This window comes from Streptacidiphilus fuscans, assembly GCF_015690355.1.
GTDB classification, from domain to species: Bacteria; Actinomycetota; Actinomycetes; order Streptomycetales; family Streptomycetaceae; genus Streptacidiphilus; species Streptacidiphilus fuscans.
The window spans coordinates 114401-168329 of record NZ_JADPRT010000020.1 but is presented as its reverse complement, the minus strand read 5'-3'; the positions used below and the strand labels follow the sequence as shown (position 1 = coordinate 168329).

The window sequence follows — 53929 nt, the reverse complement described above, 5'->3', positions numbered from 1 at the left end:
TCGTAACCGTTGGTGCGCTGCGGCTGCGCCAGGCGGGAACCCGCCACTACGATCGAGCCGTTGGCTTGTCAAGTGACCGCAACCGCACCAACGGGGACACGGCATGTCCCCTGAACTCCTGGAGGACTCGTGGGTGTCAGCCTCAGCAAGGGTGGCAATGTCTCGCTCACCAAGGAAGCGCCCGGTCTGACCGCCGTCCTCGTCGCGCTCGGGTGGGACGTCCGCACCACCACGGGAGCCGACTTCGACCTCGACGCCAGCGCCCTGCTGCTCGCGCCGAGCGGCAAGGTCGCCTCCGACAAGGACTTCGTCTTCTACAACAACCTCAAGAGCCAGGACGGTTCGGTGGAGCACACCGGCGACAACCTGACCGGTGAGGGCGAGGGTGACGACGAGATCGTCAAGGTCAACCTCACGACCGTGCCGGCGGGCATCGAGAAGATCGTCTTCCCCGTCTCCATCTACGACGCCGAGAACCGCCAGCAGAACTTCGGCCAGGTTCGCAACGCGTACATCCGCGTGGTGAACCAGAACGGCGGCGGGGAGATCGCCCGTTACGACCTCTCCGAGGACGCCTCGACCGAGACCGCGATGGTCTTCGGCGAGCTCTACCGCAGCGGCGCCGAGTGGAAGTTCCGTGCCATCGGCCAGGGTTACGCCTCCGGCCTGCGGGGCATCGCCCAGGACTACGGCGTCAACGTCTGATCGAGGGGCGGGAACACGATATGGGCGTCAGTCTGGCCAAGGGCGGCAACGTCTCGCTGTCCAAGGCGGCACCGAATCTGACGGCCGTGCAGATCGGACTGGGCTGGCAGGCGCGGGCGACCACGGGGGCCGCCTTCGACCTGGACGCCAGTGCGATGTTGTGCGCGGGGGGACGCGTGCTCGGCGACGAGTACTTCGTCTTCTACAACAACCTCAAGAGCCCTGACGGTTCGGTGGAGCACATGGGCGACGAGCTCGTGGGCGGCACCGGCGCGGAGGACGACGAGGTGATCAAGGTCAACCTGGCGCTGGTCCCGGCCCAGGTCGACAAGATTGTCTTCCCGGTCTCGATCTACGACGCCGACAGTCGCCTGCAGAGCTTCGGCCAGGTGCGCAACGCGTTCATCCGCGTGGTCAACCAGGCCGACGGCGGCGAGCTGGCGCGGTACGACCTCTCCGAGGACGCCTCGGGGGAGACCGCGATGATCTTCGGGGAGCTCTACCGCTACCAGGGTGAGTGGAAGTTCCGCGCGGTTGGCCAGGGATACGCGTCCGGACTGCGCGGGATCGCTCTAGACTTCGGGGTGAACGTTTCGTAAGAAGAAGTCATGAGCTGAGGGGCGGGCGGGCGTTCACCGGTACGGGTGAGGTACCCGCCCGCCCTTCGCTCGTCCGGACGTGAAAGGTTGGGACACGTGTTCCTCCGCACCTTCCGTTGGTCTTTCGGGATCACGTTGCTCGGTCTCGCCGCCGCCGCGTACCTATGGGGGGCGAACGGGTTCGGCGTCGTCCTGATCCTGTCGATCCTGGAGATCTCGCTCTCCTTCGACAACGCGGTGATCAACGCCACGGTGCTGAAGCGGATGACCCCGTTCTGGCAGCGGATCTTCCTGACGGTGGGCGTGCTGATCGCCGTCTTCGGCATGCGCCTGGTCTTCCCGCTGCTGGTGGTCGCGCTGACCGCGCACATCGGGCCGCAGACCGTGGTCTCACTGGCGCTGGACTCGTCAAAGACGTACAACGGCCTCACCTACGCGCAGCATCTCGACGCCGCCCACCCGGCGATCGCCGCCTTCGGCGGAACGTTCCTGCTGATGATCTTCCTCGACTTCGTCTTCGGCGAGAAGGAGATCCGCTGGCTCGGCCCGCTGGAGCGCGGGTTGGAGCGCATCGGCAAGCTGGACCAGCTGTCGGTGATCGTCGCCCTGGTCGTGCTCATGCTGTCCGCACGGTTCTTCGCGGGCGCGGAGTCGGAGACCGTGCTGCTGGCGGGCGTCGCCGGTCTGGTGTCGTACCTGGCGGTCAGCGGCCTGTCCAACCTCTTCGAGAGCGCGGGCGAGGCCGACGAGGACGAGGACGAGGCGGACGAGGGCGCGGAGGCGACCGACCGGTCCGGGAAGCCGGTGCTGCTGGTCGCCGGTAAGGCGGCGTTCTTCCTCTTCCTGTACCTGGAGGTCCTGGACGCGTCGTTCTCGTTCGACGGCGTGGTGGGCGCGTTCGCGATCAGCCAGGACATCTTCCAGATCACGCTGGGCCTCGGCATCGGCGCGATGTACATCCGGTCGCTGACCGTCTACCTGGTCCGCCAGGGCACGCTCGACGACTACGTCTACCTGGAGCACGGCGCGCACTACGCGATCGGCGCGCTGGCGGTGATCCTGATGGTCTCCATCAAGTACACGATCCCCGAGGTTGTCACCGGCCTGATCGGCGTCGCGTTCATCGGCCTCGCCCTGCTCAGCTCGATGGCGCGCAACCGCCGTGAGGGCGACGGGGACGGAGAGGACGCCGAGCTGTCCGCGCCCGCGCACACGGCACGGCTGTAGGCCCCGGCAGGACGCTGTAGGGCCCCCGAATCCCGAAGGCGGGCGCCCTACGGTCTGCGGTGGGTGGCGTGGAAGCGTGCGGCCAGGATCTGCTCCAGCGCCTCGTGCGTCGCCAGCGCGACAGCGCCCGTCAGCACCGCGGCGTGGCCGAGCGCGGAGACCTCCACCCGCGGCGGGTACGGCACGCGGCGGGCCAGGCGGGCCGCGACGCGGTCCAGGAGCAGGTCGCCGTTGAGCCCGATACCGCCGCCGAGGACGGCGAGTTCGACGTCGACGACCGCCGCGACCGGCGCCAGGTAGCCCGCGATCCGGCGGGCCTCCTCGTCGACCGCCGCCACCGCGTGGGCGTCCCCGGCGCGGGCCAGGGAGAAGAGCTCCTCCGTGGAGGCGGGCGCGGCCCCGGCCGGGAAGAGCGTCTCCGCGTGGCGCAGGATCTCCGCCGCGCAGGGGTCGTTGGACTCGATCTCGGACTCGTCGAAGACGCAGTCCAACTCGCCTGCCGCTCCCGCGAAGCCGCGGTGCAACTCGCCGCGCAGCACCAGGCCCGCGCCGACGCCGGTCCCCACGGACAGGAAGCAGAAGTTGTCCACGTCCGCGCCGCATCCTGACTGGCGCTCGCCGAGCGCGGCCAGGTGGATGTCGTTCTCCAGCGTGACCGGCATCCCGCCGAGCGCCTCGGTGAACGCCTTCTGTGCCGGATAGCCGTCCAGGGCAGGGACGTTCAGGGCCTGCCAGATGCGGCCCTCCTTGAGGTCCACGACGCCGGGGACGCCCACCGCGGCGTGCTGGAGGCTGCTCGCGGGGATGCCGGCGGCGTCGGCGACGGTGGTCATCAACGACGCCGCCGTCGCGACGATCTGCGGCGCGTCCTGCCCGGCCACCTCGACGTCCGCGCGGGCCAGGACCTCGCCCTCCAGGTTGGCCACCGCGCCGCGCAGATGGCGCGCGCCGACGTCGAGCGCCAGCACGTGCGCCGCCTCCGGGCGCGGGGCGAAGAAGAGCGCGCCGTAGGTGGGACCCAGCTCCTGGCGGTCGGCGCCACCGGACTCGGCGACGAGCCCCAGGTCGAGCAGGTCCTGGAGCAGGGCGGAGACGGTCGGCTTGGAGATCCCGGTGACCCGGGCCACCTCCGCCCGGGAGATGGGAGCCTGCGCACGGATGACGTCGAATACGGTGCGGAGGTTGATCTCCCGGAGCGTGGCGGAGGTCGCCGGTTTGGCAATCATGGTCAACACTCTAGAGGGCACAGCGCCCTTTCAGGAGAGTGACTTCGCAGGTCAGCGTGAGCCGGGACGGACCGAGCGGCGCTCACGGAGCCGCGTGCCACCCCAGCGGGTGCGCGGCTCGGACGAAAGGCCGCTCAGCCGAACTGCTGCTCCAGGTCCTTCAACTTGCGGTCCAGCGAGTCGAGTCGGGACATGGTGTTGTCCTCCTCGTCCTCGCCCACCCCGGCCGGCATCGCGCTCGACAGCTCGCTGGCGCGGCGGCGGCTCGACAGCACTCCACGGGTCGCGGCGGGCTCAAGCGCGGGCGAACCGGACGCGGTGTCCGCGGCGTCCAGCGTGGTCAGCTCCTTGACCGGGGCGGAGCGGGCGATCGCCTTCAGCTCGGCGCGCTCACGGCGCTCGGCGCTGCGGGCACGGGCCGTCTCCAGCTCGCGCTGGCGCTTCTCCTCGCGGACCTCCTCGACCGCGTCGTCCAGGCTGCGGACGTTCTCCAGCAGCATCAGCGACCAGGCCTTGTAGGTCTCGATCGGGGCGCGCAGCCAGCGGACCATGCGGATCTGCGGCAGCGGACGCGGCACCAGGCCCTGCTCGCGCAGCGCCGCCTTGCGGGTCTGCTTGAGCGCGCGGTCGAAGAGGATCGCCGCCGAGAGGGACATACCGGCGAAGAACTGCGGCGCACCGTTGTGGTCGCCACCGCGCGGCGCGTGCACGAAGTTGAACCACGCCGACGCGCCCGCGAAGAGCCACACCAGCAGGCGCGAACCGGTCGCCGCGTCACCGTGGCTGGCCTCGCGCACGGCGAGCACCGAGCAGAACATGGCCGCGCCGTCCAGACCGAACGGGACCAGGTACTCCCAGCCGCCCGAGAGGTCCAGGTTCTGGCGTCCGAACCCGACCAGACCGTGGAACGAGAGTGCGCCTGCAACCGAGGCACAGGCGAAGAGCAGTACGTAGGAAGCGCCGCCGTAGACGGCCTCCTTGCGCCTGCGACGTTCCTCGCTGCGCTCCCAGGAGTCCTCGGAGGCGGCGTGCTTGGGCTTCTTGGTGCGCAGCAGGCCCATGACGACCGTCACCAGCAACGCGATTGCGCAGCCGACGACCAGCCAGACCAGTTGTATGGAGGAGAGGTTCATGCGGGCGCGCCTCGGCTTGGGAGTGTGGCAGGAGACTCCGTATGGTACGCGTGAGCAAGCTGTGTTATCGACCGGGTGACGTCAATCCCCCATAGGGAGGGGCGTGACGGAGGGTCCTGCGTCGGGCCGGAATACTGCCGTGTCCCAACGGGTAACCCGGAGTTGACGGACGGACACCCGTCCCTGAGGGGGAGTGCACACGATGGCGGGGCTGCGTGACCTGCTGCGAAAGGCCGACCGGGGCATGGACTTCGGCATCGAGCGGGTGACGCTGGACAAGCGCCATCACACCGTCTCGCTGACCGCGCAGGGAGCTCTGACCGGCACGATGCAGGTCAACCTGCACTGGACCGCGAGGGCTCCGGAGCCCTCCCGGCCCTCAGCCAGGGAGATGTGGCGCCGACTGCTGAACCCCAACCCCTTCAAGCCGGTTGAGCTCACCTCCGCCGCGTCCGAGCCGCTGGCGGTCGACCTCGACCTGGGCTGCATGTACGAGATGACCGACGGGAGCAAGGGCGTCATCCAGCCGCTCGGCCCGTACATGGGCGACCTGCAGCACCCGCCGTACATCAAGCTCAGCCATGACGACCGGTCTGGTGCGCCGACCGGCGAGATGATGTACATCGACATGGACAAGCGGGACCAGTTCAAGCGCCTGCTGATCTTCGTCTACATCTACGACGAGACGCCCGCCTTCGACCGCACGCACGCGGTGGTGACGCTCTTTCCGACGGCGGGCCCGCGGATCGAGGTCCGGCTGGAGGAGCGCGCGGCCGAGGCGCGCTCCTGCGCCGTCCTGCTGCTCCAGAACCGCGGCAACGGCGAGTTCACCGTCAGCCGCGAGGTCCGGTACGTGTACGGCTTCCAGGCCGAACTCGACCGGCTCTACGGCTGGGGGCTGCAGTGGCAGCGCGGCTACAAGCCGGTGGGCGGCTGAGACAGCTCGGGGAGGAACTGCGGGCCCTGGAGCGGGAGGGCGAAGCCTTCGGGCGGGTCCAGCAGTTGCTCGGGCGGGGTCTCCGGTTCGGTCTCGGGTTGGGTCTCGGGCTCCGGAGGCTCGTGCTGTTGCTCCGGCTGCTGTGCGGGCTCGGGGGCTGAAACGGGTTCAGGAATTGGTGCCGGCGCGGGAACGGGCGCGGATTCGGGCGCGGATTCGGGAGTGGGCTCGCGAACGGGCTCCGGCGCAGGCGTGGAACCCTGGTCCACGGTGACGCCGAAGTCCTGGGCCAGGGCGACCAGTCCGGCCGAGTAGCCCTGGCCGATGGCGCGGAACTTCCAGCGGCCCGAGCGCCGGTAGAGCTCGCCGCAGAGCAGCGCGGCCACGCCCCGCGCGTCGGTGATGTCGAAGCGCGCGATGGCCGGTGCGCCCGGGCCGCCCGCGATGTCGAAGAGCAGCAGTTGCAGCCCCTCCACCTGCCCGAAGCTCTCCTCCTCACCGACCGACGCACCGAGGACGACCCGGTCCACCCAGTCCGGCAGCCGGTGCAGGTCGATGTCGACGGTGTCGGTGGTCTCCTCGCCGTGACGGGACTTGGCGCGGTAGCGGACCAGGCCGGTGGGGTGGCGTCGCTGGTTGTAGAAGACGAAGTCGGAGTCGTCGCTGACCCGGCCCTGCACGGTGAGCAGCAGTGCCGAAGCGTCCACGTCGGGGGTACCGGGCCGGGTCAGCCAGCGCAGCACCGCGCGCACCGCCGCCGTCTCGGCGGGGAGTGTCGTGTTCGAGCCCTTCGGCATGACCTTGGTCATGGGTTCATCCTGCCGCACCTGCCCGTCTGCGGGTAACCCGATCCCCGAGACCTCCGCGTGGGCCTCGGCGCGGGCCTCCGCGCGGGTCTCCTCGCAGGTCTCGGCGTCCTGTGAGTCCTGTGGAAGTTGTCGCCGGACGGCTGGAATTCGCCCAGGTGTTTCGTACGATGAGCGGTCAACACCCAGCTCACGACGCTCCGCGGGGGAACCATGCGTCATTTCGGCCAGCTCGACGAGGGGACCGGACACCGTCTCTTCCTGCACCAGCCACAGCCGTTCCGTCGCGACAGCGACGCGGCGCAGCTCGCCGTCGCGCTGGGCGCGACGCTCTACTCTCCGGCCACCCGCCCACGTCTGGCCGACGACGTGCGGCGGCAGGCCGCGCACGGCGTCGTGTCGATGGTGCTGTGCCTGGAGGACGCGGTCGGGGACGCCGAAGTCCCGGCAGCGGAGCGGAACCTGGTCGCGCAGCTGCGCACGCTGGCGGCCGGGGTGTCCGAGGCGTCCGGGTCGTCCGCCGTCGAGGACGAGTTGCCGCTGCTGTTCGTGCGCGTCCGGCGGCCTGAGCAGATCGCCGACCTGGCCGCCCGATTGGGTGGGGAGGCGTTGGCCCTGCTCTCCGGCTTTGTCGTGCCCAAGTTCACGGAGGAGAGCGGCCTGCCTTTCCTGGAGGCGCTGGCGGAGCTGCGGGCGGCGAGCGGTCTGCCGCTCTACGCCATGCCGGTGCTGGAGTCGCCCCGCCTCGCCCATCTGGAGAGCCGCGCGGAGACGCTGCTCGGGGTCGCCCGCCTGCTGGAGAAGTACCGCGAGCTGGTGCTGGCCGTCCGGCTCGGCGTCACCGATCTCTGCTCGGCATACGGACTGCGTCGGCCGCCGGAGCTGACCGCCTACGACGTGCAGTTGGTCGCTGCGGTGATCGGCGACGTGGTCAACGTGCTGGGCCGGGCGGACGGCACCGGTCATGTGCTGACCGGGCCGGTGTGGGAGTACTTCCCGGTCCAGGAGCGGAAGTTCAAGCCGCAGCTGCGGCAGAGCCCGTTCGAGGAGGCGGAGCCCCCGGCCGGGCAGGTCCGGCGTCGGCTGATCGACCACGACCTGGACGGGCTGATCCGCGAGCTCGAACTCGACCGGGCCAACGGCCTGCTGGGCAAGACCTGCATCCATCCGAGCCATGTGCCGGCCGTCCACGCGATGTCGGTGGCCACCCACGAGGAGTGGTCGGACGCCCGCGACATCCTGAGCGAGGACCGGGCTGGGGGCGGGGTGATGCGGTCCGCCTACGTGAACAAGATGAACGAGGTGAAGCCGCACCGGGCCTGGGCGCAGCGGGTGATGGCCCGCGCGGCGGCCTTCGGGGTCGCCCGCGAGGACGTCAGCTTCGCCGATCTGCTGGCCGCCTGCGTGGGCGCCTGATTGCCGACGAGCTGATTGCTGCGGGCCGACTGCCGTGGGCCGGTCGCTGCGGTTGATGTTGCCGTCAACGCCATCTTCCGGTCACCTGCGGGTGCTGGGCTGGGAACCGAACGAGAACCGAGGTACGAACGACGTGATGGATTCGCCCGCACGAACCGGCTCCGTGTGGGCCGGGACCTGGGTCACCGAACGGCTCGGCGTGCGACTGCCGGAGGGCGAGGCACGCGGGCTCGTCGGCCTCGCGCTGCGCCGCAATCCGCGCCGCTCGCATCTGCTGGTCTCCACCCTCCTCGGCAAGCATGTGCCGCAACGTCCAGGTGTGGTGCGGGAGGCGGGCCTCGCGCTCGGCCGCACCGTGCGGGAGCTGCTCGGTCCGGAGGAGGCGGCGAGCGCCGTCGTCCTCGGGTACGCGGAGACGGCGACGGCGCTGGGGCACTGCGTCGCCGACGGGATCGGCCCTGTCGTGTATCTGCACTCGACCCGGCGCGCGGTGGCCGGGGTTGCTCCCGTGGGCGGCTTCGAGGAGGAGCACTCGCATGCGACCTCCCATCTGCTGCTCCCGGAACGGCCGGAGTGGTTGGTTCCGGCTGTCGAGGACGACCCCAAGGCAGTCGGCCCGCTCGTCCTCGTCGACGACGAGTTCTCGACCGGACGGACCGTTGCCAACACCCTGCGGGCCCTCCACGCGCTGTGCCCGCGTGACCGCTACGTCGTGGTCACCCTGCTCGACCTGCGCGACGACGCCGACCGCGCCGCCCTGTCCCGCCTCGGTGCGGAGCTGGGCACTCGCATCGACGTGGTCGCGGCGGTGACCACGCGCATCGAGCTGCCCGACGACGTCCTGACGCGCGGTCAGGACCTGGTGGCCCGGGAGGCGGAGCGTGCGGTATCAGGCCAGGACGCACCGACCCCGCCTGCCCCGACTGCCGTGCTTGCCCCGCTCACGCGCGTGGACCTCGGCTGGCCGCTCGGCCTGCCCGACGGCGGGAGGCACGGCTTCCTGCCCGCCGACCGCGTACGACTGGAGGCCGCGCTGCCCGGCATGGCGCGCCGCCTCGCCGCCGCGCTGACCGGCGGCCCGAGCGGCGCACCACGTCGCGTGCTCGTCCTCGGCTGCGAGGAGCTGATGTATGCACCGCTGCGACTCGCCGCCGCGCTGGAGGACGAGCTGCCGGCAGGCACCGACGTGCGGTTCTCCAGCACCACCCGCTCGCCCGTGCTCGCCGTCGACGATCCCGGCTATGCCATACGCACCCGACTCTCCTTCCGTGCTCCTACCGACGGCAGTGCGCGTTACGTCTACAACGTCGCCCCCGGCGCCGACCCGGAGCGCCGATTCGACGCGATCGTCGTCGTCGCCGACGGCGAGGACGCTGGTGGCGCCGACACCGCGCGGCTGACCGGCCCCGGCGGTCTCACCGACGCGCTGCGTGGCGTCACCGACGAGCTGCTGCTCGCCGTCGTCCCCTCCTACCGTCCGCGGCCCGCTCCGCTGTACGGGCCCGCGTTCTCCTCCTACCGCGCGGACGAGGTCGCCTGGCTGCTGAAGGACCTCTCCGACGTCACCCTGGAAGCCCCCACCGAGGAGCGTGAGGAGGCGATCCAGCGTGGCGGCGCGCATTATGCCGAGTCGTTGCCTGTCGAGTACCAGCCGAGCGCCGACTACCAGAATCTCTATCAGCAGGCACTGACAGCCTCCGCCGCTCGCGTCGCCCACGCCGTCGGCGTGGTCACCGAGACGGTCCTCGCCGAGCGCGGTCGGAACGTGGCGCTGGCCTCGCTGGCCCGCGCCGGGACGCCCGTCGGGGTGCTGATGCGGCGGTGGGCCCGGCAGGTCCACGGGCTGGAGCTGCCGCACTACGCCGTCTCGATCGTGCGCGGGCGCGGCATCGACCTCAATGCCCTGCGCCACCTGGCTCGTTGGCACCGCCCCGAGGACGTCGTCTTCGTCGACGGCTGGACCGGCAAGGGCGCCATCACCCGCGAACTCACCGCCGCGCTGGCCGGAACCGACTTCGACCCGGCGCTCGCCGTCCTCGCCGACCCGGGCCGCTGCGTCCGCACCTTCGGCACCCGCGACGACTTCCTGATCCCGTCGGCCTGCCTCAACTCCACGGTCTCCGGCCTGGTTTCGCGGACCGTGCTGCGCGCCGACCTGATCGGCCCGGACGAATTCCACGGCGCGAAGTTCTACCGCGAACTGGCCGGCGCCGACGTCTCCGGCGCCTTCCTGGACCAGGTCGCGGCCCGCTTCGACGCGGTCCGGGACGCCGCTGTCGCCGAGGCGCGCCGCTTCACCGCGGCGGGGAGCGCGACCGAGGCGGCGCGCACGCCGGACTGGTCCGGCTGGGCAGCCGTCGAGCGGATCAGCGCGGAGTACGGCATCGGCAGCGTCAACCTGGTCAAGCCCGGCGTCGGCGAGACGACCCGGGTGCTGCTGCGCCGCGTGCCCTGGCGGGTGCTGGTCCGCCGAGGCGTGGGCCCGGACCTGGACCACGTCCGGCTGCTCGCGTCGCAGCGCGCGGTCCCGGTCGAGGAGGTCGACGACCTCCCGTACAGCTGCGTTGGCCTGATCCACCCCGACTACACACGCGGGGCCACCGGCTCGGAGGGGACCTCGGTATGAGCGGCAGCGGCAGTACTCGGCATCTGGTGGGCTGCGACCTGGATAGGACGCTGATCTACTCCTCGCGGGCGCTCGCCCTCCGCGTCCCCGACGAGGACGCGCCACGGCTGCTGGTCGTCGAGGTCCACCGGGGCGAGCCGCTCTCCTACATGACCGAGGACGCGGCTCGACTGCTGGCCACCCTGATCGCGGTGACCGACTTCGTCCCGGCCACGACCCGCACCGTCGCCCAGTACCGGCGGATCCACCTCCCCGGCCCCGTCCCCGACTGGACGCCGCGCCACGCGATCTGCGCCAACGGCGGCCACCTGCTGGTCGACGGCGAACCCGACCAGGACTGGCACGCCCAGGTCCGCGCCACTCTCGCGCAGCAGTGCGCGCCGCTCGACGAGATCGTGCACCGTCTCGCGCTCACCGCCGACCCGGAGTGGACGCGCAAACGCCGCGTCGCCGAGAACCTCTTCGCCTACCTGGTCGTCGACCGCCCTTCGCTTCCGCCCGGTTGGGTCGAGGAGTTGTCGGGCTGGGCAGCGGAGCGCGGCTGGGGCGTCTCGCTGCAGGGCCGCAAGGTCTACCTGGTGCCCGAGCCGCTGACGAAGTCCGCCGCGCTGGCGGAGGTCGAGCGCAGGACCGGAGCGGCGACCGTCCTGGCGGCAGGCGACTCGCTCCTCGACGCGGAGCTGCTGCTCGCCGCGGACGCGGCCTTCCGCCCCGGTCACGGCGAGCTCGCAGACACCGGCTGGACCGCGCCCGGCGTCACCGTCCTCGCCGAGACCGGCGTCGCGGCGGGGGAGGAGCTGCTGCGCCGGATGCTGGCAGTGGTCCGTGCGGGGCTGGGACTGGGCGCGGGTGTTGGTGTCGGTGTTGAGGTCAGTGGGGCAGTGCGGCGGGCGGCAGCGGGTTGAACTTGGCCGCCTCCGGGTGCCGGTTGCGCCAGTACGGGTTGTCGTGCGGCAGGTGCCCGGTGACTCGGCCGTACATGCCGAAGACCATCAGCGCGAGGCCGACCAGGAAGCTGAAGATCACGTTGCGCATGTGGAAGTTCAGGATGTTGTGCCCGCCGTCCAGCAGGCCCAGATTCACCCAGCCACTGAGGATGAACAGGATCCCGATGCTGATGTTCAGCGTCGACGCCGTGTTGCCGCCGATCACCGCGCCGCCGATCAGGATCGCGCCGAAGAGCACGGACAGCAGGCTCAACGCACCGTTGCTGGTCATGCCGGCGACGTGGTCCCCGGTGGTGGAGAAGAAGCCGACGTTGTTGGTGAAGCCGAGAATGCCGAAAATGACCAGGAACAGGCCGATGGCCCCGGCGCTGTACCGGTAGACCTGGCCCAGCCGGTGGTCGACCGGCAGATGGTCCTGGAGTTTCATTGCCGCCTCCCTGGGTCTGAGGGGGTGGTGCGGCAGTCATTGCCTCCATCGTCCGACCGCGCCGGGGCGCGTGCAACAGACCCGGCGCTCGCGCCTTCGTCGAGCGCGGACCTCTCGAGCTCAGCCCTCTATGGCCTCTGTGGAGCTCAGCCTCCGTCGGGCTCAGCCGCAGCAGCCGCCTCCGCAGCAGCCGCCGCCTCCACCGCCGGCCTGCGGCTGTGCGGCACCACCGGCGGTACCGGTGACGGCGACCATTGACATCAGCTTGGCCACGTCGTCATGCCCGGACGGGCACACCGTCGGCGCGTTGGCCTGCGACATCGGACGGTTCAGCTCGAACGTGGCGCCGCAGGTGCGGCAGCGGTAGTCATAGCGAGGCATGGCGACATCCTGTCATCCCCGCGCGGTCCCGTGCGAGAGGCCGGAGCCGGGAGGCGGCCTCGGACACGGTGCGTCGCGTACCCGGTGCCGTCACCGGGACGACGGCATGCCCTTCTCGGCGCGGATCGCCTGGACGACCGACGCGGCCGTCTCCCGGACAGCGGCCGTCTCGGTCAGGAAGTGCCAGTAGTCGGGGTGGCGTCCGGTCAGGCCGGTCGCGGCGCGCTCCAGGCGCTCCAACGCTGCGTCCAGCGGCTGCGCGTGCCGGGGGTCCGGCGCATTGCGGCCGGCCATCGCCAGACGCTGCGCGTCACGCAGCGCGAAACGGGTCCGCTCGATCTCGTCCTGCGGGGCGCGCTGCGCCTCGTTGAGTGCGTGGAGCCGGTCGTTGGCCAGCGCGACCGAGCCGTCGGCGGTGGTCAGCAGCGTGCGGACGCGCTGGATGACCGCCTGCGCGTCGGCGAAGCGCTGCTCGTTGCGGGCTCTTTCGGCGTCGCTGAGCTGGGCCAGCGCCTGACGTGCGGCGTCCTGGGCCTGGTCCGGCACGTGCTGCAGGTCCTGCCAGCAGCCTTCGCTGAACCGGCGACGCAGCTCGCTCAGCACCGGGCCGACCTGCTCCGCCCGCGTCTGCAGCGCCTGCGTCCGGGTACGGAGCGAGCTCAACGCCCGGTCGATCTCGGCGGCCTGCTGCGGCAGCCGCTCCGCTGCGGCCCGGATGCCTTCGGCGGCGCGCTGTACGTCGGCAGCCGTGCGCAGTATCGGCTGCACGCCGTGCTTGCCCGCCCCCTCGCCGAGCACCCGCAGCTGCGGCCCCAGCTCCGCCAGCGCGCGGGACTGCGCGTCGGTGCCGAGCCGTGCCGCCTTGGCGGCGTCGAGCGCGTTGCTGGCGGCCAGCCACGCCTGCTTGGCCCGCTCCACGGCGGGCGCGACCTGCGCGAGCTGCGCGGCGGCGGCGGACTGGAGCGGCTCCAGGTAGGCGGCGAACTGTTCGAGCTCCGCCTTGGCCTGCAGGAGCTGCTGCCGACTGTGGTCCAGCCGCTGACGCGCCTGCGCGGCGGCGCCGGGGGAGAGCTCCTCCGCGTCGAGGTCGACCGCGTCGAGCGCGCTGATGTACGCGGTGCTGACCTGGTCGACGCGCTGGCTGATCGCGGCGAAGTCGGCGACGGCACGCTGGGCCCCGGGGGAGCTGTCGGCGGCGGCCACGGTCTCGACGTTGATCCGGACGTCCCGCTGCAGCGTGTCCACCTCGTAGAACGCCTGCGCGGCAGCTTCACGCGCCGCCTGCGCCTCGGCCCTCCCGGCCTCTCCCCGCCACCTGCGCCCCGCACCGCCAGCCACGTCGTCTCTCCCGCTCCCACGCGCCACGGTCACCGGGCCCCGACCACCACCCGCAACCCACCACCGCCCCGATCTTCCCGACCGAGCGAGCCCATCCTCGCACCCACCCCACCACCCCCGCACCAACGAAGGCGCACACCGCGCCGACGACCGGGTACGCTTAGCCCTTGTCCCGGTTCCGGCCGGGACCATCGGGGATGCCCGGGGGCGCATAGCTCAGCGGTAGAGCGCTGCTCTTACAAAGCAGATGTCGGCGGTTCGAATCCGTCTGTGCCCACCAGCTCTGAACAGCAGCGGAACCCCACACCATGATCGGCGTGAGGCTCCGCGTGCCATTTACGTGCCAGATTGGTCCGGCGGACCACCCTTCCTGGCGTCTTTGATCATCTGCCCGAGCTTGTCCGCGATGACGCGGTCGCGGCCAGCAGTCATGTGCTGGTAGATCAGCGCGGCGCGGGTGCTGCTGTGCCCCATCCGGGTCATGAGCTCACGAGTGCTGGCACCCGCGTTGGCCGCGAGGGTGTTCCCTGTGTGGCGGAGATCGTGGAAGTGCACCTCTTCGCTGATCTTCGCCTTCTTACGAGCCCGCTCCCATACCTCGTGGAAGTTGCTGCGCCTGAGCTGGCCGCCCAGGGCACCCGTGAACACGTGGGACATGGGACCTGGGGCCACGAAGTGCTCCAGGTGCGCCGTCACGCTCGGCAGCAGTTCGACCGGGAAGGCGATCACGCGGACACCAGCGCGCGTCTTGGGTGCCTTGTCGAGCAGCTGCCCGGTCGACAGCTCGGCTTGCGAGCGCCGGACCGACACCGTGAGCGCGGTGGTGTCGACGTCCGATCGGCGGAGGGCCGCAAGCTCTCCGAAGCGGAGCGTGGTGAAGGCACCCAGAAGGACCATGAGCCGGTACCGCACCGGGATGGCCTCCACGACGGCGAGTACCTGCTCCACGGTCAGCACCGGGCGTTCGGGGACCTCGTACTGACCAGCGCCCTTGATCCGGCAGGGGTTCCGCTGGATCAGCTCGTCATCCAGGGCGGTGTTCATGATGGCCCGGAGGAGCTGATAGGCCTTGACCACGGCTGGCTCACCAACGCCCGAGGCGAGCAGCTTCGAGCGCCAGGCACGGACCTTGGCCGTCGTGATCTCACCAACGGTGCTGCGCCTGAAGGTGGGTTGGATGTGCAGCCGCAGCGAGATCGCGTAGCGCTGGCGGGACGTCTCGGCGAGCTTCCGGTCCCGGACCCAGGCGTCGGCGTAGTCGCCGAAGTTCAACTTGCCTTCGTCAGGGTCGGTCCAGCGACCGCGCGTGATGTCGGCCTCGATCAGCGTGAGGGCGATCTCGGCGTCCTTCTTCGTGGCGTACGTCTGCTCGCCGGTCCGCATCAAGCCGGTGACGGGGTCGGGATGTCGGATCTGCCAGCGCCCCGAGGGGAGCTGACGCACGGAGCCGAAGCGGCGGCGATTGCCCTTCTGGTTGGCCATCAGGCAGCCGCCCCCAGCCGACGACGCGGGACGACGGGATGCACGGTGTTGGCAGCGAGGTAGGCGTGGACCGCGGATTCGGCGATCCGGACGTGCCTCCCGACGTGGACGAACTCGATCCGCCGTTCCTCGATCAGGCGGCGCGGGAAGCGCTCCGAAGTGCCGAGCAGCTCGGCGACCTGAGCAACGGTCAGCAGGCGGTCAGCCATGGGTGGGCTCTCCTTCCGTGCTGGGGGCGGGGGTGGCGGCTTCGGTGAGCCAGCGTTCGCCAGGTGTCAGGCCGACTCCGGCGAAGGTCCAGTGAGAAAGGACGAGCGTGCTTTCCTCGGACTGGTCGACAGCGGGTTCCGGGTGCCCGCTGTTGCCGTCGGTTGCCGTGGCCTGGTCGCGACGCCAGGCGGCGCGTGCGGCGCGAAGTGTGCCGAGAGTGGTCGAGTAGCGGCGCGTCTTTGTGGAGAAGTGCCCGCGGAATCCGAGCATGTGGGCCCACGGCCTCAGCCGTAGCTCTGCCAGGTCGGGGCGAGCGCCGAGTTCCCAACAGGTCCGGATCATCCGGCGGGCGTGCTCGGTGATGTCCAGGTGCGCCAGCTCGGCGAGGAGCTTCACCGGGCGGTCGAGCGTGCCCGTGGCCGTCTCGGCGCCCTTGGTGGCGTACTTGGCGATGTAAGAGGCCACCGCCCGTTCGGTCAGGTCGGTGCCACCCTCGAAGTCAGCAGTGCGGATGGTTCGGATGTCCAACTGTCGGCCGAACACGGGGGCGTAGGCCGTGCCGTCCACCACGGGTCCCGGAACCCGGGCGTTCATCGCGGCCGCTCGGATGGCATCGGACAGGAGGTCAGCCGTGGCCCAGGCCGGGGGCGGGGTCGTGCCTCCGGCCGGTCCGTCGATGCGGATCACCGCGTGGAAGTGGACCAGGCCGCGCCGCTGGTACTCGGCGACCTTGGCGAAGGAGACGCGGGCGTAGGCCTTGAAGGCCCGTTGGGTCAGCCCGGCGCGCTTGGCGATCTCCCGGCGCAGGTAGATCGAGAAGCGCCGCCAGAGCGCACCGGCGTGGGCGTTCCACAGGACCGCCCCGCGATAGTCGTAGGTGTCGGGGTTGAGCGGGGTACCCAGTTCGGCAGCGTCCTCGGGGTGGAGGGTCCCGCAGCGGCAGGGCCGGGCCGTTCCCGCTGAGCTGGTGGGCCGGTTGTGGACCGGCCCGAAGGACGGAGCGGTGAAGGTGGCGAAGACCCGGGGGTGGGTGGCCACCCGGTCGGGTGTGCCCTTACCGCCGTGCAGACCGGCGGTGATCAGGTGGAAGGTGTCGCGGCGGTAGGTCTCGGCGCAGGCCGCACAGCGGGTGAGGCGGCGGTTGTTGCAGCGGACGAGGAGGTGACCGGCGGGCAGCTCGCCGGAACGGAGCTGGCGCAGGATCTCACCGGTGTGGGCGTTGATGTCGGTGCGGTGGCCGTCCAGTCGGATGGGACGAGTGCAGCCGCCGAGACCTTGGAGCTGGCGCAGGAGGGCGGGCATGGTGCCGAGTTGGGAGATCGAGACCAGATCGGCGATCGGAGGCGGGGTGCTGGCGGACATCAGGTGCGGGACTTCCTTTCAGGACGCAACACGGTTTGGCTCTTCTCAGCTAGTCGTCTAGACGTGTTGGCCGTTGACGATCTGGACCCCGGTGCGGGTGCCGGACTCCACTGCGGGTGCGAGGAAGGTGTGGGCGAGCCAAAAGCCGAACAGTGCGATGACGAGGGCGGCCCACAGGCGGATGCCGAGGAACTTGATCGCGGCCCAAGCGATGACGCCCAGGACGAAGACCACAGGCAGGGAGATGGTCACGGTGGAGAACTCCTCTTAGCGGACCGGACAGCGGTGGGTGCGTGCGGCCAGCTCGGCAGCGGCACGTGAGTCGTAGTCGGCGGAGAAGCCGCAGCGCGGAGCCGTGCAGGCAGCGGTGTGCTTCTCGATGCCGCGAGAGTCGTAGGAACTGCCGACCTGGACCGGGCCGATGCGGACGAGTTGGCGGAAGCGGCGGCGGGCGGACATGGCTTCTCCTCTCAGAGCTGGGCGGCGATGGCTTCGGCGAGCGGTGCCGGAACGCCGAGGCGGGTACGGAGGGTTGGGGCGTCGATGGCTGTTCCGGTGCGGGTGAGGTGATCGGCTGCGAGCTTTCGGGCGTGCTCGACCAGGGCGACGGGCACGGCCGGGCCGGGCGGAATGGCCGGCGGGGGTACCGGAGTCAGCGGCTGCTGCTCGGGGTCGACGGACACTGCCTCCGGGGCATCCGCGTCCTCCGCAGGCTTCGGAGTCGTGTGGGCGAGCAGGGTTCCGCCGAGGAAGGCGACCGCAGGCCATCCGGCGACGAGGATGCGCAGCCAGGTGGGAACAGCGGCTTCGTCGAGCAGCCCGGCAGTGGCGATGTTCGCGCCGAGAGAGGCAGTCAGGGCGATTACGAACCAGCACCACCCGGCCATCTTGGGAGTCCCGGACCGCAGCCGCCGCCATGCCACGACCAACAGCAGGTCGACGGAGACGGGGTAGGCCCATGCCTTCCAGCCGTGTTGACCGGCTGCTGAGGCAATGTCGTGAAGGTGAGCGAAGGACAGTGAAGCGGCGATGATCGCTTGGACGACTACCGCGTCGATGCGGGCCACCGTTGCGCGCATGGCGCGGACTCCTCTCGGACAGTCATCGGTCGGTTCCTTCCTGAACCAGTCATGGCGGGGGTAGGGACGTCGCGCGATGTGGTCACGCGGCCATGCGAGATAGGTGGTCAGTCGGAGACTGGTACCGGCTTGACCAGCGAGACCGGTCGGTCTGCGGGCTGAGCCGGTGCGGCGGGCCGAAAGCGATTGAGCGGGGGCAGGTTCGGCACCAGATCTGCGGTCTGAGCGCAGACGGCGGCAGCATCGCCGAGGGACAGGTAGGGGGTGCGGACGCGGGACCAGCCGCCGGAGGTGTCGCCGACGACGGCGAGGCCCGGCCGCTCAGGTGCGATGGCGCACGCAGCCCCGACCGCTTCGGGCGCGATGTCGCCGAGCGCCATCTTTGCGGACGCCTCGTCGTTCACGCGGTGGCAGACGCGCCCGGTCAGCTGGGCCCGGAGCATGGTCGCTCCCTTGCCCAGCTCAGCGCCGAACCGCTGGCCGCAGACCTCCAGATAGATGCCCGCAGCGCGGCCGAGCTGGGCCAGCCGGATGAGCTGGGTCACCATCTCGTCCCGCCGGTCCTCGTCCTTGCGCGTGGCGACCATGAACAACTCGGCGACCTCGTCCACGAACAGCACGATCGGGACGGGACGTTCGGCCTCGGGCAGGCCCCAGATGTCCGAGGTGATCTCCTCGTCCGGGGTACCGGAAGCGATCCCCTGTCGAGCCCTGATCAGGTCGTACCGGTCCTCCATCAACTGCAGGAGCACCGGCAGCAGCTCGGCGGCCTGCTCGGGATCGGTGGCCAGCGCCGACAGACGTGGCGCGAACGGCGCCAGTTCGACGCCGCGCTTGCAGTCGATCCCGACCAGCGCCACCCGCTGAGGGGCGAGCCCCGCAACCAAGTGCCGCTGGTACATGGACTTGCCCGACAGCGTCGCGCCGAGCGTCAGCTGATGCGGTATCGCCCGGTAGTCCCTGACGAAGGCCGTACCGTCCTCCCGCAGCGCTACAGGCACCTTGAGGAAGTCGGCGGCCGTCCGCCGAGGCATCCGCACCCGGCGCAGGACGTCGAATCCGACCAGGCGCAGCTCGACCACGCCCGGCTTGATCTCCGAGACGTACACGGCGTGCACGCCCCAGGCGTGGCGGAGTCGTTCCGCCGAGGCCGCGACGTCCGCCGGTTCCTGACCGGGTGCCAGGCGCAGCCGGAGCCGCATACCGGTCGACGTGGGACGGATGATCCCGCGTCGCGGCGGAACCGGTCGCACCTCGCGCCGGGTGGTGGCCCGGACCGCCAGGGCCCGAAACCTGGACGGTGCGACGGTTAAGCCGCACGCCTCCATGACCGACCCGTAGGAGCCCAACAGCCGCGCGGTGGAGAGCGGCAGGCCGACCGTGCACCAGTAGGCGGTGGGGCGCTGGGCCCGGAGGTAGGCGGCCCCGCCACCGAGCGCGGCGACCGGACCACCCACCTCCATGAGCGTCAGTAGGTCCGACATTTCGTCAGGCCCCCATCGCCATCGGGAACGCACCGGCCATGACGGCTGTGGCGCGGTACGCAATGCCGTGCCGCTGCTGGCCGTTGAACGTGCTCTCCCACGGGCGGGCCACCAGGCCGGGCAGCGAGACCGGCGAACCGAGAGCCAGTCCCTCACCCACCCCGCTCGCCGGGATGGTGACCTTGATCAGCGACGACTCGCCGTCCTCGATATAGACGACGCCGACCGTCTTGAGCGGCTCGCCGCTGACGGCATCCTTGGCGATCTCGCCGGTCTGCCGGTCCTTGACCTTGGTCTCGGGAGCCTCGGTCAGCAGGATCGTGGCCGCAGAGGTTTCAACTCGGATGGAACGCAACGCCTTCTCCTCATCAAGACAGCTACTCGTCTATACAAGTAGCAGCGGTTGCAACCGTCGAAGCGGGTGCGATGACCACTGTGCCACAGGAGTCAGCTACTCGTCTAGATAAGTTGGCGTGTTGCCGTGTACGAGTTCCCGGAGATGACACCGACGACCACGCCAGTGCTCCCATCCGGCCTCAGGTGGCGGGCAGTTGGTAGGCCAGGACGTAGGCGTCCGCCGCCATCAGCGTGTCGCAGACCTCCACCGGGCGACCCTCGGTGTCGTACGCGGTGCGGATCAGGTGGATCACCGGCACCCCGGACGCCAGGCGCAGTGTCTTGATCTCCTCCGGGGTGGGCATGCGGGCGCTGATCTCCTCGTCGAAGTGGTCGAGGCGGTGTCCGAGCTCTTCGAGGCGGGCGTAGATGCCACCGGGGCCGGGGTTGGGCTCGGCGATCTGGGTGTTCCGAGCCAGGTCGAGCGGGAGGTAGGAAACGGCGAACTCGACCGGCCGCCCGTCGAGCAGGTAGCGACGACGGCGCGCGAGGACCTTACGGGCACCGCCCAGGCGCGTAGCGATGTCCTGCGACGGCTTCTCTTCGCGCACTACCAGGCTGTCGACCTCCGAATGCCCCCCGACCGCTTCTGCCTCGACGGTGAAGGCCGACTTGCCCTGCTCGCGGTGCCGGCGGGCGAAGCGGTCGGAGGCGAGGCGTCGGACCGGGGGGCGCGGACGGACGAACACGCCCTTCCCGTGCTCCGACGCAACCAGCCCTTCCCCTTGGAGGACCGAGATCGAGTTCCGGATGGTCATCCGCGAGACGCCGTAGTGCTCGATCAGCTCCGTTTCCGAGGGGAGCTTGTCGCCCTCGGCGAAGCGGCCCTTGTCGATCGCCTCGCGCAGTTGATCAGCGATCTGGCGGAACACGGCGCGGTCGCTGGTCGAATCCAGCGCGCCGAGCAGGCCGGAGGAGAGAGGAGGCATCTGTACTCCTTAGGATATCTAGACGAGCAGGTGAGTTTTGTTGCTACGGTGAAGAGCCTAGCCATTCGAGGGGACCAGGGAACGTGAGCACTGAACGCCCCCACTCCGTGAGCGTCGCCGGAGTCGTCATTGACGACCGAGGCCGTGCCCTCCTGGTCCAGCGCCGGGATAACGGCCATTGGGAGCCCCCGGGCGGCGTACTCGAATCCGGCGAGACCATCCCCGACGCGCTTCAGCGCGAGGTGCTTGAGGAGACCGGCGTCAAGATCGCCCTTCCGGCGGTCCTCACCGGCGTGTACAAGAACATGACCGGGCTGATCGTCTCCCTGGTCTTCCGCTGCGAGGCCATCGACGGCGATCTGACCACCGGCGACGAGACTCGCGCCCTGCGCTGGGCCACTCGCGACGAGGTCACCGACCTTGCCGACGAGGCATACGCGATCCGCGTCCTGGACGCCATGGACGCAGCATCGCCGCCCGCGGTCCGAGCGCACGACGGCGTCAAACTCATCTAGCTCGAATCCACTACCCATGGCGGCCTACCAGCGCAAAGGAACTTGTATGGACGAGTATACGAGTAGCCCACGGGTTTGGGGGTTGAGTTGCCCAGGTTGCCCCGAAGAAATCAGCCGAGCCCGCCGCTGGGTGAGCGAAATCCTCCGCGAGACCCCGTGCGCAGACGACGCCGCTCTGATCGTCAGCGAGCTGGGCACCAACGCCCTCCGCCACACCGCCAGCGCCGACGCGGGTGGCACCTTTCAGGTCACCGTCACGGTCTCTCCCGGCACGCTCACGGTCGCCGTCACCGATGAGGGCACCAAGCTCCACTCGCCTGAAGTCCAGCAGCCCGGCCCTGATGCCACCCATGGCCGTGGGCTCGACATCGTCCACGTCCTCGCCCACCAGGTCGCGATTACGGGCGACCACCTCGGGCGCACTGTCACCGCCGTACTCCAGATCCCTCACCAGGAGATTCCGGCTCAGTGACCAACGCTCTGCCCGGCCCGATTCCCGGCACCTGACGGAAGGCATCCCATGACCATCCCGGCTGCATCTCTGATCCACCGCGGCTACCGCATCGAGTACCGCTCCCTGAACCCGAGCACTGGCGAAGGCGCCGAACTGGTGGCCCTTCACAACACCACCGACGCAAGGCAGGCAATCCGCTGGATCCGCCAGGGTCTCGGCCTCATCCTCTGCACGGTCGATCCCGACGAGCACGACCGCCTCACCCGCTGGATGACCAGTGATCAGGCCCGAGCCGTCGACGCCCTGACTCACGGTCAACCCGTCACCATCACAGCGACCTACCCGGGCTCGCACCTGGAATGGACCGCCCGCCCAGTGCTCTTCCTGCCCCTTGTGCCGCCGCCGGGCAAGCCGGTCATCCGCTACACACTGCTCTGCGCCTTCGCTAACCGGCGCAAGGAGTTCAGTGAGTAACAACCTTCTCTACGGGTTCAAGGGCCCACGCCGCGCACAGCGCGGCGCGGCCCGCCCCGCCGCTCGGGCGCGCTCCTGTCTTCGCCCCGCGCCGCCCGGCGGCGGGCGGCCCGCAAGCAAGGGGGAGAGGCGGAGGCCGGGTGACCGTCACTGCACAGGAGGGATCTCCGGCACCGGGATGACCGGGGCCGTGCTGAAAGTGCCGGCCGTTGTGGGCTGGGGAGGGGATGCCATCCCGCCCGCCATCGACCCAGGCGGAGCCGAGCAGACTTGCCCCCTGGGGTCCAGGTCGTTCGTACAGTGGCGCGCTCCACCTGGACCCCAGGGGGCAAGCCCGCTCCACGGGCGTGTGGGTCGACGGCAGACGGGATGACAGGGCGCCGGAGTGGTGACCGAGTGGCGCCGTCTGCGCTCTGACGGTTGTTCAACCTTCTTACATGTCACCCCCCGTCGCCTATGACATGGCAGACTGCTCTCCATGGCCGAACTCGACTCGCAACCAAAGTCCATCCAGTCCATTTACTCCTGGTATAGCGACAATAAGCTCTGGGTGAATAGGCGCTACCAGCGGAAGCTGGTTTGGACACTGGAAGAGAAGCAAAAGCTTATCGAGTCAGTCCTGAAGGGATATCCGATCCCTGCCATTCTGTTGGCCGAAAGGGAAACGGGCGACTACGAGGTCATCGACGGATTGCAGCGATTGCACAGTCTTGTCTCGTTCATCGAGACTGCCTTCCCCACCCTTGATGGCGAATTCTTCGATGTTGAGCAATTCGTGACGGCAAATACTCGCTCAGTCGACGAAGGAGCTTTTTCGATCTCCGAAGGAGAGAAGCTCTCCCCGCGCGAGGTCGGAAAACTCCTGGACTACTCTATGGCCGTTTCCGTAATGCGTGGAGCGACCGACGAAGAGATTGATGACGTCTTCTCGCGCATCAACACGTACGGACATCGCCTGAGCGACCAGGAGCGCCGGCAAGCCGGCGTTGGAGATGACTTCTCGACGCTCGTCCGAGAGCTGGCTTGCGAGGTGCGCGGGGATGCATCAAGTGACATCCTAAGCCTCTCTCAGATGCCCTCCATCAGCATCGACCTGCCTCTCACCAAGCACGGGTACGAGGTGCAGGCCGAGGACGTTTTCTGGGTCGCCCAGGGCATCCTACGCTCGACCGACCTGCGAGATTCCATGGACGAGCAGTGCATCGCTGACATTGCCGCCTCGGTCGTCGGAGGCTCGATCGTTGAACGCTCAAAGACGATCCTCGATCGCATCTACCAGCCCGGCGAATCAGAGAATGAACGAATCACTCGTTGCCTCGACGGGTACGGGGCAGAGCGCTTTGCCGCCGAATTCAAGTTCTGCCTTCAGGAGATTGAAGTCGTCTGCGGCGATGAGTCCATCCAAAAGCTGCGATCGATCCTCTTCTCCAAGACCAACACGAATCCCTTCCCGGCAGTCTTTGCAATCCTCTGCATCGCCTTCCATGAAATGCTCTTTGGCGAAAGCAAGAAGATTGCAGACTACGGCGCCGTAAAGACTGCGATCACCAATCTGGACAGGCGCATAGAGACGGGGAAGGCATCGACTTCCCCGGCCGAGCGTCGCAGGAATGTTGACACGATCAAGGGCCTGATTCGACCCCACCTGGTCGACAGTGAGCCGAGGGATATCTACGGCGATCACACCAGTCTCGACATCGATAACATCATCCGCCGCTCCGAGGTTGAGGCACCTCACTACGAACTCAAGCAGGGAATTCTGCGCCTCGGCCCCAATCGGGAAATCGACCCTAATATCATCGACAAGGTCATTAAGACCATCTGTGCAATCGCCAACAACGGCAAGGAGAGGGCTGGCACGATCCTTATTGGGGTCGCCGACAAGGAGGCTGATGCAAATCGCATTCGAAGCCTTGACCAGACTGAACCTCGCCGAGCCGGTCAGCGATATGTCGTAGGTGTACGTCGCGAAGCAACCGTACTGGGCGAAACTCCGGAACGGTACTTCGGCCGATGGAAGGAAGCGATTCGGAACTCGAATCTGACCCCCAGTCTCAAGGACTCGGTACTAGCGAGCCTGGCATATGCGGACTACTACGGCCTCGGGGTCATTGTTATCCGAGTTCCTGAACAGCATGATGTGTCTTTGCTCGATGGTCGTTTGTATGTCCGCGAGGGCGACGACACGGTGGAAATCACTGACATGGCCAGGTCCCTCGCCATCGGACGCCGTTTCCACGCCTAACGTCAATGCCGAGCCAAGGCGCAATCTCGCTTGTTCCCGCGTACGGGTGCGAGTCGGCCGGGCTGGCCCGCTGCCAGTCCCGGCCGCCAGCTTCAGGATGTTGCGACTCGCAGGACCGTGACGCGGCGGAGCCCAGGGGGTGGCCGTGGAAGGCCCCGAGAGCCACTTCGGGGCTGGAGGCGGGACGGCTCAACCCCATCCCCCTTACACAGACCCCAGCCTGGCGACGTGCCACTTCCGTGCCAGGACGACGGGCGGCCAGTGGGGGTCAGCGGGGAGTCACGGGGAAAGGCCCTGCTTCTGCGCTGGTCAGAGCTTTGCAGGTCAGGCGGCATTCGCCCCGGGAAGGCTTACAAAGCAGATGCCGGCGGTTCGATCCCGTCTGCGCCCACCAAAACGGACAAAATTTCAGGATGAATCGGACATAAGCGTCCGGTACTCTGCCCGCATCCTGACGTTTCGTCAAGTAGAGGGTTGTTATTTCCGCAGGTCAGAGAACGAATCTGGGCGGCGTGACATCTGCTCCTGAAAATCGGCGCCGTCCGGGACGAGTGATTACCTCTCGGGAAAGCTGCAGGTCAGCGGGATGTTAGAGCGGTGGGTGACGTCTGCTTCGTGGAGCGCGACTAACCCGTTTAGCCTAGCGTTGAAAGTCCAGCTCAGGGCCGTTCCCTGGGAGTGCTGGCGCGTGCGGCACAGATTCCGCACACACATCGGGGCGAGCCGAACCGGCGGCTGCGATTGCGCATCTGAGCGGCTGCGCCGGTGCGACCAAGCGAGGTATGGGATGGCGCGCGGCGAATCGCTGCGGTCCATCGCCCGCACTGGAAGGGATCCTTCTCGGTGAGCCGACACTTCACGGCAGCCCAGTTCGTTCACCGGGCATGGCGAACGAGTCGAACGACACTTCCATGATCAGCCGCGAAGAGGCGACTCAGAACATCGCTGCGGCCTTGAAGAACAAGACCCACTTCATCGCCACCGTCCCACCGGGGATGGCCGGCGAAGCGGCCGAACTTCTGGAGGGGCTGCCCGGCTTCTTGATCATCCTCGATCAGGGGACGGACCTTGTCCTTGCGACCTCGTCGGCATCTGTCGTAGCGGCAACCGACACCCTCACCCCTCGGCAGAGCGCTGCCGTGGCCCTGGTGCCGAAGACTGTCGGCACGGCGGCGATCAGTGAGTGCTTCGGCCAGGAGATCCCAGACGACGACGGGAGCCAGGACATCCTGAACCTGAGCGACGGAGGCGAAGTCGCGTACCCCACGCTCTTCATCGACGCCGTCGACCTGGTGGACCCACTCGGCGCGGCGCAGATGCGCGGGCAGGGACGACCAGTCGAGTAACGCCGCTGTCCGCTTTCGGGCCCCCGCCCTGGTTCGGCTGGTCGCGATCAACCGAGGGCACCGTGATAGGGAACCCCCGACTCGATCTTCGTTGTGTTCGACTTGAAGGAAACGTCCGACATCCCCAAAGGTCGCCGACCCCTTTTTCTTGGAGCTCGACGCCAAGGTGGAGTTCATCCCGGTGATGGACTTCAAGGATGTCCACGTTGGCCTGGGCAAGGTTCACCACAACTGATCGGCCCGGATGAAGAGGCCCTCGATGCTTGGCCTAGCGTCGGGGCCTCCTTGATGCAACGCTCCGGCGGTCGGAAGCGCCACGGGACGCGCCGTGCCAACCAGAGCATCTCCGCATCGGGAACACCAGCCAGTGCGAGTGAAACTGGCACGCCATGCCAAGCCGGGCGATGATGAAAGCGTCGTGGCCCCTGAATATCGGAGGTGTCGGGATCATGGCTGTATTCATGGACGTCCACCACGGCATGGCCGGCATCACAGCCGATCAACTCGCTGCAGCCCACCAAGCTGATCTCGCGATCGAAGCAGAGGAACAGGTCCACTTCAAGCAGGCGTGGGCAGACCCGGACTCCGGCACGGTCTACTGCCTGTCCGAAGCACCGTCCATGGAAGCCGTCCAGCGGATCCATGAGCGGGCCGGCCATCGGGCGGACGAGATCCACCCGGTGCCGCTGACGGCCTGACTTCACGCGAAAGCGCACCGGCCGGACCGCTCCCGCGTGTCGGAGCCGGCCCGGCCCGTCGCACGCTGCATGCGACCCCAGGCGGGCCGGTGCGCTGATTCGAAGCTACGGCGCGTCACTGACATCCGACCCGCCGTCGACCCGCCGACCCGGTGGCAGGCCGAAGAAGAACGCGAACGCCTCCGGCGGCCAACTGCATCGCCTGGTGCTCGGCGGGGTCGTCGCGGTCCTGGTCGTAGCACTCCCACGAGCAGCGCCCGAAGGGCGTCCACGCTCGTTCCCGGTTGCAGCCGAGGCAGAACATGGTCGGCGCGGTGTTCATAGCCTTACGCGACGGTCGCCGACGGACCGCCGCGTGCCGATCACCCCGGCCCTACGGTGGGCGACGTGACCAACCTGGAGCTCCCCGGCCTCGACGTCGTCCAGATCGACGCTGCGGTGAGCGTGCGCTGCACCGGATGCGGCTGACCACTCCGCGACCCGGCCAGCCCGGGCCGCGGACACGGCCCGGTCTGCACCGACATGCGGCTGCCGGTACCGCCGCGCGGTGATCAAGAGGAAACTCTTCCGGGCCTCTAGCCAGCGGCGATACTGTCAACTTGCTGGTTCGTGCTGCCAGTAGGGCCCCGGCGCGTTCCCCCCGTGCGCGCTGGGGCTTTCTCGCGCCCGGGGCCTGCTGCGTGAGCCCTTCCGGGAGGGCGGCGTGCGGCGTAGGCTCCGGCCACCTCCCCGGGGGAGCGCCCCGACCAGTCCTCCAGCAGACCGGGGCTACTCCGCGCCTGGGCCCGGCAGATCGAGCGGCCGAGCAGCAGCCCAGCGATGCACAAATTCCACGCCCACCTCGGTGAAGATGTACTGCTCCATGAGCGGGATGCCGTCAATCACCGGTTCGATCAACCCTGGGGAGTCGCTCCAGATAGCCGTGTCGGAGCAGATACATGACGCTGCCGCTTCCGTCAGACCACGGCCTTCGCACGCCCGATCTGAGTAATGTGTGGGAACGCCGGATCCTCGTCGGCCGACTGCACGACTCGCTGACTGCTGATCCGCTCGACAACGCCCTCGGCGATCGGGCGTCGAGCCAGCTCGCGCAGTGAGATCGACTCGGGACCTCTCGAACTGCTCACGAGGCCGATGGGGGACGGGGCCGTACCGGCTGACCGGCGGGAACGGCTCGATCAACTCCCGGTCGCTGTGACTCAGTTCGCGATGCGTCACCGCAGGGTTCCACCAGGGTCCGCACGGGCCGCTACCCGAAGCATGCACGACGACATCACCAAGTCAGGTGCGGCCGCACTCACCAGGCAGAGGAACCCGATCTCAGACGCCCCGCGTACTGTCGGATGCGCAGCACGTCATCGGGGAAGCAGCTGTCCCAGCCCTGGTCCAGTCGCATCCAGGCCGCGGGCTGCCCGTCCTCCGCGATCAGCGGCTGTTCCGGGTCGCCGATTGCGGCATAGGACAGGGACAGCGTCCGCGGCAAACCGGGGCCGAACGACCGCACCGCTACCGCGGCGGGCCGCTCCAACAATGGTGGCCGCAGCCCGGTCTCCTCGGCCAGTTCCCGGGCGGCGCCATCACGGGGACACTCTCCGGGCTCGACCTTGCCACCTGGCGGGACCAGCCCGCGCCACGGATGCCTGACCAGCACGATCTGCTCCAGGGCTGCGTCCAGGACCCACACCTCGGCGCCCAACGGCTCCACGGCGCCATCCAGCGCAGAGCGAAACCAGGCTCTGGCCCGGTCGAACTCCAGCGTCGCGCTCGCGGCGTCAGCGACGGCAGCGTCAAGTGGACGCTGCTCAAACACGCTACGGATCATTGCGACAGGCTATGGGCCGTCACTGACACCACCGGGCTGCAGCGATGGCTCGTGCCGCGGCGGCCGCGCCCACCGCCAAGCGAGATCGGACAATCTCCGCCGATCACAACTCCAGGCAGGCCCTTGGGCGTTGATCGCTGCTGTCTGGCCTGCCTTCGGCCGCCGAACGACACCGCCCCCGCTCCTACCTCGGCAGGGGGCGGGGGCGGCTCGACTGTGCGTGTGCGTGTTGGCGACTTCATCTCAAGAGCTGCTCCGCGCGGCGAAGCCCCTGGTCGGTGAGCTCGATCAGACCTGGAAAGCGCCACTCGGGGTCGAACCGGAACCGGGGCTTGGCCAGCCCGAGGCGCTCCAGTTCGCCACACACGGCGGTGAAGGCTACGCGGTTCACACCGAGCTGGTCGACAAGGCCATCGGTGTTCGTCAGCTTGCCATGCGACTTCTCGTAGACCGCCACCAGCACACGCTCACGCAGTCTGCCGGGCTCGCTCACTACCCACTCCCCGCTGTTGGGTACGGAACGCTTTGATGGTAGGTGCTTGTCGCCTGGCCGATCATGGTGGTCGCGGTGCGAGGGGGCGTTCAGTTGCTTTGCTGGGCGTGAACGCGCGGTCCTGGCGCGATTCGAGAGCTGAGAAGGCGCCTAAGGCCTGTCCCGTAATCGATCTCTGAGGGCCAGCGTTGCCGAGGCGGGGCGGCCCCGGGGCTACGCGGTCTGGAGCAGGTTGTGCAGGCGCGCGATGCCGAGCATCGCGAAATGGACCCCGTCGCCCTTCATGCGACAGTCGCGAAGGATCTTCCAGGATCCGATCTGCTGCCGACTTGGAAACGCCGATCAATGGCGCGAGTTGCCGCAGAGTCAGATTGGTGCGCCAGTACGCGGCGACCAGGAGCACACGGTCTTCATCAAGTGGCAGAGAGCAAGGCCGACCAAGGCGCACCGCTTCAGCCCCCTCGCTCCGCAACTCGGCGAGCAACCTTCTGAACGCCCTCGGGCTCAACCCATTGAACGGGGCTGTCCAGGAAGGCTCCGGTGGCGTCACCACACCAGTCACCGCGTGATCATTCCACCGCTTCAGGTTCTCCCTGCTCGAATGCGATGCGGCATCGTTCCACCTCGTCGGCTACCTGCCCCATGAACCAGCGCACGATCTCGTAGGGAACAACGTGCCCGTCAGGGCTGTAGACGTGGACAGTCGGTTCGAGGTTCGGGTCCTCGTCCGGGACAAGCGCCCTCAGCAAGGGAGCACCGCCAGGCCGGTACGCCACCGCAGCGTTGAGGCTCTCGAGCCTCTCCGCCGATGCAGGGACAGCCTCGCTCAGCTCCACGGACCAGGCATCGTCGGGCAAGGCGTAGTGAAACACCACCGCATAGTGATGACCTGCATGTTCTCGCACTTCCCATGGCATGCCGGCAGGTTGCCACAGCTGCTGTGCCGGAGTCTCCTGAGTATCCAGGCAGTCATCGGACACAGCCCAGCCACCACTTGCGGGACAACCCTTGGATGATTGATTCCAAGGGCTGACGTGCCGGGAAGTGAGCCAAGGGAAGATCGCTGTGCTCGGAGCGCCAGGCTCGGTGTCAGAAGAAAGCGATCTACCAGGAAAAGCTTCATCTGGGCTGATGCGCCGATACCTTCGTGTGGTCGATCCAGATGATCTCTTGCCAAAGTGGAGCCCTGACATGACCACGTTCGTGCTGATCCCTGGTGCCTGCCACGGAGGCTGGTGGTTTGAGCCACTTGCACGCCGCCTGCGGGAGCATGGGCACCAGGCGTACTCCGTGACCTTGACAGGGCTCGGCGACCGCGCCCACCTGATGACGGCCTCGGTGAACCTGGACACCCATATCCAGGACGTGATCAGCCTGCTGGAGAACGAGCAGATAGAGGACGCGGTGCTGGTTGGGCACAGTTACGCGGGCATGGTGGTCACCGGGGCCGCCGACCGCGCCGCCGACCGGATCGACGCGCTGGTGTACGTGGACGCTTTCGTGCCCGGCGACGGCGACTCCGCCTGGTACCTGACCAACGACGCGCAACGCCGGTGGTACATAGACGGCGCCTCGGCCGACGGGCTCGGCATAGCCCCGATGCCCTTCTTCGATCCCCGATCCACCCCACACCCACTCGCTTCGGCGGTCCAGCGTCTGCGGCTCGTTGACCCGATGCGCAAGTTCCGTCGCCGTGACTACCTGTACGCGGCAGAGTTCCCCGAGAGCCCCTTCGCCTCCACCTACGAGCGCCTGCGCGATGATCCCGACTGGCACGCTCACGCCCTCAAGTCCGGGCACAACGTGATGAAGGACGCTCTGGAGGAACTCCTGCGCATCCTGCTGGAGACTGTCCCTACCAGCTAAGGACTGTCCCGTAACAGCGGCACGGCCTCATGTCCGGCGATGCGCCAGCTGTCAGACAAAGAGGAGATCGACCCGGCGATCTGTGCAGAAGTGCAGGACGACGCGGAGCCGACGAGCGTCGTCGAGGTGTTGGTCGGCCAGAGGGTCCCGGTCGTCTTCCTGCCACTGGACGATGATCTCTTCGAGACGCGGCAGCATCGCTGCGCACTGGCCAGGCGTGAGATTCGGGCCGTCTGTCTCCGGGTGGCCCAGCAGCGGCGCGAGGGGGGTGGCAGCGGTGGTCCAGGGGAGATCCCCGCCGAACCCGTGCATCGTTGAGGGATCAATGCCCTCGGTGCGTGCCAGGCGCTCGCGGAACGTGGCGAACCTCGTGTAAGACCAGCAGGCGTCCGGGCTGTCGTTGTTGCCGTCGCCTGGGAACAGCACGAGTCCCATGTCCGCCTCCGCTCTCGAAGGCAACAGGATCGGCTGTTCCGGGGCCTCTGGCAACTGAGATCATCTTCGCCGTGCCTTGCGTGATCACGGCTTCGGAGCCGTCCTGGATCGCCCCGTTCACCGGACTGAGCCCGCGGCTGTTCCACAAACTGATCACGGTTCTGCGGCGTGAAGGTGCTGACAAGGCTCGTCCAGGGCGACCGTGGTCGCTGCCGCTGGAGGACCGGGTGCTGTTGGTGGCCGCGTACTGGCGCGCTAACCTGACGCTGCGTCAGCTCGACCCGTTGTTCGGGATCTCGAAGTCCGCGGCCGACCGGATCGTCGACCACACCGGGCCGCTTCTCGCAGTCAAGCAGCGGCAGCGGTTCCGCAGGGACGCCGTGCTCATCGTCGACGGCACGCTGGTGCCGACACGGGACCACAACGTCGCCGAACAGTCCAAGAGCTATCGGTACTCCACCAACCACCAGGTCGTCATCGACGCGGACTCTCAGCTGGTCGTCGTGGTCGGGCGCCCCCTGCCGGGTAACCGCAACGACTGCAAGGCCTGAGCTGAGTCGGGCGCGAAGGCCGCCGTCGGAAAGGCCACCACGATCGCCGGCGGCGGCTACCCGGGCACCGGGCTGATCATCCCGCATCGCCGGCCTGCAGGCGGCGAACTCTGCGACTGGAAGCGTGAGCACAACCGCTCCCACAAAGAGGTCCGAGCCCGAGTAGAGCACGTCTTCGCCCGGATGAAGACGTGGAAGATACTTCGCGACTGCCTTCTCAAGGGCGACGGCGTCCACCCCGCCATGCTCGGGGTCGCCCGCCTGCACAACCTCATCCAGGCCGGCTGAGCAGACGAGCCCGTCTGCCGTCAGACCGCACGCAACCACGCGCCAAGATCGATTACGGGACAGTCCTTGGCCTTTGACTCTATTCCATCGGCCTGTGAGGCAACTCCGGGGCCGACAGCGCGCGCCCGCCACCTGGTATGTCCGGGCCAGTGCGAGTCTCGTAAGGTTCTCTCGCCATCGTGTTCGGACATGGGGGGACCATGATCTTCGGCTTCGGCAGGTCCACCGCGGCAGCAGCGCTTACGGCCGTCGCTTTCCTGGTGCTCACTGCGTGCAACCAGTCTGGCGCGTCGTCGGCCGCATCTCCGGTACGGCCCTCGACCGACGCCTCGGCAACACCGTCGGCCACCGTTTCGGCTTGGCCGACGGCCTCCGCTTCCGCAGCGGTGATGCCGAGCCCGACCCTCGCGCCGACGAAGACAGTCACCGCCCCGGCACCGTCGCCCGCAACGCCGACTGCCGCCGCCTCCACGGCTCACCGGTCGGACGCGCCCGCCGATGTCGCATGCCGGAACCTTGCCGTCCCGGCCGACGTGAAGTGGGCCGTCACTCAGACCTGGGCCAACGCGAAACGGATCTACCACATCCAGCCCAAGCCCGGTGAGTTCTACTACGGCAGCTGCGGCACAACGCTCTACGCCGCCGCGCGGTTTGAGGCGGCAGCCGGAGCGACCGACAGCGACCTGGTCCAACTTCAGGATGAAGGCTCAGTCCTGCAGTTCTTCCGCTTCACGCCGAGCACCGGGTGGGCGTTCACCGGATCCGACTCCTTCCCACCCACCAGCGACTGCTCCCAGGCCGTCCCCGCCGCCCTGTCTCACCAGTGGCACTGCAGCTGAACCTCGCGGTGCGATCCGGTCTCCCTGCGCCGAGATTCCCGCTCGGCTCCAAATGTCCCAATGATCGGGCGCAGCCGGGGAATCGGTGCAACGCCAACGCCCTCCTTGTGATCACTGAAGGGTCAGCGGCTACTCGCTTCGGCAGGCGGACCGGTCGCCGCAGATCAGGCCCTACGCGGTGGTGATCTTGCCGTCCCATTCGCCGCCGGCCGGGACGGAGGCGTGCTGGTGGATCAGTTCCCAGCCGTTCTCGCGCCGTTGGAAGCAGTCGGTCTGCCGGGCCATGACGTGCTTGGTGGAGCCGTTCTTGAGCACGATATTCGTGCTCTGCACGGTGCAGACGATGCCCATGTCCGCGTTGACCTTCGCGTCCAGTTCGAGGATCTCGACGTTGCAGGACTCGAAGTTGGCGAAGGTGTCGTCGAACAGCTTGCGCGCCGGGGCGACGCCCCTGGACGCGAACGGGGGGATGTCGAACCACAGCACGTCGGATGCCCAGTGCCGGGTGCTCTGCGCGCCGGTCATCGAGTCCGCCATCTCGCGGACGATGGCGATGATGGCTTCCTTGTCCTGCTCGGTCGTCGTCATGACCTTGCTCCCTTCGTCTCGCGGCCCTGATCGGCCGCCACGGACAACCCTGCGGCGTGCCGTCAGGGGAGGTGCAAGACCCAGCCCCGCGACGGGATCTCCCCTGGGGGGAGATCCCCTTTGCCCAGGGCCTGCCTCAGTACTGGACATGGGGTTTCCCCCGCGAGGTCGGCCACTCAGAGGGCGGCCAGGGTGCGGATGCGGTCGGCGAAGGCGCGTCGGGCGGCCCCGGATTGGGGGGCGAGGCGGTCCCATCCGTGCGGGACGCCGGGATGGACGTGCAGTTCGACGGGGACGCCCGCGGCGGCCAGGTGTGCGGCGTAGGCGATGTCCTCGTCGCGGAAGATGTCGAGGTCACCGGTGTCGATGTAGGCGGGGGCCAGTCCGGTGAAGTCGGTTAGGCGGGCCGGTGCGGCGATCGGGGAGACATCCGCGGTGTCGAACGTGTCGCCGAGCACCGCCTTCCAGGCGGTGTGGTTGTCGTCGTAGGTCCAGGTCAGGAAGGGTTCGCGGGCCGGGTCGGGGCCCTGGTTGCGGTCGTCGAGCATGGGATAGACCAGGATCTGCCGAGCCAGGGGGATGTGCCGGTCGCGGGCCAGGATGGCGGTGGCTGCGGCGGGTGCGCCGCCGCCGCTGTCGCCCATCACCGCGATGCGTCCGGTGTCCACGGCCAGTTCGTGCGCGTGGTCGGTGAGCCAGGTCAGGCCGGCGAAGACGTCCTCGGCGAGCATGGTGCCGGTCGCCTCGGGGGCCAGGCGGTAGTCGACGGACAGGAACGGCACCCGGCTGTGTGCGACGTACCAGGAGAGCAGGGTGTCGTAGGCGTCCAGGTCGCCCAGGATCATGCCGCCGCCGTGGGCGTAGAGCACGGCCGGGCCGGGCCCGGTGGTCTCGCCAGTGGTGTACCAGCGCAGTTCGATCCGGGCGCCGTCGGGCGCCCTGGCGAAGTAGGTGGCGGTCTTGATCCCGGTGACCGGGGGGGACCAGCGCCGCCATGGCGGCCTGGCCGAGGTTGCCGGCCTCGCGAATCGACCTCCAGTCCCCGCGCTCCCGGGCGGGTACGCCGGCGGCCTGCTCGGTGCGGGAGGCCAGGAGAGGGACGAGTTCGGGGTCGAGGGTGTAGTCCATGGGAAGTGGTTCCCGCTTTCCGGAGGTGGTGATGGTGATTCTTGAAATCGACCCGGGTGGATCGTGTTTCCTCGGCTGGTTCAGGCTTTGAGGATCTGAGGACGCGGGTGGATCGTTCGGGCTGCGGATCTTGACCGTCGTGGGGTTGCGGTCGGCTCGTCGGCGCGGCCAGGATCGGCGGCATGATCAAGGGTGTGATGTTCGACTTCTCCGGGACCCTCTTCCGCATTGAATCGGCCGCGAAGTGGCTGCGCGCGGTGGTAGCGGACGCTGGTCTGGCTGTTTCTGAGGACGAACTCGACGCGTGCGTCAGCGGGCTGGAAGAGTTCGGGGCTCAGCCCGGCGGGGTGCCTCCGCGCCAGGTTCCGCCCCATCTGGAGGGATTGTGGCGGGAACGCGATCTGACCGCCGAACGACACCGGGCGGCATTCACAGCCATGGCCCGGGAAGCGGGCCTGCCAGCGGCTGACCTGGCCGAAGCCTTGTATGAACGTTCTCAGGTGTCCGGGGCATGGCAGCCTTATCCCGACGCGGAGGCGACCCTCCGCGCTCTCCGAGAGCGAGGCATCCCCGTCGCTGTAATCAGCAACATTGGCTGGGACATGCGCCCTGTCTTCCGCGACCACGGTGTTGACGACCTCGTGGACGCCTACTTCCTCTCCTTCGAGTGCGGGGTGAAGAAGCCCGACCCCCGGATCTTCCAGATGGCCTGCGACAAGCTCGGAGTGGCGCCTGGTGACGCACTCATGGTGGGAGACGAGCCCATTGCGGACTCCGGCGCCGCTGCGCTGGGGTGCCAGGTCCACCTGCTCGACCCCCTGCCCGTGGACCGGCGTCCCAGTGCGCTGGCCGAGGTGCTCCAACTCCTTTGACGTGGCCAGGCCGGGCGGCCCCACAAACAGATCGCCCCCGAAGACATTCAACGATCCCCATGAGTGGACGGATGGGTGCGTAACGAAGTGGTGGCGCACGCGGGTCGGCGGGCGGGTTGCGTGCGTCGCGGGCCTTGGGCGGGCCGGGCACGGCGGTGTCTGTCAGTACGGGGAGGGCTGGTTGCGGATCACGGCGAGGCTGACGATCTTGCCGTCGCGCACGCTGAAGTAGTCCGACATCAGCAGTTCGGCCGGGAGGCTGGTCTTGTCGTAGGTGCCGTCATAGCGCGAGCGCACGATGGTCTGGCCGTAGTGCGCGACGACCTCGATCGGCTCCATCGTGACGCGGTCGCCGATCATCTCCTTCTCGGCCCAGGCCCGGATGGTTGCGATGCCGCTGATCTCACGGCGCGCGTCGTTGACGTAGGCGTCCTCGGCGAATGTGGCGACCATCCGGCCCAGGTCGAAGGCGTTGACCGCCGCCAGGTACTCGGCGACGACGGGCGGCAGGGCGGTGCTCGTGGGCGTGGTCATAGTTTCGGCTCCCTTTGTCTCGCGGCCCTGATCGGCAGCTACGGACAACCCTGCAATGTGCCGTCAGGGGAGGTGCAAGATTCGCGTGCGCCCGTGCATCTCCCCTTGGGGGAGGTGGCACAGTGGCAGGCATGGACGCGACACTGCCGATCGGGGACTTCGCGAGGGCCACGCACCTGAGCGTGAAGACGCTGCGCTACTACCACCAGGTGGGCCTGCTGGAACCGGACGAGGTGGACCGGCACACCGGCCACCGGTACTACACCACCGCGCAGATCCCGACCGCGCAGATCATCCGCCGATTCCGCGCCCTGGACATGCCGGTCGAGCAGATCACCAAGGTGCTGGCCGCCCCCGACCTCGACACCCGCAACGCGCTCCTGGCCGCGCACCTGAACCAGATGGAGCAGGAGTTGGCGCGCAGCCAGTCTGCGGTCGCCTCGCTGCGCGACCTGCTCACCCGCCCGCCGGGCGGCACCCGGGCCGAGATCGGGCGCCGGAGCGTCCCGGCCACGCCAGCGGCTGCGATCACCGAGACGGTGGACGTCGCCGAGGCGTTGACCTGGTACCAGGGTGCGCTCGGTGAGATCTACGCGACGCTCGACGCCCAGGGCCTGGCCGCCGACGCACCGGCCGGCGGGATCTTCAGCACCGACCTGTTCACCCACGGGCACGGACCGGCGACGATCTTCGTGCCGTGCGCCGGACCGCTGCGCCCCATGGGTCGGGTCGACGCGCTGGTCATCCCGGCGGTCGAGTTGGCGACGATCGTGCACCGCGGCCCGCATACGAATATCGACCTGGCCTACGGAGCCCTCGGCACGTACGTCGCTGAACATGCCCTCGCCGTGGACGGCCCGATCCGCGAGTACTACCCCGTTGGTCGCCGCGAGAGCGCGGAGGCGGCCGAGTGGCGCACCGAGATTTGCTGGCCGATCTTCCACACCGGACCGTCGCCCGACGAACCCGCAGCGCGCACGCGCGAAAGCGGCGATGGGTAGAGGGCGTAGGTGGCACTCGGAACCTGCGGCGCTGAACGCGCCGACACCGGCGATATCGAAACTCCGAGGGGCTACCGGCAGGCGCGCCGCACCCGCGGGCAGGGAAGCGTCACAGGCCCAGATCCCTAAGGACTGCCAGTCGTAGTGGCCGCCACCCGCCAGTGTCGAGCTTGGCCAGTTTCGCTTCGACGTCGACGTTGATGGCGCCGAAGAAATTGATGTTCTCTGTTAGTTCGGAGAGCGTTGTGGAAACCGCAGCAGCGAGGGGCAATCGGTATCCTGGGCAAGCCCTTCACCCACTGGCCCGCGCAGCCTCAAGGCAGCACGGATTTGGCACATATGAGGCTGAGAAATGTCGAGAGAGGATGAGATCTACTGAGAGTGATTTTTGCAGCTCCCAGGCCTTGCCCCATGCATCGTTGCAGGTCGGCGGCCTGCTCGGGGAAAACTTACAAAGCAGATGTCGGCGGTTCGAATCCGTCTGCGCCCACCAGCCCAAAGGCCCCGCAGCGATCATGCTGCGGGGCCTTTGACGGCGGTGGGTGACGGCAACCGGCTTGCCCAGACGTCTATTGGGACACACGTTCACGGCATGGCCTGCACATTGCCATTCAGGGCTTGCGGTCGCGGAGCGTAGAGGCGCCGTCCTGCGGGTCTCCAGCGACGGGGTATTCAAGCGTCGCTGACTCACTCCCTGCAATCCGGACAGTTGGGGAATCAGGCGAGGCAGAACTCGTTTCCCTCGATGTCCTGCATCGTGATGCACGACTCGTTGACGCCATCGGCGCGCTGCGTCAGCACGTGTTTCGCGCCGAGCGCCATCAGCCGTGCGCATTCGGCCTCGAGTGTGGCCAGGCGCTCCTCACCCACGAGCCCGGCGCCGACCCGCACATCGAGATGCACCCGGTTCTTGACGACCTTGCCTTCGGGAACTCGCTGGAAGAGCAAGCGCGGGCCCACACCCGAGGGATCAGTGCACGCGAAGTAGATCTCATCCTCGGGCGGCAGCGAGCGGTGGTACTCCTCCCACGTGGCGAAGCCCTCCGGGACCGTCGGTACGACGTACCCCAGCACCTCGCACCAGAAGGCGGCGAGGCGCGCAGGCTCCGCGCAGTCGAAGGTCACTTGGAACTGTCTGATCGTTGACATCGGCGCACGATAACAGGGGTCCGGCACCTCCCCAGGTCGGGAGGTCCGCACGTTGTCGGGAGCAGGCGTCTGCTCCCCGCTGCTTTGTGGTGCGGGGTCATAGGGCTGAGGCTTTCAGGGCTGACGCTGTCCCGGCTCTCGGGGCTGCTGCGGTGCAAACCACGCCGTGGGCTGTCGTGGTGTTGTCACGCCGCTGCGCGTTCGACCGGCGGACGACGCCTCAATTCCCGCTGGCGGATGGCCGGCGGCTGGTAGGCCATGTCGAGCGTGCCGGTGTCTGTGCCGGGCGGCACGATGGCGTCGATCCGGTCCAGGACGTCGTCCGAGAGCGTGACCTCGGCGCCCGCGAGCAGATCGTCCAGGTGCGCCATGGTCCGCGGTCCGAGGAGCGCGGATGTGACGCCGGGGTGTGCGAGCACGAAGCCCATCGCCAGATGGGTCAGCGGCATGCCCGCCTCTTCGGCGAGCGGGATGAGCTGTTCGACGACGTCGAGCCGCCGGTCGTCCTTGAGGTGGTGGAAGCCGTACTGCGAGCGGTGTGTCGCGGCCTGCTGGCCCTTCCGGTAACGCCCGGTCAGCAGCCCGCCGCCGAGCGGCGACCAGACCAGGGTGCCCATGCCGAACTCCTGGGCCACCGGGAGCACCTCGCGCTCGATGCCCCGGTTGAGGATCGAGTACACCGGCTGCTCGGTACGCGGCCGGGCGAGGCCGCGGCGCTCGGCGACCCAGTGGGCGCGGACGAGTTCGGAGGCGGGCATGGCCGAGGTGCCGAAGGTGCGGATCTTGCCGGCTCGCTGCAGGTCGGTCAGAGCCTGGAGCGTCTCCTCGATGTCGGTGTCCGGGTCCGGGCGGTGGATCTGGTAGACGTCGACGTAGTCGGTATCGAGGCGGCGCAGCGAGTCCTCCAGCGCGCGCACCAGCCAACGCCGGGACGCGCCTTGGTGGTTCGGCTCGTCGCTCATCGGGTTCTTGGCCTTCGTGGCGAGTACGACGTCGGCCCGACGGCCCTTCAGCGCACGGCCGACGATCTCCTCCGACTCGCCGTGCGCGTACACGTCGGCCGTGTCGATGAGGTTGATGCCGGCGTCCAGGGCCCGGTGGATGACGCGGACACAGTCGTCGTGGTCGGTGTTGCCGAGGGCACCGAACATCATGGCGCCGAGAGCGTAGGGGCTCACCTTGATCCCGGTCTTGCCGAGGCCGCGGTAACGCATGTTCTCTCCTGAGGTCCGATTGCGGGGTGCTGCCACCAGCCTGCCGGGGAGCAGACGGACGATGAATACTTGTGAGTCCCGATTTTTTGAGCGAGAGTACGGGCATGACGTCCGACCGGCTCTCCGAAGCACTCGATCTGGTCGAGGTCCGCGGCGTCCTCACCGGAGGCATCGCGGCCCGCGGCGGATGGTGGGGCCGCGGACCGCTCACCGACCCGGTCAAGTTCTTCGCGCTCGTCAGCGGCCGGGCTCGCCTCACCACCGACGGGATCGACGAACCGGTCGACCTCGTGGCGGGTGACGTGGCGATCCTCACCGGCCGCTCCTGGGTCGCGTTCGAGGCCGGCGAGGAACCCCGCCAGGAGGTGCAGCCGGAATCCGACTTCTCCACCGACCGCTTCGCGCGCTCCGACCGCGACGCCGACGACATCGTCATCGGCGGCTGCGTCAGCCTGAACGAGGCCGGAAGAACGCTCCTCCTCGAATCGCTGCCGCCAGTGGCACACATCAGGTCGGCCGGTGACGACGACCGGCTCCTCGTCGCCCTGCTCCGTCTCTTCGACGAGGCGACCGCGCAGCGGCTCGGCTCGGCCTTCGCGATCCGGCAGTACGGTCAGCTCTTCCTGCTGGAGCTGTTGCGCTCCTACGTCGACCAGTGCGCACTGCCGTCCGGCTGGCTGCGGCTGCTCGTCGACGAGCGCCTCCGTCCCGCCCTCGACCTGCTGCACGGCCGCCCCGGGCGCCCCTGGGGGCTCGAGGAACTGGCGCGGGCCGCCGCGATGTCCCGGACGACCTTCGCCGAGCGGTTCCGGGAGGCGGCCGGCGTGCCACCGCTGACCTACCTGGGACGCTGGCGCATGCTGCTCGCCCAGCGCGCGCTGCGCGACGGTGACACCCGCGTCGCGGCACTCGCCGAGGAGTTGGGCTACGGCTCGGAGAGTGCCTTCAGCACGGCGTTCAAACGGGTCGTCGGCGAGTCGCCGCTGCGCTACCGGGCCCGGGTGCGACAGGACGTCACCGGCCGCGTTCGGACCGAGACGCTCTGACGTGTCGGTCCCGCTCAGCTTCCGGACCGCACCGCAGGGCCTTGGCCGGACGGGGTGCCTGCCTCTGTCAGTGCCAGGCATCCCGCTTCAGGTCGGGGCTCCGTCCGGCCGCATCGGGCACGGCCGCTGCTGCCCGCTTACGACACGTCGTCAGCGAGTGCCTGGTAGACGGGCTTGAGTTCCACCCACCGCTCTGGCCACTTGCCCGGCTCGTGTCCACCGAGGTAGGCGGCCAGGTCTTCGGCGTGCAACTGCCATCCGCCGCCGTGGCCGGCGATCTCGGGGAGCGGGAAGCCGCGTTCTTCGACGATCAGCCGGGTCCGGCCGTCGCCGGCCGGGGTGAGATTCGCCTCCACGACGGTCTCGTCGGGCGTGCCCGGCTGGAACGTGACCAGCAGTCGGCGGGGGGCGTCGCAGATGTCAATGCGTCCCGGGCCTTCATAGCCGCTGGCGAAGAAGGTCGTCCGGACGGTGCCCCCGAGCCGCGGTTCGCCCTCGATCGTGGCGATCCAGTGCGCGAGGCGGTCCGGTTCGGTCACCGCCGACCACAGGTCATCGATGTCGGTGTCGTAGACGTCCTCCACCGTGACTGCGCCTTTGGCGTCGTCCACGCGGCGGAGGCTGCCGATGATGCGAGTGTCACGTCCGGTGCCGCTGGTCATTGTTCGGCCTTCCGTTGTTGTTTTCCCCGCGCGATTTCCGCGTGCAGGGCATCCATGCGCCGCTGCCACAAGGCGCGATAGCGCCCGAGCCACTCATCCAGCTCGGCCAGAGGTTCCGGGCGCAGGCTGTAGGTGCGCCACTGTGCGTCCTGGCGGACCTCTACCAGGCCCGCCTCCCGCAGTACCCGCAGGTGTCGGGAGACTCCGGGCCGGGCGATGGGCAACGCCGCAGCCAGCTCGTTCACGGTGGCCGGATGGTCCCGCAACATTTCCAGCATCGTTCGCCGGCTCTCGTCGGACAGCGCGTGCAGTACAGCGTCCATGCCCGGCAATGTACCCAACAGGGTACGTACCCGTAAAGGTACATAGCTCGGACGCATGTGGGAGTGTGCGCCATGCCCTCCGCTGTTCATGGGGGGCGCCCGGCCCTCCCTGTTCAGGGATCTACGACGTCTTCCTGTCGAGGGAGGTCGGGGTGGCGCAGTGCTCGTTGCCGTCGGTCAGGTCGTCGCGCACCAGGACGAGGAGTTGTGTCAGCTGCAAGCGCTGGGTGTCGGTCAGCGAGCGGAAGAGGCCGTCCTCCGCCTCCCGCTGTGCGGCTGCCGCGTCTTGCAGCCGCTGTCGCCCTGCCTCCGTCAGCACGACCAGGTGGCGGCGCCGGTCGCGAGGGTCGCGGGTGCGTGTCACCAGCCCTTCGGCCTCCAAGGGGTTGAGCTGCGTGACGAGCACGCTGGCGGCGGTGTCCGTCTCCGTGGCCAGGTCGGTCTGCGCCAACGGGCCGCGGTGGAGCAGTCCGAGGATGTGGAACTGCCTCGGTGTGAGGCCATTGGCGGTGTGCGCATCCGCCATGACGCCCACCCGTCCGACCCTGGTCCCCGATCCGAGCGCGGATTTGGGCCTTCGCGGGGCACGTGCCGTCGTCACTGGAGGAACCCGCGGTATCGGCGCTGCCACAGTGCGCCGTCTGGCCAGCGCCGGCGCGCACGTGGTCGCCGTCGCCCGCAACCGAGCCGAAGCCCCTGCCGGAGTGCATGTGGTGACGGCCGATCTGAACACCTCCGGCGGGGTCGAACGGGCGGCGGCCGCGGCGCTCGATCTCCTGGGCGGCATCGACGTGCTCGTCGACAACGCGGGACGCAACACCCAGGTGCCCGACGGCGTCCTCGCCGCCTCCGACGAGGACTGGCTGGCCAACCTCGACGCCAACCTGCTGTCCGCCGTCCGCCTCGACCGGGCCCTCGTCCCGCACATGACCGCGCAGGGCCACGGGGCAGTCGTCCACGTGTCATCGAACGCCGCCCGCTACCCGCAGCCCAACGGCGCCCCGTACGCTGCCGCCAAGGCCGCTCTCAACGCCTACAGCAAGAGCCTCGCGCTCGCCTGCGGCCCGCACGGCGTGCGCGTCACCGCGGTCATGCCTGGGGTCATCGAGACCGACGCCGTTGAGGCAAGCCTGCGGGAGGCGGCGGAACGCACCGGCCGCGACCTGGACACCATCCGCAAGGAGTTCCACCAGCGCCTCGCTGCCCCGCTCGGCCGCCCCGGACGGCCCGAAGAAGCCGCGGAGCTGATCGCCTTCCTCGCTTCCCCGCGCGCCTCCTACCTCACCGGCATCACTGTTTCGATCGACGGAGGCCTTCTCCCTACCCTCTGACGAGCCGTCGAAGCCGCCTGGAGCAGCGTCACCGAGCGCCACCGAGCGCCTCCGGCGCGACGGCCACACGGTCGTCGCCGCGGCCAACCCGCTGCGCGGCCTGGCCACCGACAGCGCCTCAGTTCCCCGGCCCGCAGGTGCAGACAGCGCTGCGACCGCTCCCCGTTGCCGGCGGAGCGGACCTGTACGTCAACCCGGCCAACTTCCGCGCCGTCCTGGCCTGGCACACTGTGCCGAGCTGGGCCCTGGTGGCCACCGGCGACAAGGCGATCCCTCCGGTGCTGGAGCGCTTCGAGGCCCAGCGCCCCCACTCCCACACGGTGGAGGTCAACAGCTCGCACTTCGCGATGGTGACCAACCCGACGCAGGTCACCGACCTGATCGAGAACGCCGCCCGCTCGACGGCCGGGCACTGACCGCTGCCAGGCCGTGGACAGCCCGTCAGCAGCCCGTCAGCAGAGCACGAACACAGGAGCAATCAGATGAACATCGGCGACCTCGTCCCCGACTTCACCCTGCCCGACCAGACCGGAACGCCCCGGTCCCTGGGCGAGTTCCTCGCCCAGGGCCCCGTGGTGCTGTTCTTCTACCCGGCGGCCATGAGCCCCGGTTGCACCAAGGAGGCCTGCCACTTCCGCGACCTGGCCACGGAGTTCAAGGCCGTGGGTGCGCAGCGTCTGGGCATCAGCCCCGACGCGCCGGAGAAGCAGCAGCAGTTCGCCGAGCGGCACTCGTTCGACTACCCGCTGCTGTCCGACCCCGACGGCAAGGTCGCCGGCCTCTTCGACGCGCGCCGGGGCTGGGGTCCGCTCAACGCCAAGCGCAAGACCTTCGTCATCGACACGGACTTCCGGCTGATCGAGGCGATCAAGAGCGAGCTGAACATGAACACGCATGCCGACATGGCCCTTGAGGCCCTGCGCGAGCGTGGACCGGCCGCTCGGTAGGGGGCCGTCGCCCTGGACGGCACGGGATGCGCGGGGTTCGGTCCGGGGAGTCTCTCCATCGACTCCGCTCGGACGGGAGCCCGCGCATTCTGCACGCAGCACCGTCGGGGCAGGTCAGAAGTAGCCCTCGCGGAGGGCGTAGGCGACGGCGTGGGCGCGGTTGCGGAGTCTGAGGCGGTTCGTCAGGCCGTAGATCAGGTTCTTGATGGTGCGTTCGGAGTAGGAGAGCCGACTGGCTATCTCCGCCGTGTCCAGCCCCTCCGCGACCAACCGCAGCACGTCGACCTCGCGCGGGGCCAGTCCGGCCGCCGGGGCGGCGAGGTGGTCCGGGCCGCTGCGGCGGAGGGCGCCGACCTGGGCGACCAGTTTGCCGAGCAGGTCCGACGGCATGTCTCCGTCGCCGCGCGAGGCCGCCAGTACCGCGCGGCGCAGCTGCGCGCCCGTGGCCTCGTGACGCCAGACGATCGTGCCCACCCCGCACTCGATCACCCGCAGCAGTTCCGCCTCCCGCAGCAGCGCGGCGACCAGAACCACCCGGGTGCCGTCCGCGCGCAGTTGCCGCAGCCGGCGGACCGTCGCCTCGTCCAGCGACTCGGTCAGCACCACGGCCACCGTCCCGGGCGGGCAGCCCGCCGCGTCCACCACCTCGACCGTCGACTGCCCGATCAGCTGGCCACGGGCGCCGACCGACGAGATCGGATCCGACGCGTAGACCACGACCGGGACCACGGCCTCCGCCGTGTCCAATGAAGCCGACATGACTGCCCCCTCCGACCAACTTCCCGACCAGCGTCCGACCTCCGCGCTGAGTCGAGGTCGACAGGACCATCGTCACCCGCGCAGCGGGTCCGATCCATCGGTGAGGGCAGGGCGGAAGACTTCCGTAAGTTCTCGATCCGTCACGCTGTGGCGGTGTGACCTGGGCAATCGTGCCGCCCCTGAGCCAGACTGACTGTGAGTCAGTTCGGCGGCGAGAGCTGCTCGCCACCGCCCTCGTCGTCGATCTCCAAGGTGAGCGTGATCCGGTGGGTGTGCGCGGTGCCGCCCTCGTGGCGGGCCTCGCCGGAGAAGACGTACGCCTTCACCGAGCCGGAGCCGCTGTTGGTGCGGTGCATCTCCAGACCCAGGTCGAGGACCACCTCCTTGACCCGGAACCGCAGGTCGGACTGCAGGCCCGCCTGCTGGGCGGCGCTCAAGCCGGAACGCACCGCGGCGATGGCCTCGGACAGTTCCATTCCGTCGAACTCCATCGGATCCTCGTCTACTTGGGCGGAGGCGGCCAGTTGGTCGCGGAGACCGTGCCGGGAGCGGATTGTGCCACGACCCGCCCCGCGTGCAGCGCCGCGAAGGTCGCGGCGTCCGCCTGGCCGGTGACCGGGATGCCCACGTCGCGCTGGTAGAACCGCAGCGCGCCCTGGACCGCGCCGTCGAAGGCCTGGCCGGGGTACGGGCCGCGCATCAGGTACTCGATGTTGTCCTGGGTGAGCGGGGCGGTCTTGTTCACGTCGCTGGTGCTGAAGTCGGCGTTGCTGCCCCAGATCACCGCGTTGTAGAGCCACACGACGTCCGAGTTGTCGTCGCCGGGCCGCAGCGACGGCGCCGACGACCCGAAGTGGGCCGTGAGCAGCGCGGTCATGGTGGCCCGGCCGAGGTTGCCGAGGCCGTCGCTCCTGACGGTCTGACCGTGGTACATCCGGTCGTCGGTCTGCTGGAACTGGGCGATCGCGGCGACGGTCGCCGGGTCCATGACGCCGATGGTCCGGTCGGTGTCACCCATCAGCCGGTCCTGGGCGAACTCGACGAACAGGTTCGGCCCGTCCCCGGCGCGGAAGGGCAACGGGCCGCGCGGCGCGGCCCGTTTACTGCCCCCGCCACCTCCGCCGCCCGCGCCGCCTCCACCGCCGGATCCGCCGCCCGTGCCACCGGAGGCCGAACCGCCGGACCCGCCCTGGGAGGCGGCCGGAGCGCCCGGCGTCGACCCCGGCGTGCCACCGGTGGCCGACGCGAGGCCTGAAGGCGCGGCTGCGGGCAGGGTGGTCGCGGCCACCGACTGGGTCAGTGGCCGCGCCAGGCTGTGCAGATGCGGCGCGTAGGCGAACCACAGTGCCACACAGGCGACGGCGAGTCCGGCGACCAGGCTGAATACGGTCGCCAACCAGCGCGGGAGCACCGCCAGTTGCACGAAAGTCCCGTCCACAGGGAGTCTCTCGGCCCCCGACCGCTGCGCCGTCAGCCGGAAAGGCCGGTTCTCCTTGCGGCCGAGCCAGGTGACGCGCTGGGGCCGGACCGTCGCCTTGACGAAGGCCGCCCGGCCGGGCTCGATCTGCACCGATGCCGGGTGGAGTTCGAACGCCAGCTGGTCGCCGTTGTCACCGCCGGCCACGGACGCGGTGACCCTGGTGTTGCCCAGGTTGTCGAGCGCGAGCACCGGCCGTCCGCGGAACCGCCCGCGGACCGTGTGCGGCACCAACTCGGCGCGCAGCTCGGTGAAGGGGGTGATGGTGAGGTTGCCCTCGGGGACGGTGGTCGCCTCCGGGTGCTCGCTCGGGACGACCTGGATGCCGTACGGGTTCGGACCGGCCGTGGCGTCCGGAGTGCGGGGTGGCGCGAAGCGGAGCTCGACGGTCCCCGTGGTCCCTGGGTAGAGCCTGAGGGTGGCGGGTTCGACGGTCACGTAGGGGGCGACGGCGCCGACCGGCACGAAGCGGTACTCGTCGACGATGTCGCCGGTGTTGCGCACCCGCAGGCGCACGAGGGCCGTGCCGCCGGGATCCACGGTGGTGGACGCAGGCTCGAGGGAAGTCCAGATGCTCACACCGGGACGCTAGTCACGGGCCGGAGGCCGGTCGCCAGGCGTCAGGTCAGACCTGTTGCCCGATCACCCTTCCGCGGAAGGGAACTTCGGCCTGAGCCCCGCACCGAACGCCGGGAGGCTGGCCGCGGCCCAGGCGGAGAAGGGGCGGGCAGGGCGGCCGAGGACGCGGCGGACGTCCTGGCTGACCTGCTGTTCCTGCGGGAGGGGGTGGCCGAGGATGTCGAGGGTGCCGTCGATGACCTCCTCCGGCATGAACGAGGCGAGGTGCTCCCTGGCCTGATCGCGGGTCAGTTCGACGAAGGCGACCGGCTCGCCGAGGGCGGCGGCGAGGGATTCGGCCTGCTCGCGCGGGGTGATCGGCTCGGGACCGGTCAGGACGTAGGTGCGTCCGTGATGGCGGTCCTCGCTCAGGACGGTGGCGGCCACGGCCGCGATGTCCGACGGGTCGACGACCGGGAGTGCCACGTCCGCGAACGGGGCGAACACGGTGCGCTGCTCGCGGACCGTCTCCGCCCAGGCGTAGGCGTTGGAGGCGAACCCGCCCGCGCGCAGGATCGTGTACTGCAGGCCGGAGTTGCGTACCGCCTGCTCGAACTCCCGCAGCCTGCCGTGGGAGAGGGCGAGCGGGCGGGTCTCGTTGATCTGCGAGGAGAGCAGGACGACCCGCTGGACGCCGGCCTCGCGCGCCATGGTGAGCAGCGCGTCGGCGGGCTCGCCCGGACCGTTGAGTTCGCCCGCCAGCAGGAGGAAGAGCGCCTCCGCGCCGTCGAGGACCGGGCGCAGGCTCTCGAAGTCGCCCAGATCGGCACGGGCATGGGTGACGCCGTCCGGGAGGTCCGTCGGCTGTTCGCGCCGCGATACGGCCACGACCTTCGCGCCTGCGGCGGAGAGGGTGGCGACCAGCGGGCGGCCGACGTTCCCGGTGGATCCGGTCACAACGATCATGATGAGCTCCTTGGCCTGTCGTGCATCGGGACATGGGATGGGGGTGTGCGATGACTCGTGTTTCGCCGGCTTTCCGAAGCTAGCATCCTGAGTAAAGTAGGTACCTAGAGGAAAGTGACTGTCGCTGAGGAGAGTGGCCGTGGGGAGCGCATCCATGACGAACCAGCCGAAGTCGGGCGGACCGGTGGAGGCAGGGCAGCAGGCGTGCCCGATCACGCCGGTCCTCGACATCGTCTTCAGTCGGTGGACGACGCCGATCCTGTGGACGCTCAACCAGTTCGGTCGGCAGCGTTTTGTCGAGCTGCACCGGAACATCGGCGGCATCACGGCCAAGGTGCTGACCCAGCGGTTGCGTCAACTGGAGCGCGACGGCCTGGTGGTGCGCACCTACTACCCGGAGGTTCCGCCGCGGGTCGAGTACGAGATCAGCGAGCTGGGTCGGAGCCTGGCGCCGCTGTTCGCCGCGCTGACCGAGTGGTCGGAGGAGCATCTGCCGCTGGTGGAGCAGGCCCGCGAGGCCTTCGACTCGGTGGAGCGGTAGGGCAGGAGGGCGGGGCTGCCGGACCGTTGTGCGAGACTCCCTCGGTGACGACGATCGACGAGCAGCAGGTTGCCCAGCAGGACGCAACGCCGAGCGCGACGCAGGACGCGCCGCTCTGGGCGCGGGGTGTGACCCGGGCGCTGGACCCGCAGAACGTGATCGTCGGCGTGCTGGTGCTGGTCGGGGCCGTCCGGCACGGCTGGGCGGGCGTCGGCTGGGCGCTGTTCGCGGCGGTGTTCGCGGGGGTGATTCCGCAGGGGATCATCACGCTGGCGATGCGGCGCGGCAAGGTCGCCGACCGCTACGTCGGGGACCGGGCGAAGCGGGCGAAGGTGCTGCCCGTGGTGCTGGTCTCGGTGGTGGTCGGGCTGGTGCTGATGGCCGTGCTCGGCGCGCCGCGCGAGCTGATCGCGATGATCCTGGCGATGTTCGCGACCCTGGTGCCGGTCATCGTCATTACCGCCGTGCTGAAGTGGAAGATCTCCCTGCACACGGCCGTCTCCGGCGGCGCGGTGGCGATGCTGGGCGTCGCGCTCGGCGCCTGGTGGGCGCTCGGGTACCTCGTGGTCGCGTTGATCGCCTGGTCCCGGGTGGTGCTCAGGGATCACACGGTGGCGCAGACCGTGGCGGGTGCGGTGCTCGGCGCGGTCGTCGCCGGTCTCACCTTCCGTGCTGGGGCCGGACTCTGACGCAGCGTCAACAAGCCTCGGACGGAAAGGCAGTCACGCGGACAGCGGGCGGGCCAGGGTGGCCAGGTGGGCGGCGTAGGCGTCGAGTGCCGCGTGGGCCTCGGCGTCGTCGCGGTCGATCAGCCAGTGGAGGGTGAGCCCGTCCAGGACGCTGAGGCCGTAGCGGGCCAGCACCGGTAGCGGGAGCGTCCACTCGACTCCGGCCAACTGGGCGGAGATCTCGAGTGACTGGCGGTAGACGTCGAGATAGTGCCGGTACTGACGGCGCGCCACGTCCGTCAGGCCGGGCTGGCGCATGGCGTACTGGGTGAGCTCGTAGGTCAGTTGGTGCTCGTCCGGGCTTGCGGTGATCTGCGCCCAGTAGGTCTGCAGGGTGGCCCGGATGATGTCCGGCACCGGTTCGTCCTTGATCTCCACGACCTGTGCGGTGGTCGGGGCCATCGCCCGGCTCATGATGCGCTCGACGACGCTGGTGAGCAGCTCCTCCTTGGAGCGGAAGCAGTAGTGGAACGCGCCGAGCGGCAGCCCCGCCTCGGCGACGACGGCGCGGGTGGTGGCCCCTGCGACGCCTTCGCGGATCATGACCCGGATCGCGGCCTCCAGCAGTTCCTCGCGGCGCTCGTCGGCGGAACGGCGGGTCATGCGGACTCCGGATTCGCTGGGGGCGCGTCGGCTCGACGCGGTTCGGTGGAGGAAACCTATCCCACGGGCTCCGACCGCCGTGGCGGAACTTGGTCAAGCGTCCAAGTCAAGGCCGTACAACCCTTGACTTGGACGCCTGACCAAGTCCACGCTCTCCTCTGTTCCTCCGCACGGCGTGCTTTTCCCTTCGCGTGCCGTGCGGAGGGCCGAACCCATCGGACTGATCTCATCGGACTGATCCCACCAAGACCGGGGAGGACTCCGGCATGACGAGCGAGTGGCGCAACTGGGCCGGCAACCAGCAGGCACGTCCGGCGCGGGTGCTGCGTCCGACGGACGTGGCGCAGGTCGCCGACGCCGTCGCGGGTGCGGTGCGGGACGGTCGGCGGGTCAAGGCCGTCGGCGCCGGGCACTCGTTCTCGCCGGCCGCCGTCGCGCCCGGCGTGCAGCTGCGGCTGGACGGGCTCGACGCGCTGGTCTCGGTCGACGCCGACTCCGGGCTGGTCACCGTCGGCGCGGGGATGCCGCTGTGGAAACTCAACCCGCTGCTCGCCGAGCACGGGCTGGCGATGGAGATCCTCGGCGACATCGACCGGCAGACCGTCGCCGGGGCGATCTCGACCGGCACGCACGGCTCCGGTATCCGGTTCGGCAGCATCTCGACGCAGATCCGCGCGCTGCAACTGGTCCTGGCCGACGGCGAGGTGGTCCGCTGCTCGCCGGACGAGCGGCCGGAGCTGTTCGCGGCCGCTCGGGTCGGGCTGGGTGCGCTGGGCGTGATCACCGAGGTGACCTTCCAGTGCGTCCCGCGCTTCGCGCTGCGGGCCCACGACGCGCAGATGCCGGTGGCCGAGACGCTCGGCCGGATCGACGAACTCGCCGAGGGCAACGACCACTTCGAGTTCTTCTGGTTCCCGCACAGTGCCACGACGCTGACCCGCAGGTTCCAGCGGCTCACCGGGGACGTACCGTTGCAGCCGATCCCGGAGTTCAGCAGGAAGCTGGACGAGGCGCTCAGCGGGCCGGGCTTCGAGGCGCTGAACCGGCTGGGCACGCGGTTTCCGGCGCTGGTCGCACCGATCGCCCGGTTCTCGGCGCGGGCCATGTCGGGCCGTCAGTGGACCGACGTCTCGTACAAGGTCTTCGCCTCGGCCCGCGACGTCCGGTTCCGTGAGGGCGAGTTCTCCATCCCGCGCGAGCACGCCGTCGCGGCGCTGCGCGAGATCAAGCGCTGGGTCGACGGCAGCGGCGAGGGCGTTTCCTTCCCGCTGGAGGTCCGGTTCACGGCGCCCGACGACATCTGGCTGTCGACCGCGCACGGCCGCGAGAGCTGCTACATCGCCTTCCACCAGTACCACCGGATGCCGCACCGCCGGTACTTCGAGGCCTGCCAGTCCATCCTGGGCTCCTTCGGCGGACGGCCGCACTGGGGCAAGATGCACAGCCTCGACGCCGACGTCCTGCGCACCCGCTACCCGCGCTTCGACGACTTCGTCGCGCTCCGCGACAAGGTCGATCCGACGGGCGTCTTCGCCAACCCGTACCTGGATCACGTGCTCGGCATCGCGCCGGGCGCGGCCCCTGCTCCGGGCGGCCCGGCGGACATGCTGGCGTGAGCTGGAGTTGACGATGGGTCAGTCGGGCACGTCGGGGGCGTCCGGCGGCGGTCCCGGGTAGCGGGTCAGGCGGGCGAGGACAGGCGTCAGCGACGGCTCCGGCGTCGACGCGCGGCGCGGAGCGAGAGCTGGACGCCGGTGCCGGCGGCGAGGAGCAGCAGCGAGACCTCGACGGCCTCCGTCGGGTCGATGCCGCCGCCGGTCGCGGCGAGCTGCTCGCCGCCGTGCTCACGGTGCTCACCGTGCTCGGCGTTGTCGTCGGACGGGCGGTGGTGGTGGCCGGCGGGCTTCCCCTCGACGTGGAGAGGGATGACGCGGCGGTCGTAGTGGTCGTTGTGCTTGTCCAGCACGGTGACGGAGTCGTGGCCGGTGAAGCCCGGGTGGGGGATGTAGACCCAGCCCTGCGGCGTGTCCTCGACCTTGCCGTGGCTCGGTGGGACGAGCACGTCGACGATCGCGGGCGAGTCCGGGAGGGGGGTCGGCGCGTCTCCCTTGATGACCAGCGGCGGGGCGGTGACCTCGGGCGGGCAGGTGAGGGAGAAGTCCGTGCCGGTCACGTCGTGGTCGGTGATGTCGACGGTGTGGTCGGTGGCCTGTGCGTTGAGGCCGGTCGGGGTTTCGAGGTGGACCTCGTAGTCACCGGCCGCGACGTCGGGGAAGCTGTAGTCGCCGTTGGCGTCGGTCGTGGTGACGACGTGGTGGCCGTGGCGGTCGAGGACGGGCGTGCCGTCCGCGTGGCGCAGTTCCAGGGTCACGGGTCGACTGTCCGGGCAGCCGATGTGGACGTGGCCGCCCAGGTCGTGGCCGGTGTCGGCCACCCAGATCTGGTAGACCGGGTTGCCGGACTGACGGGCGAAGGTGAAGCTGATCGACTCGACCGGCACGGTCGGCCGGAACCAGCCCGAGGCGCCGTTGGTGTCCACGGAGTTGCCGCGCAACGTCGAGCTGCCGGGCTGCCACGCGGGCAGGTCGCCGTCGACCTTGCCCCCGCAGGTGCTCGGCACGGGCGAGACGCCGTTGCAGTAGTTGAACGCGCCCTGCCAGCCGAGCTCGGCGGCGGAGAGCGGGACGCCGCCCGGGCCGGTCCCGGTGATGTGCACGCTGTCGGCGTCCACGTCACCGAGGGTGAAACCCCAGCCCAGCGGGGTGGGGGACGCGAAGCGCAGCGTGGTGGTCGACGGGGCGCGGTTGGCGGCGGTGTACGCGAGCAGGTAGTCCTCGCCGCGCGAGGAGCCGTAGGCCCGGCCGAACGGCGTGGCTGCGTTGAGGAAGGTGCTCGCGCCGTTGTACACCCGGGCGGGGGACGCGTCGGTGCTCACCTGTGCGACGGGGAAGCCGGTCTGAGGCAGCACCAGGTCGCCTGCGTCGCCGCTGACGTGCCAGTGCCCGTAGTCGCTGCCACTGCCCCCTCCGCTTGCTGCGACCGCGAGGCCCGGGCCGACGGCGAGGACTGCGGCGGCGACGACGGCGGTGGCCATGGTGGTGCGGAGGTGGGTGCCGAGGGTCCGGGTGCGGGAACGCACAGTGGGGTCAGCCTTTCGAGCGGCGGCAGGGACACATGCGCCGCGACGTCCCGGAGGCAGCCCGGTGAATGCGGCGTATCTGACGTTCTGTCACACAATCGGACCCGCGACGCCGCTCCCCGCCGGAGTGAACCGGCGCGGCCCACCCGATTCACCCGCATGGACGAACGGACGAATGGACGAATAGACAAATGGCTCGTCAGGACCACGACATGCCGAAGCCGTCCGGTGGCGTGTCCTCGGGTTCGGCGAACTCCTGGTCCCCGACCTCGTCCTCGATCCCGTCCTCGTCCTCGTCGTCGTTGAACTCGCTGGCCAGCGGCCACTTCCTGGCGATCTTCGTCAGCGCCGGGCCGGGGACGAAGTACTGCTCGAAGTACCCGCAGTCGGTGCACACGTAGTCGTCCGACTCGGCCCGCGTGGAGAGAAGACCACTGATCCGGATGACCGGAGCCTGACCGCGGTAGATCCCGCCGAACATGGTGTGGACCTCGGACGACCCGCACTTCGGGCAGATACCGGAACGCATGCGCGGGACCTTACACGGCCGGTGTGACGCGTCAGCTCAGACCCCGTACACCCGCTCCGCGTTGCCGCCCAGCACGGCGGCCTGCTCGGACGGGGAGAGCGTCGCGATGAGCTCGCGGGTCGTCGTGAGCACGCGGGCGTAGTCGGCGGCGAGGGTGGAGACCGGCCAGTCGGAGCCGAAGAGGAGGCGGGTGGGGCCGAAGGCGGTGAGGGCGGTGTCGGCGAAGGGGCGGAGGTCGTCGGTAGTCCATGAGTGCCAGTCGGCCTCGGTGGGGAGGCCGGAGAGCTTGGCGACGGTGTTCGGCAAGGCTGCGAAGGCACGGAGGTGCGAGGCCCATGGCTCCAGCGCGGCGGCGGCGATCGGGGGCTTGCCGAGGTGGTCGAGGACGAAGGTCAGCTCCGGCAGTGCGGCGGCGGCGCGGGTGGCGGCGGGGAGTTGGGTCGGCAGGATGACCAGGTCGTAGGCGAGCCCCGCCGTCGCGACCGCGCGCAGGCCGCGCTGGACGTCCGGGCGGAGCAGCCACTCCGGGTCGGGCTCGCCCTGGACCTGGTGGCGGATGCCGACGAGGTGGCGTCCGCCGGGGCCGGAGCGGAGTGCGGCGAGGGTGTCGGCAACGTCGGGCGCGGTGAGGTCCGTCCAGCCGACCACGCCGACGACCAGCGGGTCGGTCGCCGCGAGGGCGAGGAACTCGGGCGTCTCGTCGGGGACGCAGATCGTCTGGACCAGCACGGTGGCGTCCACGCCCGCCGTACGGGCCAGGGGGCGAAGCTCGTCGAGGGTGAAGTCGCGTCGCAGCGGGGCGAGTTCGGGGCCGGTGATCCAGTCCTGGTCGCGGACGGAGAGGTCCCAGACGTGGTGGTGCGCGTCGACGACGCGCGGTGCCTCGGCCGCGCTCACAACTGCCACACCACGGGGAGCGTCGCGTCCGCGCCGCCCTCGGAGTAGTCGTGGGAGACCTCCAACAGCTCGCTCATCCGCGCCTGCCAGGCGGTGTTGACCGGCAGCTTCTCCAACTGGGCAAGCAGCGCCGCGTAGTCGTCGACCTCCAGGACGTGGAAGAGGTCGGTGCCGCTGCGCCAGATCGTCCACTCGCGCGCG

Annotated in this window: 61 protein-coding genes, 1 tRNA gene and 2 pseudogenes (1 of these 64 only partly in view); 27 read left to right on the top strand and 37 right to left on the bottom strand. The window is 69.3% G+C overall.

What is annotated here, in order from left to right:
• Positions 1 to 129: 129 nt before the first annotated feature.
• From I2501_RS34790 to I2501_RS34780, 3 genes are all read left to right on the top strand, one after another.
• Positions 130 to 705, top strand: coding sequence for a TerD family protein (locus tag I2501_RS34790; protein ID WP_196198167.1), 576 nt, complete (start codon positions 130 to 132; stop codon positions 703 to 705).
• Between the two features lie 20 nt (positions 706 to 725).
• On the top strand, positions 726 to 1304 hold the full coding sequence (locus I2501_RS34785) for a TerD family protein (RefSeq protein ID WP_196198166.1): 579 nt from the start codon (positions 726 to 728) through the stop codon (positions 1302 to 1304).
• A gap of 96 nt (positions 1305 to 1400) precedes the next feature.
• The gene (locus I2501_RS34780; protein ID WP_196198165.1) at positions 1401 to 2531 is read left to right on the top strand and encodes a DUF475 domain-containing protein; all 1131 of its coding nucleotides are present in this window, start codon (positions 1401 to 1403) and stop codon (positions 2529 to 2531) included.
• Between the two features lie 47 nt (positions 2532 to 2578).
• On the opposite strand, the gene I2501_RS34775 is transcribed toward I2501_RS34780, so the two are convergent.
• Positions 2579 to 3757: an ROK family protein gene (locus I2501_RS34775; RefSeq protein ID WP_196198164.1), complete on the bottom strand. Its 1179-nt coding sequence runs from the start codon at positions 3755 to 3757 to the stop codon at positions 2579 to 2581.
• Positions 3758 to 3891: 134 nt separating this feature from the next.
• Positions 3892 to 4890, bottom strand: coding sequence for a DUF2637 domain-containing protein (locus I2501_RS34770; RefSeq protein ID WP_196198163.1), 999 nt, complete (start codon positions 4888 to 4890; stop codon positions 3892 to 3894).
• A gap of 202 nt (positions 4891 to 5092) precedes the next feature.
• On the opposite strand from I2501_RS34770, the gene I2501_RS34765 reads away from it, so the two are divergent.
• Positions 5093 to 5827: a Tellurium resistance gene (locus I2501_RS34765; protein WP_328806834.1), complete on the top strand. Its 735-nt coding sequence runs from the start codon at positions 5093 to 5095 to the stop codon at positions 5825 to 5827.
• On the opposite strand, the gene I2501_RS34760 is transcribed toward I2501_RS34765, so the two are convergent.
• Entirely contained in the window at positions 5806 to 6636 is an 831-nt protein-coding gene (locus I2501_RS34760; RefSeq protein ID WP_196198162.1) for a TerD family protein, read from the bottom strand. The genes I2501_RS34765 and I2501_RS34760 overlap by 22 nt on opposite strands.
• Before the next feature lie 210 nt (positions 6637 to 6846).
• On the opposite strand from I2501_RS34760, the gene I2501_RS34755 reads away from it, so the two are divergent.
• The 3 genes from I2501_RS34755 (at position 6847) to I2501_RS34745 (ending at position 11580) form a co-directional block, all read left to right on the top strand.
• A complete protein-coding gene (locus I2501_RS34755; RefSeq protein ID WP_196198161.1) occupies positions 6847 to 8049 on the top strand; it encodes an HpcH/HpaI aldolase/citrate lyase family protein in 1203 nt (400 codons plus the stop codon).
• Positions 8050 to 8185: 136 nt separating this feature from the next.
• Positions 8186 to 10675: a phosphoribosyltransferase gene (locus I2501_RS34750; RefSeq protein ID WP_196198160.1), complete on the top strand. Its 2490-nt coding sequence runs from the start codon at positions 8186 to 8188 to the stop codon at positions 10673 to 10675.
• Positions 10672 to 11580, top strand: coding sequence for an HAD family hydrolase (locus I2501_RS34745; protein WP_236047797.1), 909 nt, complete (start codon positions 10672 to 10674; stop codon positions 11578 to 11580). The genes I2501_RS34750 and I2501_RS34745 overlap by 4 nt, the downstream gene beginning before the upstream one ends.
• Here I2501_RS34745 and I2501_RS34740 read toward each other — a convergent pair.
• The 3 genes from I2501_RS34740 to I2501_RS34730 form a co-directional block, all read right to left on the bottom strand.
• Positions 11546 to 12049 (bottom strand): DUF4383 domain-containing protein, encoded by a 504-nt coding sequence (locus I2501_RS34740; protein ID WP_196198159.1) that lies wholly within the window; start codon positions 12047 to 12049, stop codon positions 11546 to 11548. The genes I2501_RS34745 and I2501_RS34740 overlap by 35 nt on opposite strands.
• Before the next feature lie 162 nt (positions 12050 to 12211).
• Positions 12212 to 12430, bottom strand: a complete 219-nt coding sequence (locus I2501_RS34735; RefSeq protein ID WP_196198158.1) for an FmdB family zinc ribbon protein — start codon at positions 12428 to 12430, stop codon at positions 12212 to 12214.
• A 90-nt stretch (positions 12431 to 12520) separates the two neighbouring features.
• On the bottom strand, positions 12521 to 13768 hold the full coding sequence (locus tag I2501_RS34730) for a hypothetical protein (RefSeq protein ID WP_215910232.1): 1248 nt from the start codon (positions 13766 to 13768) through the stop codon (positions 12521 to 12523).
• A 205-nt stretch (positions 13769 to 13973) separates the two neighbouring features.
• Between I2501_RS34730 and I2501_RS34725 the strand changes: the two genes are divergently transcribed.
• Positions 13974 to 14048 (top strand) — tRNA-Val (locus I2501_RS34725).
• 56 nt (positions 14049 to 14104) lie between these two features.
• On the opposite strand, the gene I2501_RS34720 is transcribed toward I2501_RS34725, so the two are convergent.
• From I2501_RS34720 to I2501_RS34680, 9 genes are all read right to left on the bottom strand, one after another.
• Positions 14105 to 15250 carry a tyrosine-type recombinase/integrase gene (locus tag I2501_RS34720; RefSeq protein WP_196198156.1) on the bottom strand — a complete coding sequence of 382 codons (1146 nt, stop codon included), beginning with the start codon at positions 15248 to 15250 and terminating at the stop codon, positions 14105 to 14107.
• The gene (locus I2501_RS34715) at positions 15250 to 15459 is read right to left on the bottom strand and encodes an excisionase family DNA-binding protein (protein WP_196198155.1); all 210 of its coding nucleotides are present in this window, start codon (positions 15457 to 15459) and stop codon (positions 15250 to 15252) included. The genes I2501_RS34720 and I2501_RS34715 overlap by 1 nt, the downstream gene beginning before the upstream one ends.
• Positions 15452 to 16822, bottom strand: a complete 1371-nt coding sequence (locus I2501_RS34710; RefSeq protein WP_236047795.1) for a replication initiator — start codon at positions 16820 to 16822, stop codon at positions 15452 to 15454. Before I2501_RS34710 ends, I2501_RS34715 begins: the two co-directional genes overlap by 8 nt.
• A gap of 57 nt (positions 16823 to 16879) precedes the next feature.
• Positions 16880 to 17074: a hypothetical protein gene (locus I2501_RS34705; protein ID WP_196198154.1), complete on the bottom strand. Its 195-nt coding sequence runs from the start codon at positions 17072 to 17074 to the stop codon at positions 16880 to 16882.
• A gap of 15 nt (positions 17075 to 17089) precedes the next feature.
• The gene (locus I2501_RS34700; protein ID WP_196198153.1) at positions 17090 to 17281 is read right to left on the bottom strand and encodes a mobile element transfer protein; all 192 of its coding nucleotides are present in this window, start codon (positions 17279 to 17281) and stop codon (positions 17090 to 17092) included.
• Positions 17282 to 17292: 11 nt separating this feature from the next.
• The gene (locus tag I2501_RS34695; protein WP_196198152.1) at positions 17293 to 17901 is read right to left on the bottom strand and encodes a DUF2637 domain-containing protein; all 609 of its coding nucleotides are present in this window, start codon (positions 17899 to 17901) and stop codon (positions 17293 to 17295) included.
• A 107-nt stretch (positions 17902 to 18008) separates the two neighbouring features.
• Positions 18009 to 19385, bottom strand: a complete 1377-nt coding sequence (locus tag I2501_RS34690) for an FtsK/SpoIIIE domain-containing protein (RefSeq protein ID WP_196198151.1) — start codon at positions 19383 to 19385, stop codon at positions 18009 to 18011.
• 4 nt (positions 19386 to 19389) lie between these two features.
• Positions 19390 to 19740, bottom strand: a complete 351-nt coding sequence (locus I2501_RS34685) for an SCO3933 family regulatory protein (protein WP_196198150.1) — start codon at positions 19738 to 19740, stop codon at positions 19390 to 19392.
• A gap of 181 nt (positions 19741 to 19921) precedes the next feature.
• Complete coding sequence (locus I2501_RS34680) at positions 19922 to 20710, bottom strand: GntR family transcriptional regulator (RefSeq protein WP_196198149.1); 789 nt, start codon at positions 20708 to 20710, stop codon at positions 19922 to 19924.
• Positions 20711 to 20817: 107 nt separating this feature from the next.
• On the opposite strand from I2501_RS34680, the gene I2501_RS34675 reads away from it, so the two are divergent.
• From I2501_RS34675 to I2501_RS34645, 7 genes are all read left to right on the top strand, one after another.
• On the top strand, positions 20818 to 21225 hold the full coding sequence (locus I2501_RS34675; RefSeq protein ID WP_196198194.1) for an NUDIX hydrolase: 408 nt from the start codon (positions 20818 to 20820) through the stop codon (positions 21223 to 21225).
• Positions 21226 to 21241: 16 nt separating this feature from the next.
• Complete coding sequence (locus tag I2501_RS34670; RefSeq protein WP_196198148.1) at positions 21242 to 21697, top strand: ATP-binding protein; 456 nt, start codon at positions 21242 to 21244, stop codon at positions 21695 to 21697.
• Between the two features lie 48 nt (positions 21698 to 21745).
• Positions 21746 to 22153, top strand: a complete 408-nt coding sequence (locus I2501_RS34665) for a hypothetical protein (RefSeq protein ID WP_196198147.1) — start codon at positions 21746 to 21748, stop codon at positions 22151 to 22153.
• 478 nt (positions 22154 to 22631) lie between these two features.
• Positions 22632 to 24398, top strand: coding sequence for a GmrSD restriction endonuclease domain-containing protein (locus I2501_RS34660; protein WP_196198146.1), 1767 nt, complete (start codon positions 22632 to 22634; stop codon positions 24396 to 24398).
• 884 nt (positions 24399 to 25282) lie between these two features.
• Positions 25283 to 25744 (top strand): hypothetical protein, encoded by a 462-nt coding sequence (locus tag I2501_RS34655; RefSeq protein ID WP_196198145.1) that lies wholly within the window; start codon positions 25283 to 25285, stop codon positions 25742 to 25744.
• Between the two features lie 449 nt (positions 25745 to 26193).
• Complete coding sequence (locus tag I2501_RS34650; protein ID WP_196198144.1) at positions 26194 to 26442, top strand: SCO4226 family nickel-binding protein; 249 nt, start codon at positions 26194 to 26196, stop codon at positions 26440 to 26442.
• Between the two features lie 938 nt (positions 26443 to 27380).
• Positions 27381 to 27539, top strand: a complete 159-nt coding sequence (locus tag I2501_RS34645; protein WP_196198143.1) for a hypothetical protein — start codon at positions 27381 to 27383, stop codon at positions 27537 to 27539.
• 200 nt (positions 27540 to 27739) lie between these two features.
• Here I2501_RS34645 and I2501_RS34640 read toward each other — a convergent pair whose 3' ends face one another.
• The 4 genes and pseudogenes from I2501_RS34640 to I2501_RS34625 all read right to left on the bottom strand — a co-directional run bounded on the left by I2501_RS34640 (position 27740) and on the right by I2501_RS34625 (position 29674).
• Positions 27740 to 28264, bottom strand: coding sequence for an NUDIX hydrolase (locus I2501_RS34640; protein ID WP_196198142.1), 525 nt, complete (start codon positions 28262 to 28264; stop codon positions 27740 to 27742).
• 238 nt (positions 28265 to 28502) lie between these two features.
• A complete protein-coding gene (locus tag I2501_RS34635) occupies positions 28503 to 28757 on the bottom strand; it encodes a helix-turn-helix domain-containing protein (RefSeq protein ID WP_196198141.1) in 255 nt (84 codons plus the stop codon).
• Between the two features lie 304 nt (positions 28758 to 29061).
• Positions 29062 to 29319, bottom strand: a pseudogene (locus tag I2501_RS34630) (transposase family protein); the annotation flags it as partial.
• Between the two features lie 7 nt (positions 29320 to 29326).
• Complete coding sequence (locus I2501_RS34625; RefSeq protein ID WP_196198140.1) at positions 29327 to 29674, bottom strand: hypothetical protein; 348 nt, start codon at positions 29672 to 29674, stop codon at positions 29327 to 29329.
• A gap of 214 nt (positions 29675 to 29888) precedes the next feature.
• Here I2501_RS34625 and I2501_RS34620 point away from each other — a divergent pair, with 214 nt between their 5' ends.
• On the top strand, positions 29889 to 30623 hold the full coding sequence (locus I2501_RS34620; protein WP_328806833.1) for an alpha/beta fold hydrolase: 735 nt from the start codon (positions 29889 to 29891) through the stop codon (positions 30621 to 30623).
• Between the two features lie 51 nt (positions 30624 to 30674).
• On the opposite strand, the gene I2501_RS34615 is transcribed toward I2501_RS34620, so the two are convergent.
• Positions 30675 to 31058 carry a hypothetical protein gene (locus I2501_RS34615; protein WP_196198138.1) on the bottom strand — a complete coding sequence of 128 codons (384 nt, stop codon included), beginning with the start codon at positions 31056 to 31058 and terminating at the stop codon, positions 30675 to 30677.
• Between the two features lie 71 nt (positions 31059 to 31129).
• On the opposite strand from I2501_RS34615, the pseudogene I2501_RS34610 reads away from it, so the two are divergent.
• Positions 31130 to 31897, top strand: a pseudogene (locus I2501_RS34610) (transposase).
• A gap of 389 nt (positions 31898 to 32286) precedes the next feature.
• Complete coding sequence (locus tag I2501_RS34605) at positions 32287 to 32736, top strand: hypothetical protein (RefSeq protein WP_196198137.1); 450 nt, start codon at positions 32287 to 32289, stop codon at positions 32734 to 32736.
• A 171-nt stretch (positions 32737 to 32907) separates the two neighbouring features.
• Here I2501_RS34605 and I2501_RS34600 read toward each other — a convergent pair whose 3' ends face one another.
• Positions 32908 to 33324: a YybH family protein gene (locus I2501_RS34600; RefSeq protein WP_196198136.1), complete on the bottom strand. Its 417-nt coding sequence runs from the start codon at positions 33322 to 33324 to the stop codon at positions 32908 to 32910.
• A gap of 176 nt (positions 33325 to 33500) precedes the next feature.
• Positions 33501 to 34193: an alpha/beta hydrolase fold domain-containing protein gene (locus I2501_RS34595; protein ID WP_328806832.1), complete on the bottom strand. Its 693-nt coding sequence runs from the start codon at positions 34191 to 34193 to the stop codon at positions 33501 to 33503.
• Positions 34194 to 34634: 441 nt separating this feature from the next.
• On the opposite strand from I2501_RS34595, the gene I2501_RS34590 reads away from it, so the two are divergent.
• Positions 34635 to 35324, top strand: a complete 690-nt coding sequence (locus I2501_RS34590; RefSeq protein ID WP_196198135.1) for an HAD family hydrolase — start codon at positions 34635 to 34637, stop codon at positions 35322 to 35324.
• A 162-nt stretch (positions 35325 to 35486) separates the two neighbouring features.
• Here the strand turns inward: I2501_RS34590 and I2501_RS34585 are convergent, their stop codons facing one another.
• The gene (locus tag I2501_RS34585; RefSeq protein WP_196198134.1) at positions 35487 to 35858 is read right to left on the bottom strand and encodes a nuclear transport factor 2 family protein; all 372 of its coding nucleotides are present in this window, start codon (positions 35856 to 35858) and stop codon (positions 35487 to 35489) included.
• Between the two features lie 131 nt (positions 35859 to 35989).
• On the opposite strand from I2501_RS34585, the gene I2501_RS34580 reads away from it, so the two are divergent.
• A complete protein-coding gene (locus tag I2501_RS34580; RefSeq protein ID WP_196198133.1) occupies positions 35990 to 36859 on the top strand; it encodes a MerR family transcriptional regulator in 870 nt (289 codons plus the stop codon).
• Between the two features lie 717 nt (positions 36860 to 37576).
• On the opposite strand, the gene I2501_RS34575 is transcribed toward I2501_RS34580, so the two are convergent.
• Positions 37577 to 38008 carry a VOC family protein gene (locus tag I2501_RS34575; protein WP_196198132.1) on the bottom strand — a complete coding sequence of 144 codons (432 nt, stop codon included), beginning with the start codon at positions 38006 to 38008 and terminating at the stop codon, positions 37577 to 37579.
• Between the two features lie 185 nt (positions 38009 to 38193).
• Positions 38194 to 39222 (bottom strand): aldo/keto reductase, encoded by a 1029-nt coding sequence (locus I2501_RS34570; protein ID WP_196198131.1) that lies wholly within the window; start codon positions 39220 to 39222, stop codon positions 38194 to 38196.
• 104 nt (positions 39223 to 39326) lie between these two features.
• Here I2501_RS34570 and I2501_RS34565 point away from each other — a divergent pair, with 104 nt between their 5' ends.
• Entirely contained in the window at positions 39327 to 40268 is a 942-nt protein-coding gene (locus I2501_RS34565; protein ID WP_196198130.1) for a helix-turn-helix transcriptional regulator, read from the top strand.
• Between the two features lie 137 nt (positions 40269 to 40405).
• Here the strand turns inward: I2501_RS34565 and I2501_RS34560 are convergent, their stop codons facing one another.
• The 3 genes from I2501_RS34560 to I2501_RS34550 form a co-directional block, all read right to left on the bottom strand.
• Positions 40406 to 40930, bottom strand: a complete 525-nt coding sequence (locus I2501_RS34560) for an SRPBCC family protein (RefSeq protein WP_196198129.1) — start codon at positions 40928 to 40930, stop codon at positions 40406 to 40408.
• Complete coding sequence (locus tag I2501_RS34555; RefSeq protein ID WP_196198128.1) at positions 40927 to 41253, bottom strand: ArsR/SmtB family transcription factor; 327 nt, start codon at positions 41251 to 41253, stop codon at positions 40927 to 40929. The genes I2501_RS34560 and I2501_RS34555 overlap by 4 nt, the downstream gene beginning before the upstream one ends.
• A gap of 121 nt (positions 41254 to 41374) precedes the next feature.
• Positions 41375 to 41779 carry a MarR family transcriptional regulator gene (locus tag I2501_RS34550; protein ID WP_196198127.1) on the bottom strand — a complete coding sequence of 135 codons (405 nt, stop codon included), beginning with the start codon at positions 41777 to 41779 and terminating at the stop codon, positions 41375 to 41377.
• On the opposite strand from I2501_RS34550, the gene I2501_RS34545 reads away from it, so the two are divergent.
• From I2501_RS34545 to I2501_RS34535, 3 genes are all read left to right on the top strand, one after another.
• Positions 41778 to 42584, top strand: a complete 807-nt coding sequence (locus I2501_RS34545) for an oxidoreductase (RefSeq protein ID WP_196198126.1) — start codon at positions 41778 to 41780, stop codon at positions 42582 to 42584. The genes I2501_RS34550 and I2501_RS34545 overlap by 2 nt on opposite strands.
• 137 nt (positions 42585 to 42721) lie before the next feature.
• Positions 42722 to 43000 (top strand): alpha/beta fold hydrolase, encoded by a 279-nt coding sequence (locus tag I2501_RS39965; RefSeq protein ID WP_236047791.1) that lies wholly within the window; start codon positions 42722 to 42724, stop codon positions 42998 to 43000.
• Positions 43001 to 43066: 66 nt separating this feature from the next.
• Complete coding sequence (locus tag I2501_RS34535) at positions 43067 to 43531, top strand: peroxiredoxin (protein WP_196198125.1); 465 nt, start codon at positions 43067 to 43069, stop codon at positions 43529 to 43531.
• 114 nt (positions 43532 to 43645) lie between these two features.
• Here I2501_RS34535 and I2501_RS34530 read toward each other — a convergent pair whose 3' ends face one another.
• The 4 genes from I2501_RS34530 to I2501_RS34515 form a co-directional block, all read right to left on the bottom strand.
• The gene (locus tag I2501_RS34530) at positions 43646 to 44290 is read right to left on the bottom strand and encodes a helix-turn-helix transcriptional regulator (RefSeq protein WP_196198124.1); all 645 of its coding nucleotides are present in this window, start codon (positions 44288 to 44290) and stop codon (positions 43646 to 43648) included.
• A 200-nt stretch (positions 44291 to 44490) separates the two neighbouring features.
• The gene (locus I2501_RS34525) at positions 44491 to 44781 is read right to left on the bottom strand and encodes a trypco2 family protein (RefSeq protein ID WP_196198123.1); all 291 of its coding nucleotides are present in this window, start codon (positions 44779 to 44781) and stop codon (positions 44491 to 44493) included.
• A gap of 11 nt (positions 44782 to 44792) precedes the next feature.
• Positions 44793 to 46346: a peptidoglycan-binding protein gene (locus I2501_RS34520; protein ID WP_196198122.1), complete on the bottom strand. Its 1554-nt coding sequence runs from the start codon at positions 46344 to 46346 to the stop codon at positions 44793 to 44795.
• Positions 46347 to 46409: 63 nt separating this feature from the next.
• Positions 46410 to 47291 (bottom strand): SDR family oxidoreductase, encoded by an 882-nt coding sequence (locus I2501_RS34515; protein WP_196198121.1) that lies wholly within the window; start codon positions 47289 to 47291, stop codon positions 46410 to 46412.
• Between the two features lie 154 nt (positions 47292 to 47445).
• Between I2501_RS34515 and I2501_RS34510 the strand changes: the two genes are divergently transcribed.
• Positions 47446 to 47832, top strand: a complete 387-nt coding sequence (locus I2501_RS34510; protein ID WP_196198120.1) for a winged helix-turn-helix transcriptional regulator — start codon at positions 47446 to 47448, stop codon at positions 47830 to 47832.
• 44 nt (positions 47833 to 47876) lie between these two features.
• The gene (locus I2501_RS34505; RefSeq protein ID WP_236047789.1) at positions 47877 to 48521 is read left to right on the top strand and encodes a phosphatase PAP2 family protein; all 645 of its coding nucleotides are present in this window, start codon (positions 47877 to 47879) and stop codon (positions 48519 to 48521) included.
• Between the two features lie 33 nt (positions 48522 to 48554).
• Here I2501_RS34505 and I2501_RS34500 read toward each other — a convergent pair whose 3' ends face one another.
• Entirely contained in the window at positions 48555 to 49163 is a 609-nt protein-coding gene (locus I2501_RS34500; RefSeq protein WP_196198119.1) for a TetR/AcrR family transcriptional regulator, read from the bottom strand.
• 266 nt (positions 49164 to 49429) lie between these two features.
• Here I2501_RS34500 and I2501_RS34495 point away from each other — a divergent pair, with 266 nt between their 5' ends.
• Positions 49430 to 50779, top strand: a complete 1350-nt coding sequence (locus I2501_RS34495) for a D-arabinono-1,4-lactone oxidase (RefSeq protein WP_196198118.1) — start codon at positions 49430 to 49432, stop codon at positions 50777 to 50779.
• Between the two features lie 86 nt (positions 50780 to 50865).
• Here I2501_RS34495 and I2501_RS34490 read toward each other — a convergent pair whose 3' ends face one another.
• The 4 genes from I2501_RS34490 to I2501_RS34475 all read right to left on the bottom strand — a co-directional run.
• Positions 50866 to 52302 carry an SdrD B-like domain-containing protein gene (locus tag I2501_RS34490; RefSeq protein ID WP_196198117.1) on the bottom strand — a complete coding sequence of 479 codons (1437 nt, stop codon included), beginning with the start codon at positions 52300 to 52302 and terminating at the stop codon, positions 50866 to 50868.
• Between the two features lie 199 nt (positions 52303 to 52501).
• A complete protein-coding gene (locus I2501_RS34485) occupies positions 52502 to 52831 on the bottom strand; it encodes a hypothetical protein (RefSeq protein ID WP_196198116.1) in 330 nt (109 codons plus the stop codon).
• Between the two features lie 36 nt (positions 52832 to 52867).
• Positions 52868 to 53737 carry an amidohydrolase family protein gene (locus I2501_RS34480; RefSeq protein WP_328806831.1) on the bottom strand — a complete coding sequence of 290 codons (870 nt, stop codon included), beginning with the start codon at positions 53735 to 53737 and terminating at the stop codon, positions 52868 to 52870.
• Positions 53725 to 53929: the 3' portion of an L-rhamnose mutarotase gene (locus tag I2501_RS34475; RefSeq protein ID WP_196198115.1), read on the bottom strand. 107 nt of this gene lie beyond the right edge of the window; 205 of the gene's 312 nt are visible here — the last part of the coding sequence; the start codon falls outside the window, past its right edge; the stop codon is at positions 53725 to 53727. The genes I2501_RS34480 and I2501_RS34475 overlap by 13 nt, the downstream gene beginning before the upstream one ends.

Excerpts from the sequence above, each read along its gene's own strand:
- I2501_RS34785 (WP_196198166.1), top strand. The coding sequence starts at position 726 with ATGGGCGTCAGTCTGGCCAAGGGCGGCAACGTCTCGCTGTCCAAGGCG.
- I2501_RS34775 (WP_196198164.1), bottom strand. The coding sequence starts at position 3,757 with ATGATTGCCAAACCGGCGACCTCCGCCACGCTCCGGGAGATCAACCTC.
- I2501_RS34770 (WP_196198163.1), bottom strand. The coding sequence starts at position 4,890 with ATGAACCTCTCCTCCATACAACTGGTCTGGCTGGTCGTCGGCTGCGCA.
- I2501_RS34765 (WP_328806834.1), top strand. The coding sequence starts at position 5,093 with ATGGCGGGGCTGCGTGACCTGCTGCGAAAGGCCGACCGGGGCATGGAC.
- I2501_RS34760 (WP_196198162.1), bottom strand. The coding sequence starts at position 6,636 with ATGACCAAGGTCATGCCGAAGGGCTCGAACACGACACTCCCCGCCGAG.
- I2501_RS34755 (WP_196198161.1), top strand. The coding sequence starts at position 6,847 with ATGCGTCATTTCGGCCAGCTCGACGAGGGGACCGGACACCGTCTCTTC.
- I2501_RS34750 (WP_196198160.1), top strand. The coding sequence starts at position 8,186 with ATGGATTCGCCCGCACGAACCGGCTCCGTGTGGGCCGGGACCTGGGTC.
- I2501_RS34745 (WP_236047797.1), top strand. The coding sequence starts at position 10,672 with ATGAGCGGCAGCGGCAGTACTCGGCATCTGGTGGGCTGCGACCTGGAT.
- I2501_RS34740 (WP_196198159.1), bottom strand. The coding sequence starts at position 12,049 with ATGAAACTCCAGGACCATCTGCCGGTCGACCACCGGCTGGGCCAGGTC.
- I2501_RS34735 (WP_196198158.1), bottom strand. The coding sequence starts at position 12,430 with ATGCCTCGCTATGACTACCGCTGCCGCACCTGCGGCGCCACGTTCGAG.
- I2501_RS34720 (WP_196198156.1), bottom strand. The coding sequence starts at position 15,250 with ATGGCCAACCAGAAGGGCAATCGCCGCCGCTTCGGCTCCGTGCGTCAG.
- I2501_RS34715 (WP_196198155.1), bottom strand. The coding sequence starts at position 15,459 with ATGGCTGACCGCCTGCTGACCGTTGCTCAGGTCGCCGAGCTGCTCGGC.
- I2501_RS34710 (WP_236047795.1), bottom strand. The coding sequence starts at position 16,822 with ATGTCCGCCAGCACCCCGCCTCCGATCGCCGATCTGGTCTCGATCTCC.
- I2501_RS34700 (WP_196198153.1), bottom strand. The coding sequence starts at position 17,281 with ATGTCCGCCCGCCGCCGCTTCCGCCAACTCGTCCGCATCGGCCCGGTC.
- I2501_RS34695 (WP_196198152.1), bottom strand. The coding sequence starts at position 17,901 with ATGCGCGCAACGGTGGCCCGCATCGACGCGGTAGTCGTCCAAGCGATC.
- I2501_RS34690 (WP_196198151.1), bottom strand. The coding sequence starts at position 19,385 with ATGTCGGACCTACTGACGCTCATGGAGGTGGGTGGTCCGGTCGCCGCG.
- I2501_RS34680 (WP_196198149.1), bottom strand. The coding sequence starts at position 20,710 with ATGCCTCCTCTCTCCTCCGGCCTGCTCGGCGCGCTGGATTCGACCAGC.
- I2501_RS34670 (WP_196198148.1), top strand. The coding sequence starts at position 21,242 with ATGGCGGCCTACCAGCGCAAAGGAACTTGTATGGACGAGTATACGAGT.
- I2501_RS34665 (WP_196198147.1), top strand. The coding sequence starts at position 21,746 with ATGACCATCCCGGCTGCATCTCTGATCCACCGCGGCTACCGCATCGAG.
- I2501_RS34660 (WP_196198146.1), top strand. The coding sequence starts at position 22,632 with ATGGCCGAACTCGACTCGCAACCAAAGTCCATCCAGTCCATTTACTCC.
- I2501_RS34655 (WP_196198145.1), top strand. The coding sequence starts at position 25,283 with ATGGCGAACGAGTCGAACGACACTTCCATGATCAGCCGCGAAGAGGCG.
- I2501_RS34650 (WP_196198144.1), top strand. The coding sequence starts at position 26,194 with ATGGCTGTATTCATGGACGTCCACCACGGCATGGCCGGCATCACAGCC.
- I2501_RS34645 (WP_196198143.1), top strand. The coding sequence starts at position 27,381 with ATGACGCTGCCGCTTCCGTCAGACCACGGCCTTCGCACGCCCGATCTG.
- I2501_RS34640 (WP_196198142.1), bottom strand. The coding sequence starts at position 28,264 with ATGATCCGTAGCGTGTTTGAGCAGCGTCCACTTGACGCTGCCGTCGCT.
- I2501_RS34625 (WP_196198140.1), bottom strand. The coding sequence starts at position 29,674 with ATGCCATGGGAAGTGCGAGAACATGCAGGTCATCACTATGCGGTGGTG.
- I2501_RS34620 (WP_328806833.1), top strand. The coding sequence starts at position 29,889 with ATGCGCCGATACCTTCGTGTGGTCGATCCAGATGATCTCTTGCCAAAG.
- I2501_RS34615 (WP_196198138.1), bottom strand. The coding sequence starts at position 31,058 with ATGGGACTCGTGCTGTTCCCAGGCGACGGCAACAACGACAGCCCGGAC.
- I2501_RS34605 (WP_196198137.1), top strand. The coding sequence starts at position 32,287 with ATGCCGAGCCCGACCCTCGCGCCGACGAAGACAGTCACCGCCCCGGCA.
- I2501_RS34600 (WP_196198136.1), bottom strand. The coding sequence starts at position 33,324 with ATGACGACGACCGAGCAGGACAAGGAAGCCATCATCGCCATCGTCCGC.
- I2501_RS34590 (WP_196198135.1), top strand. The coding sequence starts at position 34,635 with ATGATCAAGGGTGTGATGTTCGACTTCTCCGGGACCCTCTTCCGCATT.
- I2501_RS34585 (WP_196198134.1), bottom strand. The coding sequence starts at position 35,858 with ATGACCACGCCCACGAGCACCGCCCTGCCGCCCGTCGTCGCCGAGTAC.
- I2501_RS34580 (WP_196198133.1), top strand. The coding sequence starts at position 35,990 with ATGGACGCGACACTGCCGATCGGGGACTTCGCGAGGGCCACGCACCTG.
- I2501_RS34575 (WP_196198132.1), bottom strand. The coding sequence starts at position 38,008 with ATGTCAACGATCAGACAGTTCCAAGTGACCTTCGACTGCGCGGAGCCT.
- I2501_RS34570 (WP_196198131.1), bottom strand. The coding sequence starts at position 39,222 with ATGCGTTACCGCGGCCTCGGCAAGACCGGGATCAAGGTGAGCCCCTAC.
- I2501_RS34565 (WP_196198130.1), top strand. The coding sequence starts at position 39,327 with ATGACGTCCGACCGGCTCTCCGAAGCACTCGATCTGGTCGAGGTCCGC.
- I2501_RS34560 (WP_196198129.1), bottom strand. The coding sequence starts at position 40,930 with ATGACCAGCGGCACCGGACGTGACACTCGCATCATCGGCAGCCTCCGC.
- I2501_RS34555 (WP_196198128.1), bottom strand. The coding sequence starts at position 41,253 with ATGGACGCTGTACTGCACGCGCTGTCCGACGAGAGCCGGCGAACGATG.
- I2501_RS34545 (WP_196198126.1), top strand. The coding sequence starts at position 41,778 with ATGACGCCCACCCGTCCGACCCTGGTCCCCGATCCGAGCGCGGATTTG.
- I2501_RS34550 (WP_196198127.1), bottom strand. The coding sequence starts at position 41,779 with ATGGCGGATGCGCACACCGCCAATGGCCTCACACCGAGGCAGTTCCAC.
- I2501_RS34535 (WP_196198125.1), top strand. The coding sequence starts at position 43,067 with ATGAACATCGGCGACCTCGTCCCCGACTTCACCCTGCCCGACCAGACC.
- I2501_RS34530 (WP_196198124.1), bottom strand. The coding sequence starts at position 44,290 with ATGTCGGCTTCATTGGACACGGCGGAGGCCGTGGTCCCGGTCGTGGTC.
- I2501_RS34525 (WP_196198123.1), bottom strand. The coding sequence starts at position 44,781 with ATGGAGTTCGACGGAATGGAACTGTCCGAGGCCATCGCCGCGGTGCGT.
- I2501_RS34515 (WP_196198121.1), bottom strand. The coding sequence starts at position 47,291 with ATGATCGTTGTGACCGGATCCACCGGGAACGTCGGCCGCCCGCTGGTC.
- I2501_RS34510 (WP_196198120.1), top strand. The coding sequence starts at position 47,446 with ATGACGAACCAGCCGAAGTCGGGCGGACCGGTGGAGGCAGGGCAGCAG.
- I2501_RS34500 (WP_196198119.1), bottom strand. The coding sequence starts at position 49,163 with ATGACCCGCCGTTCCGCCGACGAGCGCCGCGAGGAACTGCTGGAGGCC.
- I2501_RS34495 (WP_196198118.1), top strand. The coding sequence starts at position 49,430 with ATGACGAGCGAGTGGCGCAACTGGGCCGGCAACCAGCAGGCACGTCCG.
- I2501_RS34485 (WP_196198116.1), bottom strand. The coding sequence starts at position 52,831 with ATGCGTTCCGGTATCTGCCCGAAGTGCGGGTCGTCCGAGGTCCACACC.